Raw genomic sequence first — 57,671 nt, 5'->3', positions numbered from 1 at the left:
TCTCCACTAACTGTTGATGACCTAGATGGAAGCCCTTGCCTTCGAATCCGTACGCCACCGCTTCGGCCAGGTGACGGCGGTCGATGATGTCAGCCTGACTGTCGATCGCGGTGAACTGGTCTGTCTTCTGGGCCCATCGGGTTGCGGGAAGACCACGATGTTGCGGCTAGCAGCCGGTCTTGAGCGCCTGCAACAGGGGCGTATCGTCATGGCAGGTGAAATCGTTGCCGACGGCAAGATCGATGTGTCCCCGGAGGAGCGCCACGTTGGGCTGGTATTCCAGGATTTTGCCCTTTTTCCCCACCTGAGTGTTGCGGAGAACGTGGCCTTCGGGCTGAAGGGACAGCCTCGCGAAGTGCGCGAGAAGCTGGTCAAGCAGGCGCTTCAGCAGGTTTCCATGGAGAATTACGGCAGTGCCTATCCGCATACCCTTTCGGGTGGGCAGCAGCAGCGCATAGCCCTGGCACGGGCCTTGGCGCCGAAACCCGCCGTTGTCCTGCTTGACGAGCCATTCTCCGGCCTGGACATGCGCCTGCGGAATGAAGTGAGGGACCAGACGCTGCATATCCTGAAGCAATCAGGGGCGGCCACTTTGATGGTCACCCATGACCCTGAGGAGGCGATGTTCATGTCGGACCGGATTGCCCTGATGAATCAGGGGCAGTTGGTCCAGACGGATCGCCCGGTCGACCTTTACTACAATCCAGTTTCTGCCTTTGCCGCTTCCTTTCTCAATGACACGAACCAGCTAACGGGTGTGGCGCACGATGGAGCGATCGACACGGCCCTCGGCCGTCTGGAGGCAAAGAACCTGAAGGACGGGCAGGGGGTGCAGATTCTTATCCGGCCGGAAGCCATCAAGCTGATTCCGCCGGGTGCGCATGCCGGATCGGGACGCAGTCCCGCACGCGTGATCACTTCGAAGCTGCTTGGGCGCAGCAGTCTGGTGCATCTGTCCGTTGCCGACAATGGGCAGGAAGCCCTGCATCTCCATGCGCGTGTGCCCGGACGCTTTCTTCCGGCGGAAGGGGAAACCTTCAGCCTGGACCTGGATTTCAATCAAACCTTCGTTTTTCCCGATTCAGATTTGAACTGATTGCAGGACATACGTTGCGGGGCGCACAGCTTTTTGCGATAGTTCGGCGAACAGAGGTTTAAGTTGAATTAGCAGGAGACCCCTTATGGGTGCGATCCCGACAGAAGACATTATCTTGGTTGCTTTCACAGGTTCGTTCAGCATATGGCACTGGCTGATCGTATTGGCTGTCGTGCTGATCCTTTTCGGCGGTGGCGGCAAGATTCCCAAGCTCATGAAGGACCTTGGCAGCGGCATCACGCAGTTCAAGCGCGGGATGAAGGAAGAGGACAAGTCCGAAGGTGAAGAGGAAGACGACGGTGAGAAGCCGGCCTTGAACCGAGATGAAACCTCGACCGCGCAGAGCGAAAAGGTCGACGAAGACAAGAAACAGAAAGCCGCCAACGGCTGAGCCGGGCTCCATGGCCCGGATGACACAGACGCCGGCAACGGCCCTCTAGGACAGTCCCCATGCTCGATTTCGGCTGGAGTGAAATGGCTCTTGTCGTCTTTCTGGCGCTGATCATACTCGGCCCGAAAGACCTGCCACGCGCCTTGCAAGGCTTAGGCCGCATGATGCGCAAGGTGCGTGCGATGGGGCGCGAGTTCCAATCGGGACTCGATGAGATCGTGCGCGATTCCGAGCTTCAGGAAGCCAGGAAGTCCATCGAATCCGTTCGCAAGGGCAAGCTAAAGGGCATGGTGGAGGAATCCATCGATCCCGACGGAGAATTGAACAAGGAATTGAGCGACGTCGATCGAACGGCGCGTCAATCAACGGATACGAAGTCATCGTCCACGAAATCTTCTTCGACCAGCCAATCCACAGGCAAAGGCCGGAGCGGCCAGAAGAGCACTGCAGAATCCGAGGAAGCCTCGCCTGAACTGAAAGCCTCGTCCAACAAGGCAGAGGACGGGAAGGCTGAAGAAGAAAAGTCAGGGAGCAAGGCTGGAACCAAGACGTCTTCGACTGCAGCGACCGCGAAGGGGGGAGCGGCAAAGACATCCGCTGCCACAACCAAGGGGACTCAGAGCAAGGCAGCCTCAAGCCCGAAGACATCGTCCTCCAAGGCTAGCGGCAAGCCATCGAATACAGCCAAATCCGGAAGCAATTCGAGCCAGAAAAGCACAGCCCGGAAAGGCACAGCTAGCAAGAGTTCGAACCAGGCCTCGACCCAGGCGACGAAAAATACAGCCGCGCGCTCTTCCTCCACCAGGAAGACGAATACCGGGGGAGGGAAGGCTGCATCCAGCAGCAAGTCATCCAGCAGTTCCGGCAAGAGCACAGCGGCTTCAAACAAGAAACAATCTGACACACAGGCGTAATCGTGGCTGAGACTGTCGACGAAGAAAAGATGCCCTTGCTCGATCATCTGATCGAGCTGCGAAAGCGTTTGCTGCTCTCGGCCGCAGGCCTGTTGGTTGTGTTCGTAATCTGTTTTTTCTTTGCAGAGCAGCTCTATAATTACCTTGCGCAGCCCTTGGCGACGCTCCTTCTTGAGCGAGGTGACGATCGTCTGGCCCGTATGATCTTCACGGACCTGACGGAAGTCTTCTTCACCTATGTTAAGGTTGCCTTCTTCTTTGCGGTCTTCCTGACCTGTCCGCTGTTCCTGACCCAGATATGGCTGTTCGTTGCTCCCGGACTGTACAAGAACGAGAAACTGGCGCTGGGTCCCTTCCTGGTCGCTTCTCCCGTTCTCTTTTTCACGGGCGCAGCACTGGTTTATTACATCATTCTGCCCTTTGCCTGGGAATTCTTCCTGCAGTTTGAAACCAGTGGCGGCAATGGAACCGTTCCGATCGAGCTGGAAGCGAAGGTAGGTGAATACCTTTCCTTGACCATGAAGCTGATTTTCGCCTTCGGACTCTGCTTCCAATTGCCGGTTCTCATGACACTTCTGGCGCGTGTCGGTCTTGCCACGGCCGATGGAATGGCGGCAAAACGCAAATACGCGATCGTTGGCGTCTTCATCGTTGCGGCTATCTTTACGCCACCGGACCCGCTCAGCCAGCTCAGTCTCGCAATTCCGATCGTGGCGCTTTATGAAGTTTCCATTTACCTGGCACGTCTGGTCGAGCGCAGGAAGGCGCGGCGCGAGCAGGAAGAAGAAGACGAACTCTAGGTCGAGCCTGAAGTAGAGTGGTGGGGCGCCCGGTCCGGCAGCAACCGGCTGGTCCATGGACGTCTCATCGCCTATTCTCTATAAGCCTTGAGCGGCGAGGGATTCGCTTCGCCTGTCTGATGAGCTGGGGAAAACCATGACCACTGATTCCTTGCGATCCACACGCATACTTGTCACCAATGATGACGGCATCCATGCGCCCGGATTGCATGCTCTGGAAAGAATTGCACATACCCTCAGCGATGATGTCTGGGCCGTTGCCCCGGAAACGGAACAGTCCGCAGCCAGTCACTCCCTGACCACACGACGCCCACTCAGGGTTCGCCGTTTCGGCGAACGCCGATTTGCCGTCGATGGCACTCCCACGGATTGCGTGCTGGTTGCCGTCAATTCCGTCCTGAAGGACAGGAAACCAGGACTGGTACTTTCCGGTATCAATCACGGTGGCAACCTTGCCGAGGATGTCGGTTATTCCGGTACGGTGGCCGCTGCGATGGAGGGGGCGCTTCTGGGCATCAAGGCCATCGCATTCAGTCAACTGAGGAAAGATGACAACCCGGCAAACTTCGAGATGGCGGAGCATTTTGCGCCCGGCATCATTGAGCAACTGGGTCAGCTCTCATGGAGTCCGGACCTGCTTTTCAACGTGAACTTTCCGGCCCTTCCGGTGGAGGGTGTGAATGGGATTCGCATTGGACGCCAGGGGCGACGGGATGTCATGGTCGGGCTGGTTGAAGGGCAGGATCCGGCAGGTCGCCCCTATCTTTGGATTGGCGATTTCGGGCCGGATCACTCTCAGGAGCAGGGTACGGACCTGGCAGGAATTCGCGAAGGTGCGATAACCATCACACCCCTCCATCAGAATCTGACACACGAGGAATCCCTGGCACAGCTCTCGGAGGTTTTTGGTGAGCCTGGCCGCACGTAAGATTCGGCTGCTCATGCAGCTGCGCAAGGCTGGCATCAACGATACCGCCGTGCTGTCAGCCATTGAGCGCGTGCCGCGCGAGAACTTTGTGCCATCCAGTTTTCGTGACCAAGCTTACGAGAACATCGCTCTTCCCATTGGCCAGGGACAAACCTTGAGCCAGCCCGAAGTCGTTGCGCTCATGACACAAGCGCTTGAAGTAACGAAACGGCACACCGTTCTCGAGATCGGAACGGGCTCTGGCTATCAGGCTTGCGTGCTCGCAAACTTGGCACGGCGTGTTTACACCATCGAGCGCCATCGCAGTCTACTGGATGAGGCAGCAGCCAGGATTTCCGAATTGCGCCTTCACAATGTCATGACCCGTTTGGGTGATGGCAGCCGCGGGTGGCCAGAAACGAGAAAATTCGACAGAATCATTGTAACCTGTGCGGCGGAATTTCCGCCGGAGCCGCTGCTGGATCAGTTGGGCGATGAGGGAATCATGATTCTACCTGTAGGCGGACAGGGAAGAACACAGGAGTTGGTTCGCATCAAGCGCGTTGGCGAAGCGATTGAACGCAAGGAGTTGGGGATCGTGCGTTTCGTTCCCCTGGTGTCCGATGAAAACTCTGGCAAGGGGCAGCGTCGAACCGGATGAAGGAACGATCGATCAGGCACAGCTATCGAACTTTCGTCACCTGCGGCCTTCTTGCAGGTTCGCTAATGGCCTGCTCCCTGTCCGAGCCTCCCGTAACACAGCTGGGCACGCCTCCCTTCCCGCCGCGCCTGCAACCTCCAAAGCCGGGGAGCCTCCCCACACCGTCGCAGGCCTCGACGGTTTCCCAGTCCGAACCTTCGGCGTCCAATATAGAGGTGAGTGAACTTACTCCGTCGTCAGACCCGGTGCAGGAATCAAAGCAAGTGCAGGTGTCAGAGGCTGTCGATGGTAGTTTCTATGAGGTGCAGGAAGGCGACACCCTGTTCAGTATCTCGAATGAGACGGAAACGCGGCTGACGGAGTTGGTGGACCTGAACGAGTTGGAACCGCCCTACCAGCTTTCGCCGGGACAAAGATTGCGCCTGCCCGAAAGGCCACGACAGCTGGAGCGCCAGCAGCAGGTGGAAACGCAGGAAGAAGTCACGGAAGAACAGGCATCATCCTTGGATAGGGAGGCTGATGAAGCATCCCCCGATACGAGTGAAAGGGAAGACGAGCTGGCGCGCTCCGAGAGTGAAGCGCCTGATATGAGCCAACCGGACAGCAGCGACATTCCGGTGGCGGCAGAGACTGGGCCAATCTCGGACCCGCCTGCTTTGACCGGTCAAGGTTTTTCATGGCCTTTGAAGGGTGAAATTCTGTCTCGCTACGGTGCCCAGGGGGATGGCCGGCACAATGACGGCATCAATATTGCTGCATCAGAGGGCACGGTGGTCCATGCCAGCGAGAATGGTGTTGTCGCCTACGCAGGTAATGAATTACGTGGATTCGGGAATCTGCTTCTGGTGCGTCACCACGACGGATGGGTGACGGCCTATGGCCATAACAGTCGCCTGCTGGTTGGACGCGGCGCGGAAGTCAAGCGTGGCCAGCCCATTGCCGAAGTTGGCAATTCCGGAAGTGTCTCCAGGCCACAGCTTCACTTCGAGATCCGCAAGGGTACGCGCGCCATGGACCCGCTTGAACTTCTGGACGAGTAAATTGTTCAGTTCAGTCTTTGACCAAGACGTCCCGCCAATTCCTGTATGAACTGCCATGCCACACGACCTGATCTTGCGCCGCGTGTTACCGACCATTCCACTGCGGCGCGTTTCAGATCCTCATCGTCAATCTCCAGGCCGAAGTGGCGGGCATAGCCACGGACCATCGCCAGATAGGTGTCCTGATCACAGTTATGAAAACCCAGCCACAAACCGAAACGGTCCGACAGGCTGACTTTCTCTTCAACAGCCTCGGAGGGCATGATGGAAGTTGAGCGCTCGTTCTCGATCATGTCCCTGGAAAGGATGTGACGTCGATTCGAGGTTGCGTAGAACAGCACATTCTCGGGCCGCCCCTCGATGCCGCCTTCAAGGACAGCCTTCAGCGACTTGTAGCTCGTGTCCTCCTCTTCGAACGACAGGTCGTCGCAGAACAGGAGGAACCGTCTGTCCTGATCTCGTAGTAGGGCAAGCAAGCCGGGCAGACTGGGAATATCCTCTCGGTGAATTTCCACAAGGGCCAGCTTGTCGAAGCCTTCGCTGTCGGTTTCCCGGTTGATTTTTTCATGAACCGCCTTGGTCAGGGATGATTTCCCGGTGCCCCGGGCCCCCCAGAGCAGCGCATTGTTTGCGGGCAGCCCCTTGGCAAATCGTCGCGTATTGTCGAGCAGGCTGGCCTTCTGCTGTTCTATACCTTCCAACAATTCGAGCTCTACGCGATTGACCTTGTCGATGGGTTGCAGCGTTCTGCTGTCCGGCATCCAGACGAAAGCATCGGCACTGTACACATCCAGAGCACTGTCTCTTGCAGGGGCCAATCGCTCAAGCGCGTCTGCTATTCGTTGCAATTGCTCTGTCAAGGCGGCGCCTTGCTCGGTTCCGGGTGAGGGGACATTCATTCCTGTGTGCTGCCCTGGCTTCATCCAAAGGCCTGTAGGCCCGTTTGTGCGCGGCCGAGTATCAGGGCGTGAATATCGTGCGTACCCTCATAGGTGTTCACGGCCTCGAGATTCATGACGTGGCGTATCACGTGATATTCATCGGACACGCCATTTCCGCCATGCATGTCACGCGACATCCGTGCGATATCCAGAGCCTTGCCACAGGAGTTGCGCTTGATAAGCGATATGGCTTCGGGCATCAGTTTGCCTTCATCAATCATGCGGCCAACGCGCAGAGCGGATTGAAGCCCCAATGCAATTTCCGTCTGCATGTCCGCCAGTTTCTTCTGAATCAACTGAGTTGCGGCCAGTGGTTTGTTGAACATCTTACGTTCCAGGGTGTAGTCACGGGCGGCATGCCAGCAGAACTCGGCGGCGCCCATGGCCCCCCAGGCAATGCCATAGCGTGCGCGGTTAAGGCATCCGAAAGGCCCCTTGAGTCCACTTACGTTCGGCATGAGGTTTTCTTCGGGAACGAAGACATCCTCCATGACGATTTCGCCTGTGATCGAGGCTCTGAGACTGAACTTGCCCTCGATCTTGGGGGCGGACAGTCCTTTCATTCCCTTTTCCAGGATGAAGCCCCTGATCTTGTCGTCAGGGTCACTCTTGGCCCAGACGACAAAGACATCGGCGATCGGCGAATTCGTGATCCAGGTCTTGCTGCCCTTCAACTGGTAACCGCCATCGACCTTTCGGGCTACGGTACGCATCGAGGCAGGGTCAGACCCTGCATCCGGCTCGGTCAAACCGAAACAGCCGACCCATTCGCCACTGGCAAGCTTCGGAAGATACTTCTTCTTCTGCTCTTCGCTTCCGTAGGCATTGATGGGGTGCATGACCAGAGACGACTGAACGGACATGGCGGAGCGATACCCGCTGTCCACGCGTTCGACTTCGCGGGCGATCAGCCCGTAGCTGACATAATTGACCCCGGCACAGCCATATTCCTCGGGCAAGGTCGCTCCAAGGAAGCCCAGTTCACCCATTTCCTTCATGATGTCGCGGTCGAAGTTCTCGTTGCGATTTGCTTCGAGCACTCGCGGCATGAGGTTGTCGCGGCAGTATTGTCGAGCCGCATCGTGAACCATGCGTTCGTCTTCAGTGAGTTGTTCATCCAGAAGAAATGGGTCTTCCCAGACGAAACGGGCCTTGTCGGTGGAAGGTTTGCCCCCAGCGGAGGCATCCTGTGCTGTGCTCATCGTCTACTCCAGCTGATACTGCAGGTTTGGGCGCTAACATATCCCGGAAGAATGGGGACCGAAAGCCCCACATCTGTCCAGGCGTGTGTTCAGCCACATCTGACCAATGCGATTGGCGATGGCGCCTGAAGTGCGCAGGGGCAAATAGCCCTACCACGCCAGGAAATCGAAAAACTTCATTTGAACTCAGTGTGTTAATAATGAAAATGAAATAACTGTCACTGAATATTTTATATATGATGCTTTTGCGAATCCCGCTATCATCAGGATTCCTCATCTAATATCTCCTAGAGAAGTCTACGTAAAAAATTGAAACAAGGGACTTATGACTGCCAGTTTTGGTATTATGCGGTAATCATTCTGCCATCCATTTCTTTTGCAGCTTTTTTTCTTGCATCAGATCGAAAAATCGGCTTTTCCTACTTCAGGGTAAGCAAGACCTCATAAAAAACGACTCACCTCGCCAGAAAGGTGAGGGCAGGGGGCATTCACAACATGGAATATTTTGTACAGCAGTTGATCAACGGGCTGACGCTCGGATCGATCTACGGCTTGATCGCAATCGGTTATACGATGGTCTATGGCATCATCGGCATGATCAATTTCGCGCATGGCGATATCTACATGATCGGCGCCTTTGTCGGGATCATTGGCTTCATCATCATGGCCATCCTGGGGATAACATGGATACCCTTGGCTTTGCTGTTGGTCTTGGTGATGGCAATCGTCTTCACCTCTGTCTATGGCTGGACGGTGGAACGGATAGCCTACCGCCCATTGCGTGGATCCCAACGACTGGCTCCGCTCATTTCCGCCCTGGGTATGTCCATCTTTCTGCAAAACTACGTGCAGCTTCTTCAGGGGGCGCGGGTCAAGCCCATGCAGCCCATGATAAGCGGGGGCATAGAACTCATGGACGGTGGAGTAGGTGGGTTCACCGTTGGCATGAGCTACATGCAGATCATCATCATCCTGCTGACTGTCGTTCTGATGGCGGCCTTCACCCTGCTCATCACCAAGACGGCTTTGGGCCGCATGCAGCGCGCCTGTGAGCAGGACAAGCTGATGGCAGCCCTTGTTGGTGTGAACGTTGATCGCACCATTTCACTGGCATTTGTCATGGGGGCTGCTTTGGCAGCGGTCGCCGGTGTGATGGTTACGCTCTACTACGGCGTTATCGACTTCTACATAGGGTTTCTTGCAGGGCTAAAGGCCTTCACCGCAGCTGTGCTCGGTGGCATTGGTTCGATTGCCGGAGCCATGCTGGGCGGTCTCGCCATAGGCTTGATCGAGGCGCTTTGGTCAGCCTATTTCTCTGTCGAGTACAAGGATGTTGCCGCCTTCTCGATCCTCATCCTGGTGCTAATATTCCGGCCCAGCGGCTTCCTTGGAAAACCCGAAATCGAGAAGGTCTGACCCATGGCAGTCGAAACCCAAGTTTCCGCTTCGGAAGATAATGGCCGACCTGCTCTCGATTGGCAGGCCATCGGACGTGAGCTGTTCTTCACGGCTTTGGTGGCTTTTGGCCTGACTTTTGTCCTCGTCGGTATGCAGACAGCCGATCGGGGCGGCGAGCTGATCATAATTCCGCGCTTCACGGATGTGGTCTATGCGATCGTGATGCTGACGCTCGGGCGCTTCGGCTACATCATGTTGCGGTATCGGCGCGCTTTGTTCGTTCTGATTGCCAGCCTTGCCGCCTTTGGCCTGTCTTTTGTCCTGCCGTTTCCGAGCCTTTTCCTGGAAACCATGTGCATGGTGGGCGGACTGCTCATTGCCCTCATGGCGGTAGTTACCCTGATCCGGCACCGCCCCGGCATCGACATGCGCGAGAGAGATCGCGCCATGGACAGGGCAGCTGCTCGTTTCCAGGAGCTTTCGCGCTTCATCGGTCCTATCCTGGTGGTCTTCGCCATCATCCTGCCGTTTCTTCCCTTCATGGACAGGCAGTACATCGATATTGCCACGTTGCTTCTGATGTACATCATGCTGGGTTGGGGTCTGAACATCATTGTCGGCCTGGCTGGTTTGTTGGATCTGGGATATGTGGCTTTCTATGCCATAGGCGCTTATTCCTATGCTTTGCTGGCCGTGTCCTTCGATCTCAGCTTCTGGGTTTGCCTGCCCCTGGCAGGTGTGCTGGCCGCGCTCGGAGGATACCTGCTGGGTTTCCCGGTTCTGCGTCTGCGCGGAGATTACTTCGCCATCGTTACTCTGGGGTTTGGCGAGATCGTTCGAATCATCCTGCTGAACTGGTACCAGTTCACGGGAGGGCCCGATGGCATTGGCGGCATTCCGCGTCCAAGTTTCTTTGGCCTTGCGGAATTTCTACCGGCCTCTCGGGACGGGGTCACCTTTGCCGAGCTATTCGGCATCGACTTTGATCCCATGCACCGTCTGATCTTCCTCTATTTCCTCATTCTGGCGCTTGCCTTGCTAGTCAACATGGTATCCCTGCGGCTGAGAAAGCTGCCTTTGGGTCGGGCGTGGGAGGCCTTGCGCGAGGATGATATCGCCAGCCAGTCACTGGGGATCAATCGAACCAACATCAAACTTGCCGCCTTCACGATATCCGCGGCCTTCGGCGGCTTTGCAGGATCGTTCTTTGCCACACGCCAGGGCTTTATCAGTCCTGAAAGCTTCACTTTCCTGGAATCCGCCATCATCCTGGCAATCGTGGTCCTGGGGGGAATGGGAAGCCAGTTGGGTGTGGTCATTGCCACGATTCTCCTCATCGGCTTGCCAGAGGTTTTCCGTGAACTTGAGCAGTACCGCATGCTGGCGTTTGGTGCTGGCATGGTCCTGATCATGTTGTGGCGCCCACGTGGGCTGCTTGCGCATCGTGATCCCTCCATCCTGCTCCATGGCAGGAAGGGGCCCGGTGAGGACAGGATTGAAGCGGAGCAGAAAGCGGCGGAGGCAACACGATGAGTGCACTGCAGAAAACGCCTTTGCTCGAGGTTCAGCATCTCACCATGCGGTTCGGGGGTCTTGTCGCCATTGATGATGTCTCCTTTGCTGCCAACAATCGCGAAATCACGGCCATCATTGGTCCAAACGGGGCCGGAAAAACGACGCTATTCAACTGCCTGACGGGTTTCTACAAGCCTACGGTTGGCTGTCTCAAGCTGACACGTGACAACGAGGATTATCTTCTGGAGCGCATGCCGGGCCATGACATTACCAAGCATGCCCGGGTCGCACGGACCTTCCAGAACATCCGGCTTTTCTCCCGAATGACGGTCCTGGAAAATCTGCTGGTTGCGCAGCACAACAAACTCCAGAAGGCATCAGCCTTTACACTTGCGGGCTTGCTGGGTTTGCCGAACTACAAGGTTGTGGAGCAATCCGCAGTCGATCTGGCCCGCTTCTGGTTGGACCGGATCAACCTTACGGCCAGGGCCGATTACGAGGCGGGCAACCTTCCGTATGGAGACCAGCGCAGGTTGGAAATCGCGCGCGCGATGTGTACGGAACCGGCGCTTCTTTGCCTGGATGAACCTGCAGCCGGCCTGAATCCTCGAGAATCCGCGGCCTTGAATGACCTGCTGCTCGATATCCGAGAGGAGATTGGTATCGGGATCCTGTTGATCGAGCACGACATGAGCGTGGTGATGCGCATATCGGATCATGTAGTTGTCCTGGATTACGGCCGAAAGATTGCGGATGGCGAGCCGGAGGCCGTGCGCAACGATCCCGAAGTCATCAAGGCTTACTTGGGAGAGGAGGACACCGAGGACTTGCCCGAAGTCATCAAGCAGGATGTTGAGGCAGCCGCGAAGGAGGAGAATTGATGCTGAGCATTTCAGGCGTTCACACCTTCTACGGCGCAATCGAAGCCCTGAAAGGAGTCAGTCTGGAGGTTGAAACAGGCGAGATCAGCACGCTGATCGGCTCGAACGGTGCTGGCAAATCGACACTGCTCATGACCATCTGCGGGTCACCGCGTGCGCGTTGGGGAAAGGTCCTCTTCGAAGGCAGGGACATCACGAAGATGCCGACCCATGAGATTGTGCAGTTGGGTATAGCGCAATCGCCGGAGGGGCGTCGCATTTTCTCGCGCATGACCGTGTACGAGAATCTCCAGATGGGCGCGATCCGCAATACCGAGGATCGCTTCGAACGCAATGTAAGTCGCGTCTTCGAACTCTTCCCGCGGCTAAAGGAACGCCGCAACCAGCGTGGGGGGACTTTGTCCGGTGGAGAACAGCAGATGCTGGCGGTCGGACGCGCCCTTATGAGCGAACCGCGCATGCTATTGTTGGATGAGCCTTCGCTGGGCCTTGCGCCCATGGTGGTGAAACAGATTTTCGAAGTCATCAAGCAGATCAACCAGGATGACAAGGTGACCGTCTTCCTGGTGGAGCAGAATGCCTTTCATGCCCTCAAACTGGCGCATCGCGGGTATGTGATGGTCAATGGCAACATCACCATGAGTGGCACCGGGCAGGAACTTCTGGTCAATCCAGAGGTACGTTCAGCCTATCTCGAAGGCGGGCATTGAGGAGGACTCGAATGTACGAATTTCTCGGAACACAGCCTGCCGTTTTTGTCGGATTGACGCTGATCCTCTTTGGAGGGTTGTCCTATCTGTCCGGGCAAGCACTTGCGAACAACTGGCTGCCGTCCTGGCAGGCTTTGCCATATGGTTTCTTGCTGGGGTTTGCGGATCGCTTCCTGACCTATGCGCTTTTCGAAGGGGTTCTGCTACACCCAATCGGATATCTCGTGAATTCACTGATCCTGATCGGCATCATGCTGTTTTCCTATCGTGTGACTCAGGTTCGGAAGATGATCAATCAGTATCCCTGGATCTATGAAAGACCCGGCATATTGAGTTGGAGAGAGAAAGAGGGCTGAATTCAAGAGGTGGGTAAGATCACACCACATCGCTGCCCTATCAGCCCCATTATGGGCTCAAGTGACAGCTGCATCATGGGGATCAGCCCCGCCGCCGGAAGATGGTGCAGCTTTGGAAAGGACTTTCCGGTATCTAACAGGGAGTACAAGGAATGAATAAGTTCTCTATAGCTGTTGCCGCGGCGGTCGCTTTTTCCGGCGCCACCCTTGCGGCAGCTCAGGCCGAAGTGCAAATCGCGACTGTCGGCCCATTGACAGGCCAGTATGCCTCTTTTGGCGAACAGATGCAGCGCGGCCTTGAAAAGGCAGTGGAAGACCTCAACGCCAATGGTGGCGTGAATGGTGAAGAGGTGGTCGGACTGATCGAGGATGACGCTTGTGACCCGAAGCAGGCGGTGGCTGCCGCAAACAAACTGGCGGGAGAGGGCGTGCGGTTCGTTGCCGGACATTTCTGTTCCGGCTCGTCGATCCCGGCCTCTTCGGTCTACATGGAATCCGATATTCTTCAGATTTCTCCGGCCTCGACCAATCCGGACTTCACGGACAAGCCCTTTGAAGAAGGCTGGTACAACGTGTTCCGCACATGCGGACGCGATGATGCCCAGGGTATCGTTGCCGGGAAGTATCTGGCTGAGAATTATGAGAGCGGTGAAATTGCGATTCTTCACGACAAGACCGCCTACGGCAAAGGCCTGGCCGACCAGACAAAGGCTCAGTTGAACGAACGGGGAGTCGAAGAGGGCGTTTACGAAGCCTATACGGCCGGTGAACGTGACTACTCCGCACTCGTCTCGAAACTGAAATCCGAGGGTATCAAGGCCATCTACGTGGGTGGGTATCACACGGAAGCCGGCCTCATGATCCGCCAGGCGCGTCAACAGAACTATGAGCCACAGCTCGTTTCCGGTGACGCGCTCGTAACCGAGGAATACTGGAACATCACCGGCGATGCCGGCGAAGGCACCATCATGACCTTTGCACCGGATCCGCGGAAGCTGCCGGAAGCAGAGGAACTGGTTGCGGACTTTCGTGAAGATGGTTATGAGCCCGAAGGTTATACCCTCTACACCTATGCTGCGGTCCAGGTCTGGGCCCAGGCTGCCGAGGAGACCGGTTCATTCGATACAATGACCCTGTCAGAAGCCATCAAGGGCAACACCTTCAACACCGTGATTGGAGAGATCACCTTTGACGAAAAGGGCGATCCGGCCGACCCGAACTATGTCTGGTATATCTGGGAAGACGGTGAATACAGCGAAATGTAAGCCCATCTCTTCTGCTGGATGAAAGTGAACGGCCCGGTTGAATAGACCGGGCCGTTCCTGTTTCAGAAGAGCTGCATGTGCAGCGTTAAGACTTATTTTATGAACAGCTTCCTATCTTGCTCGTATGCCGCATCGTGAAGCCTTGATCGAATTCATACGCGTGGGCGCTTATGTGAAAGTGTCCGCTGTCGACCCCGAGACTTTGATAGAAGTCTCGATCGTGGGGCAGCCTTCGCGTGGAGAGGCTGCATTGAAGGAACTCGCAGTCAAGAAACTGGAGTATGTTTTGAGGAAGAAGGGACTGCGCCCCTCAATCAATGATGCAGGATCTGCCCCAGGAACAGTTTGAGGCGATCCGACTTGGGATTGTGGAAGAACTCCTCAGGATCATTCTGTTCGACGATCTCTCCATAGTCCATGAAGACGATCCGGTTGGCGACCGTGCGAGCAAAACCCATTTCGTGCGTCACGCAAAGCATGGTCATCCCTTCCTCGGCCAATTGGGTCATGACCTCAAGGACTTCCTTGATCATCTCGGGGTCAAGTGCCGAGGTGGGCTCGTCGAAGAGCATGATCTTGGGCTTCATGCACAGCGAGCGAGCGATGGCAACGCGTTGCTGCTGCCCGCCTGAGAGCTGGCCAGGATATTTATCGGCCTGTTCCGGAATCTTGACCCGTTCCAGATAGTACATGGCCGTTTCCTCGGCTTCTTTCTTGGGGATTTTGCGAACCCAGATAGGAGCTAGGGTCAGGTTGTCCATCACCGTCAGGTGAGGGAAGAGATTGAATTGCTGAAACACCATGCCGACTTCACGGCGCACAGCGTCAATGTTCTTGAGGTTGTTCGTCAGGGAAATTCCATCGACAACGATGCTGCCCTTCTGGTGTTCCTCCAAGGCATTTATGCAGCGGATCAGTGTTGATTTACCGGATCCGGATGGCCCGCAGATCACGATCTTCTCGCCTGACGCAACATTCATATTGATATCGCGCAGAACCTGAAAATCGCCGAACCATTTGTTGAGATCCTTGATCTCGATGACGGTATCACCCTTGTTGGCTGGAGTCTGATTCTTGGCTGTGCTCATGGTTTCGTTTCTCCTAGCGCCGTGTGCCGACATTCAGGCGCTGTTCCAGGTACTGCGAGTATTTCGACATGAAAAAGCAGAAGACGAAATAGATGACGGCCGTGAATAGATAGGCTTCCTTGTAGAAACCACGCCAGGCAGCATCGGTCAGAGCCGCCTTCGTGGCGCCCATCAGGTCGAAAAGGCCGATGATGATGACCAGTGATGTATCCTTGAAGAAGCTTATGAAACTGTTCACAAGTGCAGGGATCGATATGCGCAGGGCCTGCGGCAAAATGATCAACCGCATCTTCTTCCAATAACTCAAACCTAGACTGTCAGCCGCTTCATACTGACCGCTGGGCAGAGATTGTAGCCCACCACGCACGGCTTCTGCCAGATAGGCGGAGGCAAACATGATCAGACCGATCTGAGCGCGCAACAGTTTATCGATTGTCAGTCCCGTGGGCAGGAAAAGTGGAAACATCACCGATGCCATGAAGAGGATCGTGATGAGTGGGACGCCACGGATCAGTTCGATATAGGTCACACACAGGGTTCGTATCGCCGGCATGTTCGAGCGGCGTCCCAGTGCAAGCAACACGCCAATCGGGAAGCCGAACATCAGGCCAACTCCCGAAAGAAGCAGGGTCAGGGGCAGCCCACCCCAGCGGGTATTGGGGACATAGCTGAGCCCAAGAATGCCCCCCCACATCAGGATAGCGATGGCAGGCACAGCGATGACCCATGCAAGGATCAGCGACTTGCGCCAGGCGCTCGGATGGCAGCTTGTGGCTACGACAGCAATGAAGATCAGCATTGCGATCGTGGGGCGCCACTGCTCTTCGAAAGGGTAAAGCCCGAAAAGAATTAGGTTGGCCTTCTCATAGAGAAAGGCCCAGCAGGCTCCATCCGTTTGCCGGCAAACCGTGGATTCCACTTTCCCCCATACAGCATCGAAGAGTGCCCAATTAACGAAAGGAGGGATGATTTTGTAGAACATCCAGAGGATCAGGATCGTCAGGAGCGAGTTGTACCAGGTGTTGAAAAGATTGGCACGCAACCAGCCAATGGCGCCAATACGTGCCAATGGCGGTCGCTGGTAGGTTTTGCTTTCTTGCTGAGTGTCAGACATTGTCATGGGTCAGCGCTCCACCAGTGCAATACGGCTGTTGTACCAGTTCATGAACACCGAGATTGACAGACTGAATGAGAGATATACGGCCATGAAAATCGTGACAGCCTCAATCGCCTGACCAGTTTGATTCAATGTGGTATTGCCGACGGACACCAGATCCGGGTAACCGATCGCCACTGCAAGAGAACTGTTCTTGGTCAGGTTGAGATACTGGCTGGTTGTTGGCGGTACAATAAGGCGCAAGGCTTGAGGCAGGATGATGAACCGCAGAATGCGCACGCGCCTCAATCCCAGTGAAGCTGCCGCTTCGGTCTGTCCATAATCGACCCCGAGAATACCGCCACGGACAATTTCCGCAATGAAGGCAGACGTGTAGGTCGTCAAACCAAGCAGAAGTGCTGCAAACTCAGGCGAGAGGGTGATGCCACCTTGAAAGTTGAAGCCCTGAAGGACGGGAAGTTCAAAAACGACAGGTGCGCCACCAATGAGCCATCCCAGAATCGGCAGGCCGATCAGCATTCCCACACTGCAGGGAAAAACAGGAAACTGCGCCCCGGTTAGGTATTGCCGCCTTCTTGCCCAGATACGCAGAGTAATACTGAGCAGGATCGCGACCGCGAAGGCGATACCCATATAGCTATAGGCCGGGTCTTCGACAGGAGCGGGAATCATGAATCCGCGATTGCTGAGGAAGACACCTGGCATGGGTTCGAAGGCTTGTCGCGGGGAGGGGAGGCTGACCGTAATGACCCCATACCATACGAACAATTGTAGCAGGACGGGGATATTGCGCAGGACCTCGACATAGACCGAGGCCAATTTGGCGACAAGCCAGTTCGTCGAGAGCCTCAGTATACCGACGATCGTTCCAAGAATCGTTGCCAGGAAAATCCCCAGAAGAGCGACCTGAAACGTATTGAGCAGGCCAACAAGGAAGGCGCGCCCGTAGGTATCCGAAGCCTCATAGTCCACAAGGGATTCACTGATCGAGAAGCCCGCGCTTCGGTCCAGGAAACCGAAACCTGTCGAAATGTTTCTCTCCTCCAAGTTCTGGAGGGTATTGGAGAAGAGAAACCAGCCGACAAGAACAACAAGGATGAGGGCAAGAGCCTGGTATATGATTCCGCGTGTCTGCGGGTCGTTCCAGATTGCAGACACACCTTTCCTGTCTGTGTCGACTCCGGCGGGTACCGTCACGGTCGAACTCCTCGTTCCCGAGCCTGCCAATCAAGAAAACCGGACGCTCTTCATGCGCCAGGTCAGGGAAGGGGATAACACGCGAAAGGGCCGCCCGGCGACAAAAGCCAGCGCGGCCCTTTGCTTGACGTGCTTACCGTACCGGCATGGCGTACATCAGGCCGCCATCAGTCCAGAGCCCGTTGATGCCGCGCTCGAGACCCAGATCGGTATCCGGACCGACATTGCGTTCAAAGATTTCCCCGTAGTTGCCAACGGCTTCGATCGCGTTGTAAGCCCAGTCTTCTTCGAGATCCAGGTGCTCGCCCATGCCGGGTTCAGCACCCAGCAAACGCTTGATACCAGGATTCTCGCTGGTCTCGCGCATCTCTTCGAGGTTCTCGGAATTTACGCCATATTCCTCGGCCTCGATCAGGGCATAAACCACCCACTTGACGATGTTGAAGAACTCGTCATCGCCCTGGCGTACGGCCGGCCCCAAGGGTTCCTTGGAGATGATTTCCGGCAGGATCATGTGTGCGGTGGGATCCGGCGCTGTGGAACGAACGGAGGCCAAGCCCGAGGAGTCAGTCGTGTAAGCATCGCAACGGCCTGCGAAGTAGGCCGCATTGACTTCCTCGAAGTCCTCTATGACCACCGGCTCGAAGTCCATCTCGTTGGCACGGAAGAAATCCGCGAGGTTCAACTCCGTCGTCGTGCCCGGCTGAACACAGACGGTGGCACCGTCCAAATCATGCACACTTTCGACGCCAAGTTCCTTACGCACCATGAAGCCCTGACCGTCATAGAAAGTGATCGGGGCAAAGTGCAGGCCCAGGGAGGTGTCACGGGTCAGGGTCCATGTCGTGTTGCGAGACAGGACGTCCACTTCACCAGACTGAAGCGCCGTGAAACGCTGCTGTGCGGTTAGAGGGGTGTAGCTGACAGCGTCAGCATCGCCCAGAATAGAAGCTGCTATTGCTTTGCAGACATCCACATCCAGGCCCTGCCAATTGCCTTCACTATCAGGATTGCTAAAGCCGGCAAGACCTGTGTTCACACCACAGCGCAGTTCGCCACGATCCCGAACGGCATCAAGCGTTTCGCCAGCCATGGCAGGCATGGCAACAGCAGAGGCGGCAACAAAGGCGCCGGCAGCCAGGAATGATTTGAGAGTCATGAATCTACCCTATCCTGTTCATTGTTTTATCAGTTGTAAGTTTCTGGCTATACAGCCTGATCCAGTTGTAGCAGCTATGTGAAAAATTTGAAGAGATTCTTGAAACCAATATTCAAGCTCCTGAAAATACAGGAGAATAAGATTCTGAATCGGCATGTTGGCAGGCGGTTTTGATGGTCCTCTCAGACCTTGTTGAACAGCCCTAGAGACCGAGGATTGATGATGCGCCTCGTTTCTCGTGACGTAGTGGAGAAACCGACCGATTGATAAAGAGCGAGCGCACGTGGATGATCCAGATTGCAGGTGTTGACCTTCAGGGTCTTTGTCGCTGTAGCTTGCCAGGCCAGTTGCACGATCGACTTGAGGAATATCGGGCCAAGCGCTTGACCGATGAAGTCCGGAAGGAGACCGAAGTAGGCAAGTTCGACGCTTCCATCCTGTTTGCGTTCAAGCTCCCCGAATCCTGCCGGAACACCTCCACGGTAGAGAACGTGCACTTCATGCCCGCTTTCATGCAGGATGGCCTCCAATTCATCATCGCTTAGTATACGTCTTTCCCACCAAAGCCACGGTTCCCCCACGGTGTTATAGAGGTAGCGGTAGAATGAAGGGGGCAGTTTGTTTGCCTGGCGTAGCTGGCAGTCTTCTGGAAGCTTTAGCTCGGTGTCAGTGAATCCAGGCGTAGACGTCATCTCCAGATAGGTGATTGTTGTGTTTAGGTAGTCGGTACTGCCCGACGAGGCTGATGAATCTGCGCCCTTCGAAAGCCATTTGGCCATAACCGCACGGGGCGTGAGTTGGTAGCCTTGCTTCTGATAAAAAGCGGCAACGGATTGATTGTCAGGGCGAATCATCAGTTGCACCTTGCGGATCGCCTGAGCAGAAAGCCATTCCTCGGCCCTGTTCAGCAAAGCCTTGGCTATTCCTTGGTGGCGGTGTGCCAAACTGACCGCCAGATAATAGAGCCAGCCACGATGGCCATCGTGGCCCACACAGACAGTTCCAACAATCTTTTCATCCAGTTGTGCGACCAGAACCCGAGCCGAAGGAGCAGCCTGAAAGAGGGCGATATCCTCCTGCGGGTTGTTGTGTGGAACCAAAAGTCCGCATTCATCCCACAGTGCAATACATGCTTGCACCTCGCCTGTGCCCAGGTCGTCAATATCAGGTGATTTGTTGGGGTTGTCTGAAATGACTATCTTTCCGTGGAAACTGACGCGCTCGCTTCCGGACCTTTTTCGATTGGAAGTTTGTCACTCAAACCCCATTCAGCCCAGGAACCATCATAAAGAGCAACATCACGGTGCCCGAGAATATCTAGCGCCATGGCAAGCGCAGCTGCAGTGATTCCCGAGCCACAGGATGTAACGATTGGCGCCTGGAGGTCGACGCCTGCATCCTCGAATTGGCGTCGTAACGCGTCAGGGGCTTTCAGGCATCCGCTTTGGGAATCGATCAGGTTCGTGTAGGGCACGTTGTAGCTGCCGGGGATTCGCCCCGATTGACGCCCCGGCCAGGGTTCCTGATCCCGACCCTCGAAACGCCCTGCGCTTCGTGCATCAACGAGCTGCTCTGCCTTGGACTCTATGTTGCCCAGAATCTTATTGAGATCCCGGACACGTGTTGTGTCGAAACGGGCCGTAAAATGCCGCTCTTCGGGGAGGACAGGGTGGTCATCCAGCGGACGTTGTTCAGCCTTCCACTTGGGCAGCCCACCATCGAGCACATAGACATCCCGGTGCCCGAAGACGCGAAACATCCACCAGACCCGCGGCGCGGACATCAAACCCTTGCGATCATAGACGACAATGCGTGTGCCATCGCCAAGTCCAAGTTTGCGGACCTTGGAAGAGAAAACTTCAGGTGAAGGCAGCATATGCGGAAGCGAATTACTGTCGTCCTTAATGGCATCGATATCGAAGAAGACGGCCTCTGGAATATGCTCCTGTTCATATTCTGCGCGGGCATCACCGTCTTCCACCGGCAAGTAGTAGGTGGCGTCCACGACGCGGACATCCGGAGTGGCAAGATTCTTTTCGAGCCACTCGGTTGAAACAAGCGGGTTGGCTGGATCTGTCATCAAGCTGTTTCCTGCTTGGCAAAACGCAAGTTTATGCGGCGATTCTGTCGCCCCTTGTTTTCGATCTTTCCGACTTCCAGGGTGCCGATTTCACTGGTGTTGCTGACATGGGTTCCTCCACAGGGCTGCAGGTCGACACCTTCTATCTGCAACATGCGCACACGCCCACTACCGCGCGGCGGCTTGACGGACATGGTCCTTACAAGCTCTGGGGTCTTGTCCAGTTCTTCATCGCTTGCCCAGATTACCGAAACCGGAATGGCACGCCTGATTAGATCATTGAGTTCGTCCGTCAACCAGGACTTGTCAGGTGCTCCGTCAGGAAGGTTGAAATCCAGGCGTCCTTTGCCGTCGGAAATCTGTCCGCCAGTGACATCGCCATCGACAAGCGAACAGAGCAAATGAAGGCTTGTATGCATGCGCATCAGCCTGTGTCGGCGCTCCCAGTCGATCTGCAATTCAACTTCTTCCCCGACCTCAGGTATAGTGGAGTCTTCTGCCAGAACATGCAGGATATCCTGATCTTGAACGCCGTGCTTGCGGGTATCTGTAATTGAGACCTCAGCCCCGGAAGACAGGCGCATAATGCCGGTGTCTCCAGGCTGGCCACCTCCTTCGGGATAGAAAACCGTGCGATCGAAGAACACACCTTCAGGTGAACTTTCCGTGATACGGGCCCGACAGCTTTTCAGATAAGGGTCTTCCTGGAACAGAAATTCCATAGTCATCTACTCCTCAAGCCAATTTGGGACTGGCAGGGACTTCTCTCTGAGGAACGCCGGATTGTAGAGTTTGCTCTGATAGCGTGTACCAAAATCACAAAGTACCGTGACTATAGTGTGCCCCGGGCCCATTTCGCGGGCAAGGCGGATTGCACCGGCGACATTCACACCACTGGATCCACCCAGGCAAAGACCTTCATGTTCCAGCAATTCGAAGACGACAGGCAGGGATTCGCTGTCCGGTATGGAGAAGGAGGCGTCAAGAGAGAGGTCTTCCAGGTTCTTTGTTATGCGCCCTTGCCCGATACCTTCCGTAATCGAGGTGCCTTCGGCTTTCAGGCTTCCATGCGCATAGTAATGGTGCAAGGCAGAGCCTGACGGATCGCTGAGAGCGACCTGGACTTGCGAGTTTCGTTCCTTGAGCGCCATGGCCACGCCGGCAAGTGTCCCACCGGTTCCCACGGAACAGGTGAAACCGTCCACGCCTCCGTCCGTCTGTTCCCAGATTTCAGGGCCTGTGGTTTCGTAATGTCCGAGGCGGTTGGCGGCGTTGTCGAACTGGTTGGCCCAAATGGCACCTGCTTCATGGTCTTGTGCCAACTCTTCTGCCAGACGCTGGGATACATGGACATAGTTCTGCGGATTCTTGTAGGGAACAGCGGGTACTTCACGAAGATCGGCACCACACAGCCGCAGCATGTCCTTCTTTTCCTGGCTTTGGGTTTCCGGGATAACGATAACGGTTCGATATCCGCGGGCACGCCCGACAAGCGCCAGACCTATTCCGGTATTTCCTGCCGTTCCCTCGACGATAACACCGCCGGGTTTGAGCAATCCCTGATTTTCCGCATCTCTCACAATCGCCCATGCGGCCCGGTCCTTTACGGACCCACCGGGGTTAAGGAATTCGGCCTTGCCCAGGATTGTGCAGCCCGTCTCTTCCGAGGCACGTTTCAGATGAATCAAGGGCGTTTGCCCAATCGTCCCTATAAAGCCCTCACGAATCTGCATGGATATACACAGCCTATCGTTTCAGTTGAATCAGGAATCAAAAACTTTTGCATGACAAAGCCGTAAGGTCACGTCTTCCAACAGCGTAGGACTTCATCATGATTCAGCTTTAGCCAAGCCAACGCCATCCAGGCTGTTGCGTTCTCGATCCGGCCCTGTTCCAAGAGGGCATAAGCATCATCGAACGGAATCATGAAAGCACGTATGTCTTCATCTTCCTCTTCAAGCCCATAGTGCCCATCCACACCAGGTTCCGAAAGGCGTCCCAGATACGTCGAGATCACTTCATCGCAGCCACCGGGAGAGGACAGGACGCGATTGATGTGCCAAAGCTCCAAGATCTCCAGGCCCGCTTCCTCGCGACTTTCTCTAAGAGCGGTTTCCTCTTCGCTCTGATCCTGTTCAATGAGGCCGGCAACAACTTCGAACTGCCAGCCCTGCATGCCAGCCAACCAGGCGGGCAGACGAAACTGTTCCAGCATCATGATGCTGTCGCTTTCTGGGTGATAGGGCAGCACAGCGACGGCTGGTTTGCGTTCACAAACTTCGCGTTTGAGCAGCTTGCTTTGTCCGCCACTCAGAGTTCTGTAAGTAAAGCTATGGCCTGACAGCTTCAGGAAGCCGGAATAGAGGTATTCGCTTGAGTGCAGTTCAACTTCCGCGTCGTTATCAGTCATTCGGTCTCATAGGGTTCGATGATGGTAATGCCGATGCTCTCGTAATAGCGCTTGGCACCTGGATGCAAAGGAGCCCCAAGTCCGTTGAGCGCCGTATCCAGTGAGATCCTGCGTGCCTGGGGATGTCCTTCCTCGAACAATTTCCTGTGCATCGGATGCCAGAATGCCCGGGTCATTTGAAATACCAGTTCCTCTTCCAGGCGGGCATCCACGAGCCATTGTGCCCCCACGGACAGGCTTGGCGTGCCGGGAACACCTTCATAGGTCCCTTCCGAGACCTCCGCGGTGGAAAAGAAAGGATAGCGGCTTTGTAGGCGCTCAACAGGCTCACCTTCCAGTCTGAGCAGCCGAATGGAGACTTCTTCCGTCAAGTCATTGATTGCAGGAGTTGGTGTTCCAGCCACCATAAAGAAGCCGTCCAACTCGCCTTTCCGCAGTTGCGAGGCAGCAACATTGGGCGCGAGGTATGAGGCCTCGAAATCATCAGGCGACAGGCCCCAGGCTTCCAGTATCAGAAGTGCGTCCACGAGGGACCCTGACCCTTTTTGATCCAGGGAAATGCGCTTACCTGCAAGATCCTGAGGGCTTTCAATCTCCGAGTCCTCACGCGTCACGACCTGGATAACTTCAGGATAGAGGTTTGCGATGGTGCGAAGATTCTGCATGCGATCGCGCCCTTCATAGGGGCCTTCGGCATGATAGGCCCAGAAGGCAACGTCTGCCTGGGCCAGCGCCGTTTCCAGATTGCCTTGTTCAATGGCAGCCACATTGAAGGCCGAACCTTCCGTGGATTGAGCCGTGGCTATCAGGTTCGGAACACCGCAGCTGCCGCCGCGTTCACACTCCCGGCTGCCCGGGGGACTGCTGATGGCACTGGCGATCAAGCCACCTATGGGGAAATAAATACCAGCGGTGGAGGCGGTTCCGATACGCAGGATTCGAGCTTCCTGTGATGCGACATTCTTGGCCCAGGGCAAAGCAAAGAGAAGGCCACCTGATATCAGGAACTGACGTCGACTTAAGGACACCGTCTTGCCTCCATCCCAGTATGTGGTTCCAAACAGGATAACCTCAGCAATCGGGCATGGCCAAGGCAAGCCTTCCCAGAAGGCGTTGGTTTTTCGGGCCGGCAATTTTTCTTTGTGCTATTGGGAAGTTGCAGTGAGAATGAAACCGATGAGTTTCACTTTTTCCGAGCCCGATACAATGTTGCCTGACTGGAAGCGGCAACGCCGTGACAGGATTCTGGCGTCTGTCATAGATATTCTGGCTCGCCAGCCCGCAGAACAGCTGTCAATGGATGAACTCGCACATGGTGTGGGGGCCGGCAAGGCAACTCTGTATCGATATTTCGGCAGTCGTGAAGCCCTTTTGACGGCGTGCCTGGAAAAGATTGTCGCCGAACTCAGTGCTCGGATTGCACAGATCGAGGAAACGCCTCAGCCGCCATTAGTGCGCTTCCACGGTATCGTGGATTGCATGGCGCGCAGCTTTTCCCAGAACTTCTTACCTTTGCGAATGTTGATGCGCAGCAAGAAGGAACTTCATGAAAGCTGGCGACACTCCGTTCACGAAGCCCGTCTGTCACTTGTCAGCACACTTCAGCGCAACTTCGAGCGAGGGTGCACCTGTGGTGCTTATAGGACTGTGGACAGCGAGTTGCTTGCTCATCTGGTCATGGGAATGATCCGCAGTGGTGTCACACACGTACCCAATAGAGACCTGCACGTACTGGTACAGGCGGTCACGGACCATGCGGCCTATGGGTTCATCTTGCCAAATGCGAAGAATACCGGGGACACGCAAGGTGTACTTTCGTCCGAAGTGAGTTCTGCTGCGCATGTTAAGGGGGCGAATGTCAAAAGCTAAGCAGTTGGCCTATCTGATACTGGCAGTTTTTCTGGTCTTGGTGACCTGGTATTTGCTCTCGGTTTTTGAAGCCAAAGATCCAGCCCTTGATACTGGCAATGATTCGGCTGCGGGTCAGGAGACCGATAAGCAGCCTGTTATCGTGCAGTCCGTCAGCTTTGAAAGCGATGCGTCGCGGATTGTTTCGGTTGGAACAGGACAGGCACAACAGTCAATTACACTTACTCCAGAATCAGCGGGTCAAGTACGTGACGTCCTGTTCAAGTCGGGTGATTCTGTCCGTGAAGGAGACCTGCTCCTTACTCTGGACAAGGAAGACGAAGAGCTGGCTCTGGAATTGGCCAAACTTCAACTGCAGGATACCCGCCAGCGGCTTGCCCGATATGAACAGGCTGCACCAAGCGGGGCCGTTTCTGCGACGGAAGTTGATCAAGCGCGCAACGCGCTTTCGGTCGCCCAGATCGAACTCTCGCAAGCTGAACTCGCCTACACCAAGCGGATGATCCTTGCCCCCTTTGATGGTGTGATTGGTCGCTCTCAGGTCGACCCCGGTGAAAGAGTTAACGAGTCCTCAGCCATTGCCACGCTCGATGACGCTTCGAACCTCAACGTCGACTTCAATATTCCGGAATCCTTTGCATATGCCGTTCAGGAAGGCCAGCAGGTAGTTGCACAGACTTGGGCTTTGCCCGGTGAGGAGTTTACGGGAAAAATCAGGAGTATCGAGAACCGAATTGATCGGGAAACGCGTACTTTGCAGGTGCGCGCCCAACTGCCCAACGAACAAGGACGCCTTCGTACGGGTATGTCCTTTGTCATCGAGTTGTTCCTCTCTGGCGAGCTTTATCCAGCCGTCCCCGCTGTTGCCGTCCAGTGGGACAGGGAGGCTGCATATGTCTGGCTGGTGCACGACGGTGTCGCTGAACGCCAGGCCGTGGAAGTCCTGAAACGGGCAAATGGCTGGGCCCTGCTTTCGGGGCAGTTGTCACGTGAAGATCAAGTCGTAATCGAAGGCATGCAGTCCCTGCGGGGCGGAATGCCTGTCGACGTGCGTTCCCAAAAGGCCCCGCCCGAGGATATCTCTGAAAGAAGCGCAGCCGGAATTCTCAATGACGGCTGAGCAGGGAGAGCACAAGCAGGACCTGACGTCTGTCAGCGTACGCCGGCCAATCCTGGCCATTGTCCTGAATCTTCTCATCGTTCTGGCTGGCATAGCTGCAGTCCTTGGTGTCGAGGTTCGCGAGTTGCCAAGTGTCGATCGTCCGGTGGTGACAGTGCGGGCCAGCTACCCAGGTGCGGCTCCGGAAACCATGGATTCAGAAGTCACGCGCGCCCTTGAAGGGGCGGCCGCACGGGTTTCGGGGGTTCGCTCCATAAATGCGGCCAGCGAAGAGGGCAGCACGCGCATATACCTGGATTTTGATCCATCCGTGGATGTCAACAATGCAGCAAACGATGTTCGCGAAGCCATTAGCGAGGTACAGCGCAGACTCCCAGATGGGGTGGAAGATGTTGTCGTCATCAAGGCCGACGATGACGCCAGCCCCATCCTGCGGCTCTCGGTGACAAGCGAGGTCCTCTCCACCCAAGAACTCACACGCCTGGTCGACAACGAGATTTCCACCACCCTGTTGAGTGTGCCGGGAGTGGCCGATGTCAGCCTTTTCGGTGACCGTCAGCAAACCCTCAATATCGTGTTGGACCCGGCAAAACTTGCGACACACAAGCTTGCCATCGACGATATTGCCAATACGCTTGAAAGTGCCCGACTGGATGTGCCTGCAGGCAGCTTCGAGTCCGGTGATCAGGACCTGGTCGTGCGCGCCGATGCCTCAGTTGTCGAAGAACAGGCAATTGAAGCCCTCTTTATCAATGACACCGTGCGTGTACGCGATGTAGCCAGCGTTTTCTACGGTCCGGCCGAAGCCAACTCATACGTCCGTCTGGATGGGGATTCCGTCCTGGGCCTTGGCATCGTGAGGCAGGCACAATCCAATACAATTGAAATCTCCGAAGGCGTGGCCCAGGCGGCAGATGAACTCAATCGCAGGTTCGAGGATATCAGCATAGCCACGATTTCCGACGATGCAGTCTTCATCAGTGGGGCCATAAGTGAAGTGCTTCTGGCACTCCTGCTCGGTATCGTCATCGTCATCCTGGTGATACTTGCTTTCCTGGGTTCACCAAGACTGACGCTGATTCCCGGCTTGACCATACCCGTGGCGCTGATCGGCACGCTTGCCGCCATATGGCTGCTAGGGTTCTCCATAAACATCCTGACCTTGCTGGCCCTTGTTCTGGCAACAGGTCTCGTGGTCGACGATGCAATCGTCGTTCTTGAGAATGTCGAGCGCTGGCGCCGCCAAGGGGCCGGGCGTCTGGCGTCCTCTGTTCTGGGTGCCCGCCAAGTCTTTTTCGCGATCCTGGCCACTACAGCAACTCTGATTTCGGTGTTCGTGCCCGTCGCCTTTCTACCTGGGCGCGCTGGGCAACTGTTCATGGAGTTCGGTTTTGTCCTGGCAATCTCTGTCGGACTTTCATCCTTTGTCGCGCTTTCCCTCTGTCCGATGCTGGCTTCTAGGCTGATTCCCTCTCAAACCCGACAGTCACTCGAGCCTGGCCCTCTGCGCCGCCGGTTCGAGGCAGTCGGTCGCAAGGGAAGTGGTTTATACAAGCGGATTCTGACGGCCCTAATGGCTGTTCCAATGCTTTTCGTGGGGCTGATGTTCGCGCTGGCCGGGTCAACGGCGCTTGTCTACATGAACCTGGAGCAGGAACTCGTTCCAAATGAAGACCGGGGCGTACTGGTCATATCCATGCGCGGACCCGATGGGGTAAATCTGGGGTACACGGATCGTCAGGTCAGCCGGGCAGAGGCACTGCTGGAGCCTTTGGTGGACAGCGGTGAAGTGCGGACGGTTCTCTCTATCGTCGGGCGCCGGGATCCGAATGCCGGTTTCATCATTGCGCCGCTGGTTCATTGGGAAGAACGTGCGCGCAGTCAGCAGGAAATTTCTGAAAGCCTTCAGCCTGAACTCAGCCAGATTCCAGGGGCGCGAAGCTTTATCGTGAACCCCAACAGCCTGAGCATCCGGACGGGAGGGTCTGACCTGGAGTTCGCTGTTACAGGTCCGGACTACGATCGTATTGCACAGGCCTCTGAGGAATTGATGGCCGCAATGTCAGAAAGGATGCAGCTCCAATCGCCCCCGAGCATGGAGTATTCCACAACTCAGCCACAGCTCTCCCTGAATATCGACCGCGAAAGAGCTGCGGACTTGGGTGTGGATATCTCCGGCATTGCAACGGTTCTCAGTGCAATGGTGGATGGCTCCCAGGTAACGGAACTCAATGTCGAGGATGAAGCCGTCCCGATCTACCTGGAATCCGCTTTTGGCACCGTGAAAGACACTGATGACCTCAACAACCTGTTCGTCACAACGCGTGATGGCGAGACCATCCCGCTTTCGTCACTGATCTCCATTCGGGAAAGCGGTATCGCGCCAGAGCTGGAACGACGGGGGCAGCGTCGTGCCATAGAGATTGAGGCAGGGCTGCCCGACGACTATGCCCTGAACCAGGCTGTAACCGATGTCCAGTCTCTGGCGGATGAAATCTTGCCGAGCGGTTACAGCCTCGTGTTTCTGGGGCAGGCGGAAGCGCTTGAGGAAGCGGCAAGCGACACCATGGTCACCTTTGCCATTGCTTTGGTGGTTGTCTTCCTGGTTTTGGCAGCACAGTTCGAAAGTTTTGCCAGCGCCATCGTTGTGATGCTGACCGTACCCTTCGGTCTGGCTGCTGCTGTCCTGTCGTTGTGGCTCACAGGTACATCATTGAATATCTACAGCCAGATCGGCCTGATCATGATCATAGGACTGATGGCCAAGAACGGCATATTGATCGTGGAATTTGCCGATCAGTTGAGGGATCGCGGGCTCTCGGTGAAGGATGCGGCCTTTCAGGCGGCATCCATTCGCCTGCGTCCGGTGGTCATGACCATGCTTTCGACAATTCTGGCAGCGGTGCCTTTGATTCTGAGTACGGGCGCAGGCAGTGAGGCGCGCACCTCCATAGGCTGGGTCATATTCGGTGGTCTGGGCATCGCGATATTTGCAACCCTGCTGATCACGCCAGTCGTTTATCAGCTTGTGGCCCCTCTGGCTCGCAGTCGAAGCGATTTCGGACGCGCCCTAGAGCAAGAACTCAATGAGGTCGAAACATCCAGGGAGTCGCAGGTTTGAAGCCCCGTATTTACCCAGGATTGAGAACAGCTGCCGGTGCTCTTTGCCTGGCAGTACTTGCATCCTGCACAACTGTAGGCCCCGATTTCGAAGCGCCCGAACCTGAAGTTCCCAGTAGCTATGATGCGCCTGTTCCAAGCCGCTTTCAGGGCAATTCCTCAAAAGACCATTGGTGGGAGCTGTTTGAGGACTCCACCTTGAGCGATCTGGTCCGGCTTGGCCTGGACCAGAATCTGGAGATTCGAACTGCCGCGAGTCGCGTTCGCGAAGCACGTGCCCAGGCGGAGGGAGTTACGGCGCAAAGCACCCCGAATTTCGATCTTTCAGGTGAGGGGAGTGGGAGCATTTCTCGAAGTTTGGGCGATTCGGATTACACGCGTTCAGGCTCGCTGGACGCGATCCTCGATGGTAGCTGGGAAATCGACCTTTTTGGGCGCTTGGCACGAAGTGAAGAGGCCGCATGGGCCAGAGCGGAACGGGAAGAAGCGTTAAGACGTGAAGCCATACGACTGACGACGGCTGAGATCGTACGCAATTTTATCAACCTGAGGGCAGAGCAGCAGCGCTTGTCATTGACTGAACGCTCACTGGATCTTCAGGAGCAGACTCTGAAGTTGGTACAACAAAGGGTTGCCAGCGGATTGGCTCCTGGCCTGGACGAGGTAAGAGCGCAAGCTTCGTTGTCTTCCTTGCGTGCGGATCTGGGGCCGATTCGCAGCGACATGAAGAACTATGAGAATGCCTTGGCTACGCTTGTGGACAGGGTCCCTGGAAGCTTGAGTGCAATGCTGGAGGGGCGAGAGCCAATTCCGGATATCCAGGACGGACATACTGTCGGCATGCCTCTGGATATGGTACGAAACAGGCCGGATATTCATGCAGCCGAACTTCAGGTCGCTGCAGCGACGGCTGAAATCGGCGTAGCCATCGCCGAACTCTATCCAAGACTTACACTTCCAGGCACTCTGTCCTTAAGCCGAAGTGGGATCGGGACTGAGAATATCGTCAACACCATCATGGGGACGCTTTCGTTACTCCTGCAGGTACCGCTTTACGATGGTGGAGAACGGCGTGCCGAAGTCACGGCTGCCGAGGAGAGAGCGGAACAGGCTCTTCTGAATTATCGGGACACTCTGCTCACCGCCTTGCAAGAGGTTGAAGCCACGCTGCTGAATTACCGCGGCACGGCCTTGCGCATTCGCTCACTTGAAGAAGCGGTTGAGAACAACAGACTGGCCTATGAACAGTCGCAAGAACTTTACCGCCAAGGTTTTGCATCATTCATCGATGTCCTGGACAGCCAGCGCGAACTGACCACCTCTGAGCAGCAGCTTGCAGAAGCCGAACGTCAATTGGGACTGGAAACCGTCAATCTATATGCTGCTCTTGGCAGTGGAATTGAAGAAGAGGGAAGAGGAAGTTGAAAATTCGTGAAAATGGCGGTGAGGGTGGGATTCGAACCCACGAAGGGCTATTAACCCTTACACGCGTTCCAGGCGTGCGCCTTAAGCCACTCGGCCACCTCACCCATTATTGCGCGATCCTGTTATCGTGACCGCCGACGATGGAGCGGGAACATAGCCGAGCCCCTCGGTCTATGCAATGCCGCGGATCGAAGAATTGGCAGTATAAATAAGGCAAGGGTGTAGCTGCCTGGACACCCTGGAAAGGATGAAGGATGAGAACATTGTTCATGATCCTGGGATGGTTTTTCCTGATCATTGCGGCTGGTTGCCTCTGGCTGGAAATGATTGCCTGGAGGGCAGCAGGAACCGTGAGCTTCCGTGAGGGAGGTGCCATCTGGTACAGCCTGGATCCGGGCAGCCTCAATTTGCTGCAGGCTGTAACGGAACGTTATCTATGGTCCGCCCTGTGGGATCCAGCGATCCTGACTCTATTGAAACTCCCAGCCCTGCCATTTCTCACCTTGCTTGGAGTGGCCTGTCTTTTTCTGTCTTGGGTCATCGGTCAGGCAAGGAATCGTCGCTGAATTTGACGTGACAATTGCATAGATGGACAAGTCCTGGAGTCTCCGCCTAGACTTTGAAGACAGTACTGAAACAGCTGACAGGTGTTACGTGATCAGGGACCCGCGTGCTGACGGTTTTCGATTTCCAGCGGAATGGGAAACACATGCCAGGTGTTGGATGGCCTGGCCATCCCGAGATGATTTATGGGGGGATCGTATCGAAGAGGTGCGGGATTCCTATGCGGACATTGCCAAGGCCATCGCGCGTTTCGAACCTGTGACGATGATCGCAAACCCGGATCACATGGCCGATATTTCGCTCAAGTGCGGGACAGGTGTTGCCTGCCTGCCCGTCGAACACGATGACTCCTGGATACGCGACAATGGTCCCAGTTTCCTGATGGATTCCGAAGGACACATCACAGGCGTCAAATGGGGTTTCAATGGTTGGGGAGAGCGATTCGTACCCTATGACCTGGATGCACAGGTCCCGGATGCGATCCTCGATCATTTGCGTATTAACCGATATGCCGCGGAGTTGATAACCGAGGGCGGTGCTTTCCATACGGATGGAGACGGCACGTTGATCGCTGTGGAGACTAGTATCGTCAACAGCAATCGAAATCCAGGGCTCAGCCGAGCTGATATAGAAGATCTGCTGCTGCGTTATACCGGTACTGAAAAGATGATTTGGTTGCCCCATGGACTGGTTGGCGATCATACGGACGGCCATGTGGACAACGTCTGCTGCTTCACGGCACCTGGCAAGGTTGTCGTCCTGACCTGTGACGATGAAGAAGATGAAAATCATCAGCGCCTGGAAGCAAATCGACAGGTTCTGGAGGAGGCGGTCGATGCCAAGGGGCGTGAGTTGGAGATCACTGAGGTTCCGCAGCCGCGGGCCCGTTACAATGCAAAAGGCGAGCGCTTGCCGCTAAGTTATATCAATTTCTACGCTCCGAACGGGGGTCTGATTCTACCGGCTTTCGAGGATTCAGCGGACGACCGCGCGCACAAGGTCCTTTCTGGCCTTTTCAAGGGACGCGACGTCATACAGCTTCCTGTTCTGGATATACTCCAAGGAGGAGGCGGCATTCATTGCATCACATTGCAACAGCCCAAGTTCATGAGCTTTCAGGAAAAAAAGAACTCGTAAAACTCATGAATTCAGGCATATGCGTTTCAACAGAAATAGTCTTCGGGTATATCCGTTATGGCGGCTGAGCCGCGTATGGCCGCTGCAGCGTAGGCCTCACTTGCAGGCAGTATGTTGTCTGCGAAGAAACGGGCGGTGCGGAGCTTGCTGAAGTAATAGCTGTTTTCACTGTCCTCAGCATCGTTGCCTGCACAAATGGCGGCAGACTTGCGTGCTCCTTCCGCCAGCAACCACCCTCCTGCGAGCGTACCGAGAAGGTTCAGGTAAGGTGTTGCGCCGGCTGACGCTTCAAGCGGGCGCTCATCCCAAGTCTCTATGAGCCATTCCGTAGCCTGTTCAAAGGCTTCGCAGGCTTCTTCCAAGCTTCGCCGGATGACATTGAGATCTTCGCCGCGCTCGCGTTCCATGATCTTTGTCGTTGCCCTGACTTTCTGCAGAAATGCCCAGGCTGGTTGGCCCTTGTGATGCATGATCTTGCGCTTGATCAGGTCATGGGCCTGGATTCCGTTCGTTCCCTCGTAGATTGGAGCGATCCGAGCGTCCCTGAAGTGCTGTGCAGCCCCTGTTTCTTCGACGTATCCCATTCCACCGTGTACCTGAATTCCAAGCGATGCCACATGGCAACCCGCATCACTGGCCCAGGCTTTGGCAACAGGCGTCAGCAGCTCCAGGGTATTAATGCGGCTCTCGTCGCGTGCCGCCCGGTCCGGCAGATTTCGTGAAAGATCAATGGCCGTAGCCGTGTAATAGACAAGGGCGCGCGCTGCCTCGGTGGTTGCCTTCATGGTCATCAGCATGCGGCGCACATCCGGATGATGGATGATGGCAACCGGTGAGCCCGCACTCTGGTCTGTGCGCCTGCCTTGGATTCGTTCGAAGGCGAATCGGCGTGCCTGTTGATAGGCACGTTCGGCAATGCCAACGCCCTGTGCGCCAATGCCCAGGCGGGCGGTGTTCATCATCGTGAACATGTATTCCATGCCACGGTTTTCTTCCCCGACAAGATGGGCGATCGCCCCCTCCCGATCTCCATAGGTCATGGCGCAGGTGGGTGATCCGTGGATGCCCAGCTTGTGCTCGAGTGCAGTACACTGCACATCGTTTCTCTCCCCAGGAGTTCCATCCTCACGAGGAAGCCACTTTGGAACGATGAACAGGCTGAGACCCTTGCTGCCAGCCGGTGCCTCATCGGTACGGGCCAGTACCATATGCAGAATGTTCTCTGACAGGTCGTGGTCGCCATAAGTTACGAAAATCTTTTGTCCAAAAAGACGATAGCCATGCTCGTCACGTACAGCACGTGTTCTGATGGCGCCCACGTCGGAACCGGCTTGCGGTTCCGTTATGGTCATGGCAGCAGTCCAGTCTCCCGAAATCAGCGGCGGCAGAAAAACACGTTTCTGGTCATCCGAACCATGCGATTGAATCAATTCGATCGCGCTCTGGGTCAGAAGCGGGCAGAGCCCAAGGCTCATGTTCGCCGAACTGAATAGTTCCTGGATGGCGATCGCCAGGAGCCAGGGTAAACCTTGTCCTCCATGCTTCGGGTCAAAAGGCAGGCTGTTCCAGTTACCTTCGACGTAACGCCGGTAAGCCGCACAATAGCCCTCAGGGGTGGAAACCTGGCCATTGTGTAGGCTGGTGCCCTGAATATCTCCGGATTGGTTCACCGGGGCCATGACATCGCGCGCGAGCCGGCCAGCCTCATCCAGTATGCTAGCGATGAGATCCTGTGAGACATCCCTGAATACTGGCAGGTCGAGCAGGCGATCCACGCCGGCGATGGCATCCAGTGTGAAACGCATGTCTTGCAGTGGAGGGTCGAATTCAGTCATGGGCCATCCCTAGTTTCCCGCACCAAGCGGAAGAGGGTAGATTGCCTGCCTGAATCTGTCGAATCACGCAATCGATGACCTAGCGGTCAAAAGCTGATCAGGAAGCCGCCATCAGCTTTTGATCTTCGGTGTCGAGAGGAAAATAGACGCGCATTGTGGTGCCTTGGCCAACAGCGCTTTCGATTTCGAGGCGCCCTCCATGCAGCTCTGTCAGGGAGCGCACGAGTGAAAGTCCAAGTCCTGTTCCGCCTGTTCCTCTTCTATAGGTGTTGTCGGCTTGCTCGAATGGGCGAAAAACCCGATCCATGTCTTCTTCCGCAATTCCGATGCCTGTATCGCGGATGGCAATGACGATTTCGTCATCGGCTGTGCTGCTGACGCGTACAGCGATATCCCCATTTTCAGGAGTAAATTTTATCGCGTTCGATAGAAGATTGAAAACTATCTGTTTTATAGCTCGCTCGTCGGCGTATATCTGCTCGCCACCAGGGACAATTTTCATGCTCATGGAGAGGTTCTTTTCATCCGCACGGACGCGATTGAGGCGCAAGCAGGATTCCAGAACCTCGTCTACATGCAGGAACACAGGACTGATTTCCAGTCGGCCAGCTTCAATCTTGGCCAGATCCAGGATGTCGTTGATCAGTTCCAGAAGATGGCGGCCACTTTCCTGGATATCGCGGGCGTATTCCGTGTATTCAGGGATGCTGTTCTTGCCAAAGGATTCGTTCGCGAGAATCTCGGAAAAGCCGAGAATGGCATTCAGTGGCGTGCGCAGTTCATGGCTCATGGCCGCCAGGAAGTGGGATTTTGCCCTGTTTGCTTCTTCGGCAGCCTGACTCTGGCGTTCCGCATCTTGCCGCGCCACTTCCAGGTCCTCGGCAAGTCGTCTCAGTTCCTCTGTCTGCGACTCCAGGGTGTCTCGACTGTATAAAAGTTCCTGCTCGAAATGCTTGTGGTCCGTGATATCGAGAACAGTCAGCTGTTGAGCCGGCTCACCCATCCATTCGACGGCACGCCCCATGACTTCAACCCAGATGTTTGACCCCTGAGCCGTGAGGTTGCGTGTTTGCGTCGTGAACTCATGACTTCTGTTTTCCAGGCTGTATAGCCATCTCTGCCAGGCAATCTCTCTGTCCTTTTCTGGCATCAGACAGAGAATATCCGACATTTCAAGGACTTCTTCGGTTGAGTTGAAGCCGTAGATTCGCGCAAAAGCATCATTCACAAACAGGGGCTTGTAGCCGCGGTGGATGCAGATTCCCTGAAGCGACCCTTCGATCAGATCCCTGAACCGCCTCTCACTGGCCTCCAGTGCTGATTCGGCAGCCTTGCGCTTGGAGATGTCACTGATCGTCCCGACAACTCGAACGGCTTCACCATCCTGGTCATGATAGGCCCGCCCTTTGGCTGCGATCCAGATATAATCACCGTTACGGGTCCGAAGTCGATGATCATGCTCGAAGCTGTCTCTTTCACCATTCAGATGAGCCGACATCAGGTTCAGGGCGTTGGACTTGTCTTCTTCGTGAATGCGATCGAGCCAAGTTTCGATACGAGCTGGAAGCTTTTCGCAATCATAGCCCAGGAGCCGGCACCAGACAGGGGAATAATAAACCTGTCCCGATTTGACGTCCCAGTCCCATAGCCCGTCATTTGCACTATTGAGTGCAAGGTGAAAGCGTTCCTGGTCCTTGCCCAGATCCTGCTCAACCTGCTTTTGCCCGGTAATGTCGCTGGATGTTCCGATGATCCTTATCACACGTCCCGAATCATCGGTTACAGGAGTCAGGCTTGTTCGCCACCAACGCCAGCCACTGGGCAGCTGGTAGTGCTGAACATATTGGATTCTCACTCCTTTGGAGACGCATTCCGCATAGCGCTCTTGGACAGCATTGGCCGTTTCCAGCGACACAGCTTCATGTGGTCTGCGCCCCGCCAGGACCTCGTTCTTCAATCCCGTCATTTCTTCATGACAGCTGTTCGACGCAAGATACCGAAAGGCAGGTCCCTCCTCGACGTCAACGACGAAGACAGGTACCCCCATTCCCTCGATCAGTTCCTTGAGCGTGGCATCTGACTGGGAAGCCAGCATTATCGGCTCCGTTAAACTCTTCCCACTATCACAAGCTTAGGAAAAAATGGTTAACGGAGCCTTTCCAGGACTCCTTCAAATAACTTTTCCGGGATTCAGCAAATTGGTCGGATCCAAGGCGCTTTTCATTTTGCGCATCAGGTCGATTTCAACCTCGGACTTGAAGCGCATGTTTTCAGTGCGCTTCAACTGGCCGATCCCATGTTCTGCTGAGATCGAGCCGCCCATGCTGACGACAAGGTCATGAATGCCTGCATTCACCTCTTCCCAACGGGCCAGGAAAGCGGCTGAATCCATGCCTGCGGGCTGCGTGATATTGAAGTGGATGTTGCCATCACCCACGTGGCCGAACGGTACGGGGCGCGCGCCTTCTATCATTGCCATTACGGCTTCTGCTCCCTGCTCGATAAATGCCGGAACTTCAGAAACGGGGACAGAGACATCGTGCTTGATCGAGGCGCCTTCGAATTTTTGTGCTTCCACGATTCCTTCCCGCAATCGCCATAGCTTATTCCGTTGCGTTTCACTGCCAGCGATGACGGCGTCGCTAAGCAAGCCTTCTTCGAGACATTCACCAAAGGACTCCTCAAGAGTTTCATGAAGGCTGCGATCCGCGCGCCCGCCGAACAACTCAACAAGGACGTACCAGGGGGAGGGGGCATCCAATGGAAGTTGGCATCCTTCAAGATGGCGTTCAGCGAATTCAAGCCCGCGCTGGCAAATCAGTTCAAAGGAGGTCACGCTTTCGCCCGAAGCCGCGCGAAGGCGCGCAAGGAGCCTGACTGCAGCTGTTGGACTGGGTACAGCAACCAGGGCCGTCACGATTTCTCTTGGACGCGCATAGAGCTTCAATACAGCTGCCGTGATAATACCTAGCGTGCCTTCCGAACCCAGAAACAATTGCTTCAGGTCATAACCGGTGTTGTCCTTGCGCAGTCTGCGCAAGCCATTCCAGACGCGTCCATCGGCAAGCACGACTTCCAGCCCAAGCACCAATTCACGCGCATTGCCATAACGCAGGACCTGTACACCGCCTGCGTTGCTGGAGAGATTGCCGCCAATCTGGCAACTGCCTTCCGCGCCCAAAGATAGCGGGAAAAGCCGGTCGCAATCAGCCGCAGTCTGCTGAATGTCCTGCAGAATGCAGCCTGCTTCGGCAGTCAGGGTGAAGTTGTCAGCGTCAATGCTGCGAATATGATTCATGCGCTTGAGGGACAGGATAAGGCTGTTTCCTGACTCGTCTGGCACGGAACCACCGACAAGACTGGTATTCCCGCCCTGCGGTACGATACTGACCTTTTCCTGTTGGCACAGGCGTACGATTTCAGCCACCTGCTCGGTTGAGCTGGGAAACACGACAGCGCAGGCATTGCCTTTGTATCTGCCGCGCTGATCCTGGAGATGGGGTGCCATATCCTGCTCTGCAGTGAAAAGGCTGCCTTTTCCGATCATTTCCTCGAGGCGGAGCAGGAACTTAGTCTTGTGCTTGTTCATCTGGTTCAACTCTTCACGGCCGCCTTATAGCGGCCAGACAAGCAGCAGCATGGGTATGGCAATACTGACGATCACAATATCCAGTGGAAGGCCCATCCGCCAATAATCGCTGAACCGATAGCCCCCTGGCCCGAGGATCAATGTATTGTTCTGGTGACCGATAGGGGTCAGAAATGCACTGGACGCTCCAACGGCGACGGCCATCAGGAAGGTGTCGGTATTAACCGAAAGCTGAGAAGCGAGTGAAATCGCAATTGGACTCATGACTGCTGCAGTCGCGGCATTGTTCATGAAATCCGTCAACAGCATGGTCACCACAAGCAGCAAACCCAGCGTCAGAACTGGATCGCCGCCGGCCAGGTCGTTGACCAGCGTTTCCGCTATGAGCTGTGCCGCCCCACTGCTCCCAACCGCATTGGCCACCGGGATGAGCGCGGCCAGAAGTACAATCACGGAACCCTCAAGGGCCTCATAGGTCTCCCTGACCGGGAGTAGGCGCAGGATAACGGCCAAAACGGCTGCTGTCACAAAAGCCACCGCTGCAGAAACCAGTCCGGAAGCAGCAAAAGCAGCAGCGCCCGCCATCAGGACTCCCGCCTTCATGGCTTCCTTGAATTGGGGCAACTTGATTTCCCGCTTGCCCAACGGTACACACCCAAAAGAATTGGTGAAGCTGGCAATTCTATCTTCTTCGCCCTGCAGCAAGAGTACATCGCCAGCAGCAAAGACCGTCGAGCGAAGCCGCTCACCGCTCGTGCTGCCTTGCCGCGAAATGGCAAGGAGATTTATCCCAAAGCGATTGCGCAGTCTTAAGCCCTTTGCCGTGCTGCCGATCAGACGGCTGTTCGGCAGGATGACGACTTCGATAAGTTTGACTTCCTCAGACTGCAGATTCTGAGCTTCGATGCCTTGCCCGTCCTCCTGGTCTTCACCTTCTCCTTCCTGACTTGAGTCAGGTTCGTCTTCGGATTTTTCCCCTACCAGTTCCAGTCCAAGCGTCGGGATTGATTTGGCAAGTCCTTCGGGATCCGCTTCCAGTATCAGTACATCGCCTTCCTGAATTCTTTGATAGCGGTGAGGGGCCAGGATACGCTGGTTATTGCGAACCACCGCAATCACGACCGCTTCCAGTTCATCCAGCTCACGTTCAATCTCGATCAGGCGCTTGCCCTTGGCCTTGGCGTCTTCCGTCACGCGCGCTTCCGTCACGTAGGATGCAATATTCTCAAAGAGATTCTGGCCGGCGTGAGCCCCTTGCCTGGATTTGGGAAGAAGGCGCCAGCCAACCAGGCTGACAAAGCACACACCGGCCAGCATCAGCGTGACGCCGACAGGCGTGAAATCAAACATCGAGAAGGAAGAACCTTCCGCGCGCGCGCGGTAGCTGGCGACGATGATGTTCGGAGGCGTGCCAATCAGGGTTGTCATTCCCCCCAATATAGACGCAAAGGAGACCGGCATCAGGAAACGACTCGGTGGGATGTCACTCTTGGCAGCGGCCTGCAGTGTCACGGGGATGAGCAGCGCCAATGCTCCTACATTGTTCATGAATGCCGAGAGGATCGCAGCGAGAATGCAGCAGGCACCAATCATGATGGTCGGGGAACCACGTGACGGAATGACGTGGCGCGCCAGGATATCCACTGCACCTGAAAGCGAAAGCATGCGACTGAGAATCAGGATTGCGGCAACCGTGATCACGGCAGGGTGGCTGAATCCGGAAAAGGCCTCATCCATAGGAATGAGGCCAGCCAGGACTGCAGAAAGCAAAGCCAGCAGAGCAACCACGTCATAGCGCCAGCGGCCCCAGATAAAAAGCACCATGGCGCAGCCAAGTATTCCCAGCACCAACCCCTGCTCGAGGGTCATAGTGTCTCCTGTGGTTGTCGTTATCCTGTTGGGATGAAGAGAGGCCTGCCTGAGCCGGCTTTCTGTCGAGGGTGGATCAACCGATACTTAGAATATCTTCACTCCTGTAACCTGAAAATAACCTTGGTCCATTCCCGGATGCAATTCACCTTTCCCTCAAGTGGCAAAATGCATCCCCTGAATGCCCTCTATATGTCACAGCACATTAGTCGTATAATGTATTGCGGCATGTTTTTCCCGAGGGTAGGGCAGTGACACAAACTCAAGGCTGATTGCCTGGTCTCTGGAAAAACCTCGTAATAATGCCTACTTGCGATAAACTGTAAGCGAAACACAACTCCAGGACGGCTTTCAGACCTTCATCATGGCTTTGCGAACAAGCACGATACTCCTAGCTGCGGCGCTGCTTGGCGGCTGTGAAGCTTTGCCGTGGCAGGATTCTGAAACCAGCGACACAGCTCCCAGCACCAGCCCATCCGCAACGGATCCGGGAGAAGAGGTTTCTGCGCCTGCACGGAGTTCCCCGGAATCACCTGGCCCCAGAAAACCGGTATCTCCATTGAACCCCGATGAGTTGGTTGGACTGAGCGAAGAAGAGATGCTGGGACAGTTGGGGCCGCCGCTTGATGTCAGAAGAGAAGCGCCAGCTACTGTCTGGAATTATCAGCGAGCAAACTGTGAATTGAAGCTGTATTTCTATCCTTCTTTGCGCGATCGAAGGTTGCAGGCTCTTACCTATGAAGTTGTCCCCTCAGGAGACACAACCATGGAGATCTGCCTGCAAGAGCTTGGGAGTTATCGAAATGGGTAGCATAGAGACCGTGCAAGACACTCGAAACATAGAGATTGCCGTTGTGGATGACGATCCGTTGTTTCGAGAAACCTTGTCAGAGAACCTGAAGGAAGCGGGTTATTCCGTAGAGATGTTCGAGGCCGGCAGACCCTTTTTCGAATGGCTGGATAACAGTGGCTCACCGGATCTCATTCTCCTCGACTGGCGCATGCCGGAAATGAATGGAATCGAGGTCTTGAAACGCATGCGTGAGGAAGGGCACGAGATGCCCGTCATCTTCCTGACGGCACTCAGCGAACAGATTTACGAGGAAGCTGCCTTGTTGAGTGGTGCAGTCGATTTCGTAGAGAAGTCACGCAGTTTTGCCATTCTGCACAAGCGTATAGATCTTATTCTCTCTGGCAGCAAAACGCGCCAGGGAAGCGAAGATGACGCGGGTGACGCTCAGAATCAGGATGTTATACGCCAAGGGGAACTGGAACTTCGCCTGGACAGCAGTCGAGCTTTTTGGCGTGGTGAACGCGTCAATCTGAGTCTTACAGAATTCAAGATTGTTCACTTGCTGCTGCAACGCGCAGGACAGGATGTTACTTACCGGGAAATCTATGATCTGGTTCACGGTCAAGGGTTCCTTGCGGGCGCCGGGCCAGAAGGCTATCGCGCAAACGTACGAACTTTCATGAAGCGCATCCGCCAGAAATTCCGGGAGCTGCACTCAGAATTCGATGAAATTGAGAACTACCCGGGATTTGGCTACCGCTGGCGCACGACCGAGCAGTAAGAGGTCGTCTTGCGCCCACTCACCCGGATACCGCGCTCGCTGGCCGCAAAGTTCCTCTTACTATTGGTCATCTTCATTTCCGTTCCGGTCATAATATACGGCCAATTGAAGCTTGCGGATCAAGAGCGTGCGACCCTGTTGCTGCGGAGTGTTCAGGAACAAGGTTGGCTGGTAGGACGCAGTCTACGCCCCTTTCTCGAACGCTTTGAAGGCCAGGATGCAATGGTCCTTCACGAAACGCTTTCCGATCTGGGTGTGCGCGGTATGCGTGTACGCTTGCTGTTCCGTCCAGAGGGCGAGGAGGGGTATGACAGCTTCTACTACGTAGCGACTTCTCAATCTCAGCCGGCCGAGCAACTCGAAGAGGAACTGGAACAACTGGTCACGCCGGATATTCTTGGAAAACTGGAAGATACCTGCCGGGGGCAGCAACCTCTCTCCGTACGCTACCGAACGCCTGAAGGGGGAGAGGAGTTCCTGACCTCCATCACCCCGGTCAATGCTCCGAAGGGCTGCTGGGCGATCATAACTTCGCATGCGACGTCCGAGCTGCTGCGCTCTTCCCTGGGGCGGCCCTATTGGCAGATGCCTGAGGTGCGTGTTGCCGCCGCCATATACCTGCTGATGGCAATCGTGGTCATGGCAATCTTCCTTGGCCTGTGGGGCAGCTTGCGCAAGTTTGCCCTGTTGGCAAACCAGATCCGCTCTCACGGGGCACCATCGCTATCCTTTTCCAGCCTCAATCGCGTGCCGGAACTTTCTGAAGTCGCGCGTGAATTTGATCGAATGGTCAACACACTGCAGAAATCGGCAAAAGACATACGTGATGCAGCAGAAGAAAATGCGCATGCCTTGAAGGCGCCGATTGCCGTAATCTCCCAGGCAACGGAACCTCTGCGGCGGGCTATTCCGCCAGAGAACACAAAGGGTAAACGTGCACTGGAGGTGGTCGAACAATCGGTAACTCGCCTGGACAGCCTGGTTGGTGCGGCTCGCCGTATGGAAGAGACGGTCGCTGAACTACTGAACCCACCACGTGAGCGGATTGACCTGTCTGCACTCATGCAAACCCTGCTTTCTCCCTATGTTGAGGGTGCCGAGGGGCAGGTAACCGTTGTGAAATCAAGCATTTCTGATGGAATGGAAGTTCTGGGTGGTGCGGAATTGCTGGAAACCGTTGCCGAGAACCTCATCGACAATGCCATCAGTTTCTCTCCGGAAAACGGTACGATTCGAGTTCACCTTTACAGCGAGAATGGCAAGGCCGTGCTGACAGTTGAAGATGAGGGCCCGGGTGTTCCGCCGGAGAATCTGGAAAGGATATTCGAAAGGAATTATTCCCATCGTCCGGGAGCAAATCCCTCTGCCTTGCCGCAAGCCTCTGTCAAATTACCGAATTTCGGCATTGGTCTATGGGTGGTCCGCAGGAATGTCGAGGCGATAGGAGGCAGTGTTTGGGCACGAAACCGTGATGAAGGCGGACTCTGTATGCGTATAGAACTGCCATTGGCGGCGTGATTTCACAATTCTTGCAGGGATGAATTGGCCTGACGCGCCATTCTTGTCACAACCTTGCCTCTGACCTGCCTCACTCTTGAGGCTTAATCTCACTCAGGTTTCAGCTTGAGTCGAGAACTCGCCCATGTCCCCTCTTCAAACGGTAGAATTCAGTAATCTGCGCGCACATCGCCCCGCAAGGGAAATATCTGGCCCTGATTCCGATGTCCTGCGTTTACAGGAGACCCTGACACGGCTCCGGAATTTCCGGGTAAGCTACCGGTTCCATGTCCTGACCTTCAGTGAAGAGATCAACGAAGCAGCGTTGACGGGGGTAGTGGATGCCTTGTCCTTGCAAGGCTGTGCCATTCGGCTAAAGGGAAGCAGTCTTGGGCTACTGGATGTTGGTGAGGAAGCTCTTCAGAAGGAGAGCTTTATGCGGGTCGTTCAGGATGAGCTTTCCCGGCATAAGCCTGACAAGCCATGGCAACCCTTTTCCTTAGACAGTATCGAGGGCAGAACCGACGAGCTGTCCAGTGCGAACGATCTACTGCTGCTGGTGGCGTCTTGCCGTGCGTACGAGCGCCCTCGGAAAGCAGATGCGCCCCATCAGCATTCCTCACTTCACCGAGTGCGCGCCTTGGGTTAATCAAGCGATTGCTATAGCTTATCGGATGACTAAATCACGAAAATCTCTGAATTATGGGGGAATATAGGATGACTTCTGCAAGGTACATTGCAGTCATTGTTGCCGTACTGACTCTGGCTGGCTGTTCAGGCATGGATAACAAAACACAGCGAACATTGAGCGGCGGTGCCATCGGCAGTGCAGGGGGGGCTGCAATTGGCGCTCTTGCAGGAGGAAGCCTCGTTACAGGAGCTCTGATTGGTGGAGCGGCTGGTGCTGCAGTGGGGTATTTGACCAGCGAGGATGATGTCCGGGTTGGCAACTGAGTAGCTATACAGGTGCGAATGACAGTGTGCACGATTATCTCAGCGCCTGTCTCCTTTTCCGATCAAACCAAAATCGAGGCGTACAGCAGTGTTTGACTGAAGTACGCCAGTCCAGTAATCGGAAGCTACCGGCCGTGCCGGATAAGCGTGAAATTCCTGAAATGGGCAAAGTGATCGGTTTTGAGCGATATTGAGCCTTCAAAGAACAAGGTGCCATCCGTCTGGCTCATGATGGGGCATCGGGCGGGGGACAACTCACAGGTATTGGCTCTGGCTGAAGCGCTTGGCTGGCCGTATGAGATTCGACGATTCGTCTACAAAAGCTATGAGCTCCTGGTCAACCTGACGCACGGTCCAACCCTGTCAGGGACCATACCGTCACGATCAAGCCAGCTTGAACCTCCGTGGCCGGATCTCGTCATTTCAGCTGGGCGGCGCAATGAGCCGATTTGCCGATGGATCCAGGAACAGGCTAAAGCGGAAAAGTACGTGCGCCTGATTCATATCGGGCGTCCCTGGGCAAATTTTGAGCGCTTTGACCTGATCATCACAACGCCTCAATATCGCTTGCCTCAGCATCCGCATATTCTGCAGAACAAGACTCCTCTGCACAGGGTTTCGCAGACGCGTCTTGATGGCGATGCAGAAGCCTGGAAAGGGAAACTCCAGGATACGCCGCCCCCTTATATTGCCGTTATCGTTGGCGGAAACAGTGGACCCTACAGCTATGACCGGGAGGCAGCACAGAGGCTTGGAAAGCAGGCCAGTAAGCTTGCGCGTCAGTATGGGGCCTCTCTGCTTGTTACGACCAGTGCACGTACGCGACCTGATACCATCCAAGTTCTGAAAGATGCGATTGACGTGCCTTGTCACTTCTATCAATGGCGTCCCGACGCAGAAGACAATCCCTACTTTGCCTTTCTTGGACTTGCCAGTCGGATCATTGTAACCGCCGACAGTGTTTCGATGATGACGGAGGCCTGTGCCACAGGAAAACCGGTTTACCTGTTCGATCTGGGGCAGGGGTGGCGGGCCATGCGCCGACAGTTGCCAGGAAAACCCAAATTTCTCGACAAATATCTAAAGAAACCAAGAGACGGATTTGATTTTCGCGCCTTTGTCTACCTTTCAGGTATGCATTTAGGGCCCAATCGTATCACGCGTGATATCCGGATTATTCACGACTACCTGATATCCAGTGGCCGCGCGGCTTGGCTAGGGGAAGGCCATCCGCTGGAGGCGCCTCCGCCGCTTGAAGACATTTCCCGTGCTGTGGAGCGTGTTCACGCGCTGTTTCCACAGCATACGACAGGAAAAGCGGAATAGTAAAAAGCCCCCGAAAACGGGGGCTTTTAGCAGGACCGGCAAACCTACTGTTTATCAGGCTGCCATCTTGGGGGTGCGCTCCATCACCTCGAAGGCGTCATGCCGGACATGGTTTCGCTCCATCTCCTGGCGGATCATTTCCTCCGTCACGATACCTTCATCCATGCACTCCTTGAGCATGGCAAAGAAGAAACGCTCCTGATTGCGGTCCGGATGTCTCAGATAGCGTCCCAACAAAGCATGTTCACCAAAAAGCTTGCGGCGCCAACGCATAAGCCAGCCGATGATGGGAAAACGCCGTGACTTGTCGGCCGGCGTAAAATCGATTGGCAGCCCAGTTTTCCAGGGCTGCGTCAGGCGGCGGGTATTGTGCAGCAGCCTGGTATCCTCTTTCAGGCGATCGAAATCGTTCCAATAAGGCTCCAGCAGGCCAATGCTGTCCCGTGATTCGGTGCGCAGGCAGATCCAGTCCATGTAATCCAATTCGCCCGTGAAGAGCTTGTTGAACTGTTCCTCGCATTTCCAATGGGTCAGCTTGGCGCAGTCGAGCAGCATGACTGAGCTTGCCATGCACCCTTCGCGGCCTTTGGCACCGGAGCGGGCTCGGCACATGATGGCATGATCGCCCATGTCCCGTGACAGCAGCTCCCAGATGTCACCCACAGCGAAGATATCAGGATCCATGATCACGGCGCGGCCTTCGTAGTTCATCAGTTCCGGTGGCATGAACCGAAGGGGCGTAAAGGACTGCAAGTCTTCATACCGCCAAGGACGTGTATAGCCGTCGCGCAGGAATTCCTGACCTTCCTTTTCCTTAAGGAAAGGATAGTCCTTGGTATGAATGATCTGGACGTCAAACTTGTCCGGATTCTTCGAGTTGCGCTTCATGGTGTGCTGAGCCACCAGTGCGCCAATCATCTGGCGATGATTTGTATGGATGAAAACGGTAGCTTTCACAGCAGCCGTAACTCCTATCGTGTAAATGATAATTGCTCTTAGCAGATGGCAGAAAAGCCCGCAAGCTGACGCATTGTCTCAGGCTTTCAGGATTCAGTTGGATTTGGCTTCCTGCGCCTGCGTGTCCACGCTGTACCCAAAAACCGGGGAGAGGTGCTTGTTGATATAGTCTTCTATTTCCCGGATCTGCTCATCCTCGAAATAGTCTCGGTACCCTCCGACCTTTGCGCGCCGAACCTTGTAGGCATTGGGATTGCTTTTGTCCCGGGTCACCATGCGGCTGCCGCTCAACCAGAATGTCCGGTTGGTTTCCATATTGCGCATGTTTTCCACGGATGCAAATCGAACGGACTCCTCAATCTGATCCTTCGAGCCTTCAGTGCCGATAAAATCGGTCACGCGTTGCAGAGCATCTCCCGGGTCATCACGCATATCCTCGTAACGCACGATCAGAATGTTCTCGAACCGATCCATCTCCCGTGCCCAGACATTCATGAAGCCGATGATCTTCGGCAGTCCCGCCTTTTCGTCCATGACAAAGTCATAAACCGATAGGTCTTCCATGCCCTGCGGGTACTGGTTGATAGATTTTTTCCGGTCGCGCATGCGATATTTCCACTGGAAATATTGGGAAACTGCGGTGTCTGCCGGATTGCGCACAAGCAGCACCACCTTGCGATCATAGTAGTCCGCCTTGTTGTCGCTGTTTCCCGTATAGTCTTTCAGATAATTGTCATGCGTGAAGAAGAGCTTCGGAATCTTCGGATCCTTGCGATGCAGATTATCAAAGCCGATCAAGTGACGTTCGGATAGGCCATGGCGCACCTGATAGAACCGAGACAGCATGACCCGCAGCCACGTCCGCCCACTCTTTCCAAAGGAAACGATCACGGCATCTGCCAGGCGCAGTTTTCTGTACTCTTCCTTGCCGCGCTGGCGGCGTTCGATTGCAATCTTCTTTTCCTGCGGAAGGAAAAAGAGAATCAGCAAGGTCAGCTCACGGCTGATCTTCTTCAGTAAGACGCGCATGGATATTTCCAGGAAAAGGGTCAAGCAATAGTATGCAAGCAGCTATAGCAAGCTGCCAACTATGGTGCAATCCAGCCCAACATGAGAATTGGGCAGATACCACTATGATACATAAATAGACATAAAATAAATGTACAAAAAAGATAATCACAAAGAATAATGTGGCATTTGGGCTGCTTTGCCCTTGAGCCGCCACTGCAGAAACGCTAACTCTTGCCCTGTTCCACCACACACCATCGGATGCATTCCACGTCATGAACCATCTCGACCAATTGGAAGCGCAGAGCATCTATATTCTGCGTGAAGCCTACAATCGCATCAAACCCCTGTCGATGCTGTGGTCGCTCGGCAAGGATTCCAACGTCATGATCTGGCTTGCGCGCAAGGCTTTCTACGGGCGCGTTCCCTTTCCCGTGATCCTGCTGGATACCGGCAACGAGCTGGATGAGGTTTATGCCTTCCGAGACCGCTACGTGAAGGAATGGGACCTGAACTACATCAACGCCGAATGCCCGCCGTACGAGGAGACAGATCCCGAATTGACGCACAATGCCCGCTCGGCGGCGCGCAAGACCCTGGGCCTGAAGCAGGTTATCGAGCAGCATGACTTCCGGGGCATCTTCCTGGGCATCCGCCGCGACGAGCAGGCCGTGCGCAGCAAGGAGCGTGTCTTCAGCCCGCGCGGCGAAACCGGTGAGTGGGACTACAAGGACCAGCCACCCGAGTTCTGGGAGCAGTACAAGACCGAATTCGCGCCGGGCACGCACGTGCGCATTCATCCGCTGCTCGCCTGGACCGAGGTCGACATCTGGCGCTACATCCAGCGCGAAAACATCCCGGTGGTTCCGCTCTATTTCGCGCGCAACGGCATGCGCTATCGCTCGCTCGGCGAAAAGGACATCACCCGTCCCATAGAGTCCAATGCCGCGACCATCGAGGAAATCATCGAGGAGTTGCAGACCACGAATACGTCGGAGCGTGCCGGCCGGACGATGGACCATGACAGTGAGGATGCCTTCGAGCGCCTCCGCGCCGCGGGATACATGTAATGCAGGATTCTTCTCTCGATATGCTCCGTGAAACCTTCAAGATCGTCGTGGTTGGCCATGTGGATCACGGCAAGTCGACACTGATCGGACGTCTGCTGTACGACACGGACAGTCTGCCGGAAGGCAAGTTCGAGGAACTGAAGGCCGTTTGCGATCGTCGCGGCATGGCGCTGGAGTGGTCCTTCGTTCTGGACGCCTTCCAGGCCGAACGCGACCAGGCGGTGACCATCGACACCACGCAGATCTGGTTCAAGACACAGAAGCGCGATGTGGTCATCATCGACGCGCCCGGACACCGCGAGTTCCTCAAGAACATGGTCAGCGGTGCGGCTTCGGCCGATGCGGCCCTGCTGGTTGTCGATGCCGAAGAGGGGGTGCGCGAGCAGACCCGCCGCCATGGCTATCTGTTGCACCTGCTGGGTGTGAAGCAGGTGGCCGTGGTCATCAACAAGATGGACCTGGTCGATTATTCGGAAGAGCGCTATGGAGAGATTGTCCGGGAAGTGACGGCCTACCTACATGGTATCGGCGTCGAGCCCAGCTTCATCGTGCCGATCTCGGCCCGGGAAGGCGACAATATCGCCAAGAAATCCACATCCTCTCCCTGGTACAAGGGACCGACCATCCTGGATGCCCTGGATCGCTTTCACTCCGTGACGGTGCCCTCGGAGCAATCCCTGCGCTTGCCGGTCCAGGACGTCTACCACTTCGATCATCGCCGTATACTTGCTGGCCGTGTCGAGGCTGGCGTGATCCGTCCGGGTGACGAGATCCTGTTCTCGCCCTCGAACAAGACGGCGCGCGTCAAGTCCCTGGATGTCTGGGACGCCCCGCCTCTGTTGGAGGCCCATGCCGGGCAGTCCATCGGCCTGACCCTGGAAGAGCAGCTCTTTGTCGAGCGCGGAGAGGTGATCAGCCATGTGGAGGACCCGCCGGTGCTTTCGACGGTCTTCCGGGCCCGGCTTTTCTGGCTGGGGCACAAGCCCCTGGAAGTGGGCAAGCGCTATACCCTGAAACTGGCCACCAAGACGGCCACCGTCACGGTTGTCGGGCTCGAGACCCTGATCGACACGGACACGCTGGCGCATCGTCCGGGGACCAAGCTCGAGCGTAACATGATCGGCGAAGTCGTGCTGCGCGCCCGTGAAGTCCTGGCTTTTGACGAGCATGTGGCCCTCGACAAGATGGGCCGCTTCGTCCTGCTCGAGGACTACGACGTGGTGGGTGGCGGCCTGATCTCCATGGAGGGCTATCCCGACCAGCGCCAGAGCCTGACCGTGCGTTCGACCAACGTCTACTCCGTCGAGCACACCATTACCCGTGAGAATCGCGTCGTGCGTAACGGGCACAAGGGCGGCGTGCTCTGGTTCACGGGTCTGTCAGGTGCCGGCAAGTCCACCCTGGCCATGGAGGTGGAGAAGCACCTCTTCCAGAAAGGCCATCAGGTTTATGTGCTGGACGGGGACAACGTGCGCGCTGGCTTGAACGCCAACCTGGGCTTCTCCCCGGAGGAGCGTACCGAGAACATCCGCCGGGTTGGAGAGGTTGCAGCGCTTTTTGCCGATGCCGGTTTCATCTGCATCACGGCCTTCATATCGCCCTATCAGGCCGACCGTGACCGGGCACGAGCGGCGGCCAACCGAGTCGACAGCGAGGCCTTTCACGAGATCCATGTCAGTGCGGATCTGAATACCTGTGAACGACGGGATCCGAAAGGCCTATACAAGAAGGCCAGGGCTGGCGAAATTCAGGATTTCACAGGCGTCAGCGCACCCTATGAGCCCCCGAGCATGCCGGAGCTTGTCGTCGATACAGATGCCAAGGACCTGCCGTCCTGTGTCGAGCAGGTGATCGACTATATCGACCGGACATTTCAGGTGGAATAAGCCACCGTTCCCGGGCTTCCGAGCTCCGGGAACGGTCATGGCTGGTCGTCTGTTGTTACGTGGCTGTCATGACGTCCGCGAGGAAAGCCGGATCGGCATTGCCTCCTGACAATGTGATGGCAACGGTCTTGTCCGCTGCATCAAATTGGCCAGCGAGCAGGGCAGCCAGGCAAACTGCGCCACCGGGTTCCACAACCAGCTTCAGGTTTCGCATTGCAAACGCCATGGCTTCGCGAACCTGTTCGTCACTGACAGCAAGCGCGCCTGACAGAAGCTGCTGATTGATCTGAAAAGTGAGCTCTCCGGGACTTGGCGTCAGCAGGGCGTCACAGATGGATGCTGCATCAGGAGCATTTTCCAGGCGCTTTCCGGCAGCCAGTGAGCGTGCAGTATCCTCAAATCCCTTTGGCTCGACGGCATAGATTTGACTGGCAGGAGACATTTCGCGAGCGGCAAGTGCGATTCCAGCTGTCAGGCCACCGCCACCACAACACACAAGAACAGCATTGATGGCCATATCCCGCTCATTGGCCTCCTCGAAGATCTCGAGACCACATGTTCCCTGACCAGCTATGATCTGCGGGTCGTCGAAGGGACGTATCAAGGTTGCGCCGCGATCATCCAGAAATTTGCTTGCGATTGCCTCACGGCTTTCAGTTTTCCGGTCGTAGAGGACGACTTCGGCACCATAGTTGCGCGTGTTTGCTATTTTCAGCGAAGGCGCGTCGTTGGGCATGATGATCGTGCATTCTATGCCCAGGATCTTCGCAGCTGCAGCCACACCTTGCGCATGGTTGCCGGAAGAGTAGGCGACAACGCCCTTGGCCTTTTGCGAATCATCGAGCAGTGACAGCCTGTTGAATGCACCTCTGAACTTGAAGGAGCCAGTGCGCTGCAAGGTTTCGGCTTTCAGTAAAACACGTCCATTCACGGCTTCATTCAGGTAGGCATTCTCAAGCAATGGTGTCCTGACAGCCCGGGGGGCGATGCGTTGGCTGGCCGCTTCGATATCGGCAAAGGACGGCACCTGTGTATTACCCGGAAAATTCATTGGGTGGCCTCATTGTTGGCAACATCATCGAAGTTTCGTGTTGCTTGGGCGGGATGTGGCAAACCGTCGTAAAGGTTGCCTTGTTCTTGGAGCTTGCGTCGATAGACGACCACTGCCTCGGAAACACGCTGAACGTAATTTCGCGTTTCCTTGAAGGATATCTGTTCGACCCAATCAACGGCATCTATATTCGGATGACGCGGATCGCCGAAACGTTCAATCCAGTCATTTGCCCGGTGCGGTCCGGCATTGTAGGCAGCGAGGACCAAAGGCAGATAGCCGCGATAGCGTTCCAGCATTTCCTCCAGATAATTCCGCCCAAGCCGCATGTTGTAGCGCGGGTCGGTGGTCAGGCGGGAAGCTTGGTAAGCAATGTTCATCTTGTCGGCGACCTGCTGAGCTGTGCCAGGCATGACCTGCATTACACCCCTGGCACCCGCATGGCTGACTGCTGAAATATCGAAGTTGCTCTCCTGCCGCATGAGCGCAAGAAGGATTGGCGCCAGCGGGTCGTTCTCATCGATCCAGGCTGGGACCGGATAAAGATAGTCCGGCATCATGATTCCGTTGTAGGCGGCACGCCTTGCTGTTCTGACGGCTTGATCCACACGACCCCGGTTCATTCCTAGATCGGCTACCAACCTGTAATCGCTTGCCGTCTCAGCATTCCGCAGAAGTGAAGAAAAGAAATAATCGGCCAGATCGTCACGTTCGACCCCATCAAGAATTTCTATGGCACGTTGCAATTCACCTTGCCGGAAGGAACCGCGCTGTTCTGAAGAAACTGCCGGCATCCCCCCCTGGGTTCCGCGTGACAAGCCTGTCTCGGCAACAGCAAGCTGCCCATAGTAGTTGTTGTCCAATTGAGCTGCGTTAGAAAACCACTTATGGGCGAGCTGTTCGTTTCCAAGAGCGTTGGCAGCCCTACCTGCCCAATAAGCACCCCTGGAACGGCTTATTTCAGTGGTTACACCTTCGTGCAACCGCTCGAAATGGCGATATGCATCTGCCGGCCTATTCAAGAAGCGCAGCGCGATCCAACCGGCCAGGAACTCACCTTCGGCAAATCCGAGGCCGGAGTGCAGACCGTGAGAACTTGCGAGTTCATAAGCTTCACGTGCGTGGCCGTCCTCCAGCAAGTCCCTTGCAGCCCAATGCTTCAACGGCCACCAGCGCTCGCTGGAGGCTGTGCCCTGACTTGCATCATGATCCTGTAAAAGAGGAAGGGCTTCATAGATGCGATTCTTCCGCATCCGCCAGCGGGCGCGTTCGTACAGCAATCCATCGTGGTCTTGCAAATTATTGGGAACGGCACGAATGGCGTCATCCACACCTGCTTGCTGACGCGCCAATCTGATCTGTGCTGTAACCAGTTGTTGATATCCAGGGCCAAGACGCGCCGCCGTGCGCAGCGCTGGCTGTTCCTGTCCATCCCGCGTTTGGCGTTCAACGCGTGCAATATGATCCGAGCGCGTCAGATGCGACGCAAATTCCTGGTAGAATGCCTCTTCGTCGCTGTGTGAAAAATCCGTCTCTCTCCAAAGGCGGCGCACGACTTCTTCCAGTCGTTCTGCAGAGGCTGTGAAGGCGATGGCCCGTGCGTAGGCCAATGCGGCCTGCCCCGAGAGGGGAGGATATTGCTGGAACCAGTTTGCTCTAGCCTGGGGCGGCATGCCCTCGGGCATGACTTTCTCTGCTGCGCGGCGGAGAGTTATCTGCCCTGGCCAGTTCGGGTTATCTTCAAGAAACGCACTGATCTCAGCAAAGTCCTGCCGATCACCATAACGCAGAAGCCGATACCACTGGAGCAGCTTGGCGGCGAGAGGATTATCAAGTCCGGCCGCTATGTAACGTGTTTCTGCCGGTTTACCCTGGTCGATACGTTCCAAGGCGCTTGAAAGCTTTTCCTTGTCACGCGAATTCAGCTCCGCAGCGGATGCAGATAATACCATGAACGAGGAGAGGAGAAAGATGGATAGGCAAGAAAGGGAAGACGTCAACAGGCGCATCGACCGAAACTCCTTCGGTGCATTACTTCGGAAAAGCAATTTAGCACAGCCCTTCAGGGGCACAAATGAAACAAGAATGAGACGTTGCGGCCAGGGTCAGTGACCTTGCGGCAACCCGGTCGCAGCGCTATCGTCCTCCCGAATTCAAAACGCCCGGAATTGGGGCGGATCAGCCTGTTAAGTGAGCATTTTCATGACCCACCCAATCTACAAGGGCTCCATGCCCGCACTTGTGACGCCCTTTCGTAATGGGGCTGTTGATTTTGATCGTTTTGCAGACCTTGTGAATTGGCAGATCGAGCAGGGATCGAGTGCACTTGTGCCCTGTGGAACCACCGGAGAATCACCGACCCTAACACACGACGAACACAAACGGGTGGTGGAAAAGTGCATCGAGGCCGCTGCAGGACGCGTCCCCGTTATTGCGGGAGCGGGGTCAAACTCAACGGCAGAGGCGATCGATTTCACCCAGCATGCGGAAGCTGCAGGAGCTGATTCGGCTCTTGTGGTTACGCCTTACTACAACAAGCCGCATCAGGAAGGAATGTATCAGCATTTCAAGGCTGTCCATGATTCCTCCAGCTTGCCGATCCTGATTTACAACATACCCGGTCGTTCGATTGTGGACATGACTGTCGAGACCATGGCTCGACTGGCCGAGGATTGCCCAAGAATTGTTGGTGTGAAGGATGCGAGCAACGATTTGGCGCGTCCAGCTGTAACACGCCTGGCCATCAAGAAGGGATTCACACAGCTGTCGGGAGAGGACGGGACGATCCTGCCTTTCATGGCTCAAGGAGGGCACGGCTGTATATCCGTAACCGCAAATGTGGCGCCATCTTTGTGTGCTGACTTTCAGGAAGCCTGGCATAGCGGTGACCGCAAGCGCGCCGAAGAGATCAACGATCGATTGATGCCATTGCATGCGGCCCTGTTTGCCGAGCCAAGTCCGCAACCAGTCAAGTACGCGCTCTCCCTGTTGGGCAAACTTGAAAATGAGCTTCGTCTGCCCATGATTCCGGTAACCGAACATACGCAGGCCCTCGTCCGGGAAGCCATGTTGGCTGCCGGACTGATCGATTAATTCAGCACATTTGAAGTTTCCTTCATGAGCAAGCAACCGCAGCGCGTTGTCGCCCATAATCGTCGGGCGACCCATGACTTCTTCATTGAGGAGAAGGTGGAGGCTGGCCTGGTCCTCACTGGATCAGAGGTGAAGTCGCTGCGCCATGGCCGTGCTTCCATCAATGAAGCCTATGCCAGTGAAGAAAATGGTGAGCTGTATCTCATCAACTCACATTTCTCGGAATACGGGCCGGCCAATCGCTTCGGGCATGAGCCCAAACGGCCTCGGAAGCTTCTGGTACACAGAAGGGAGCGGGATCGCCTGTTCGGAAAAGTGCGGCGTGATGGCTATACCCTTGTGCCACTATCCATTTATTTCAATGAGCGTGGCCTCGCGAAGCTGGCATTAGGTGTGGCCAAGGGCAAACGGAAACAGGACAAGCGGGAAGACGTCAAAAAGCGTGACTGGCAACGGCAGAAAGCGCGCCTGCTGCGCGAAAAGGGCTGATCAGTTCTCAAGCCTTTTCCGAAAGCCTGTTCTGAGCCTTCGCAAAGACATCATGGAACATGGTTTCCGTCAGACGACCAGTGTTGGTGTTGTAGCGTGAGCAGTGATAGCTGTCGACGAGTTGCAAGCCGTTCGGGAGGTCATGGATTAGCGCATGCCCGAACCTAAAATGGCTACGTTTCAATCCACAGGCCATCAAGAGAGCATCATGTGCAACACGCCCAAGTGCGACGACGACCCTAAGCTGTCTTAGTGATTCGAGTTCGCTTGCCAGAAAGCCATTACACGTGCGTATTTCTTCCGGCGTTGGCTTGTTGGCAGGTGGCACACAGCGAACAGCGTTCACGATGCGACACTTCCGGAGTGTAAGCCCATCATCCGGCCGCTTTCCGTAGTCACCCTCTGCAAGATTGAACTTCTTCAAGGTTGCATAGAGCAGATCTCCGGCGTAATCGCCTGTGAATGGACGTCCTGTACAATTGGCACCCTTGAGGCCTGGAGCCAGGCCCAATATCAGCATTTGGGCACTGTCTGGCCCGAACGCAGCAACGGGAGCGTTGTGATAGTCGGGATACTGGCGTCTATTCTCATTCCTGAAATCAACCAGGCGGGGACAGAGACTGCAGTCAGTGGGGGGCTGTTGCGCCTTCATTCTTTGGCTTGCTCTCTACTTTCGGAAAGCAGATCAAGGGTCAGTCCGAGGCATACTCTTCTTCATATGCATCCTCGTCATTGAGAAATTCGGCGTCCAAGTCATCTTCATCTTCATAGACGTCGTCACCGGGTTCTTCCTGTCGCCTGGTTTTCTCGACAGGGGGTCCGCTCCTTGCAATGCGGTTCTTGAGACTGCTGATATCAACGAAGTGATCTGCCTGGCGCCGCAACTCGTCTGCAATCATCGAGGGTTGCACACGAATTGAAGAGATAACGGTGACTCTGACTCCGCGTCTTTGCACCGCACCGATCAAGGAGCGGAAGTCGCCGTCTCCGGAGAAGAGAACGGCATGGTCGATCTTGTCGGACAGTTCCATCATGTCGACAGCCAGCTCGATATCCATGTTCCCCTTGACCTTCCGGCGCCCATTTCCATCGGTGTATTCTTTTGCCGGCTTGGTTACCATGGTGTATCCATTATAATCCAGCCAGTCGATTAGCGGGCGTAGCGGTGAATACTCCTGATCTTCGACAAGAGCCGTGTAATAGAAAGCTCTGACCAGTCGGGCTTCATCTGCAAAAACTTGATATAGCTTCTTGTAGTCTATGTCGAAATTCAGAGAACGTGCAGTTGAATAAAGATTGGATCCATCAATAAACAATGCGATTTTCTCTTCTGGATAGAAATTCATTCAAATTAACCTTTTCTGGAAACAAATGACAGGAATGTCGCGGTATCATTCGAAATTGGCTTTCACGGTCAATAAATCTATGAGAAAGCACGGATAATTCATGCAAACTGACATGCGTTCGTGACGAGCGCAACACTCCCTTTGAACTGATAAAGGCCTCGACCGTGATCCTGGTAGCCCTCGGATCAAATCTTCCCCATCCGGACTACGGAAGTCCGCTGCAGGTTTGCGAAGCAGCGGTTGATGCGCTTAAACAGGCAGGGTTGCGCCCCATCCGGCGTTCACGCTGGTTCGAGACGACGCCTGTTCCCGCATCTGACCAACCGAATTTCATAAATGCCGTTGTCGAGTTGTCACCGGAGTTTGATCTGTCTCCCCAGGATCTATTGAAAGAGCTGCATAAGATAGAAGCCCTGTTTGGCAGAACGCGGGAACGACGGAACGAAGCCCGCCTTCTTGACCTGGATATCATTGATTTCAATGGCAGAGTGAGCGGAAAGGGCCAGATTCCCGTGTTGCCCCATGCGCGCATGGGGGAACGGGCCTTCGTGCTTTATCCTTTGAGGGATGTTGCACCTCACTGGCGACACCCAGAAGACGGTGAGGGCATTGACGAACTTATTTCCCGGTTGCCTGAAGGGCAGGGGATACGTGTCCTTGCATGACACCGGCCTGACTTCTATAGTCACTGCAAATATGAGAAAACTGTATCCGGAGTTAGCAATATGGCACGCGTCACCGTTGAGGATTGTGTCCTCAAGGTTCCCAACCGGTTTGAGCTTGTAATGCTGTCAGCGCAGAGAGCGCGGGAAATTTCTTCTGGTGCCCAGTTGACAGTGGAACGTGACAACGACAAGAACCCAGTCGTTTCTCTCCGCGAAATTGCCGATGGAACGGTTGATCCGGATGAGTTGAGGAATTCTCTGGTCTCTGGCCTGCAGCATCATGTGGAAGCTGACGAGCCGGAAGAAGAAGACATGAATGAAACCGACATGCTGACGGCCAGCCTCCAATCGGCTGAAGCGGAGACGGTTTTGCCGAAATCCTCGTCACCAGACATGGAAACCGAGGAAGAGGGCGAGTAATCCTCTTCCGGACGGTGTCCTTACGCAACAGACTGTTCTCTCCTAAATCCTGCATGCAATGGCCGCTGAGCAGGGCGCTTGCCAATAGCGTCCACGCGCTTACGTGCTATATTGCATGCAGATATATTGATGGGATACGTGAACGGAATGCTGCGGCAGTTTGAGCTTGTGGAGAGGGTTAAGTCCTATGATCCCGGCGTGGACGAGGACCGGCTGAATCGGGCCTATGTCTACGCGACAAAAATGCATGGGTCCCAGAAGCGTGCCTCAGGCGATCCTTATTTTTCCCATCCCATCGAAGTTGCAGGCATTCTCACCGAGCTGAAGCTCGACTGTGATTCCATCATTACGGCACTGCTTCATGATGTTGTCGAAGACACTGACGGCAGCCTTGAAGATATAGAATCGCTTTTCGGCGAAGAGATTGCCAAGCTTGTTGACGGGGTGACGAAACTCAGCCTGCTGGAGTTGCAGTCCGAAAAAAGCAAGCACGCGGAAAACTTCAGAAAACTTGTCCTGGCCATGTCCGAGGACATCCGGGTTCTGCTGGTGAAATTGGCAGACCGTCTCCACAACATGCGGACCCTGCACTTCATCAAATCCGAAGAGAAGCGGCGGCGCATTGCTTGGGAAACAATGGATATCTATGCGCCCCTTGCAGAGCGAATAGGCCTTCAGC

The 57,671-nt window shown here is 55.3% G+C and carries 53 protein-coding genes and 1 tRNA gene (1 of these 54 only partly in view); 31 read left to right on the top strand and 23 right to left on the bottom strand.

Annotated elements, in window-relative coordinates:
* Window positions 1-25 precede the first annotated feature (25 nt).
* The 7 genes from G502_RS0102605 to G502_RS21260 all read left to right on the top strand — a co-directional run bounded on the left by G502_RS0102605 (window position 26) and on the right by G502_RS21260 (window position 5,809).
* Window positions 26-1,096 carry an ABC transporter ATP-binding protein gene (locus G502_RS0102605; RefSeq protein WP_022727103.1) on the top strand — a complete coding sequence of 357 codons (1,071 nt, stop codon included), beginning with the start codon at window positions 26-28 and terminating at the stop codon, window positions 1,094-1,096.
* A gap of 115 nt (window positions 1,097-1,211) precedes the next feature.
* Window positions 1,212-1,487 carry a twin-arginine translocase TatA/TatE family subunit gene (locus tag G502_RS0102600; RefSeq protein ID WP_040487573.1) on the top strand — a complete coding sequence of 92 codons (276 nt, stop codon included), beginning with the start codon at window positions 1,212-1,214 and terminating at the stop codon, window positions 1,485-1,487.
* Window positions 1,488-1,546: 59 nt separating this feature from the next.
* A complete protein-coding gene (tatB, locus tag G502_RS21860; protein ID WP_081649653.1) occupies window positions 1,547-2,401 on the top strand; it encodes a Sec-independent protein translocase protein TatB in 855 nt (284 codons plus the stop codon).
* A gap of 2 nt (window positions 2,402-2,403) precedes the next feature.
* A complete protein-coding gene (tatC, locus tag G502_RS0102585; RefSeq protein WP_022727099.1) occupies window positions 2,404-3,201 on the top strand; it encodes a twin-arginine translocase subunit TatC in 798 nt (265 codons plus the stop codon).
* Between the two features lie 136 nt (window positions 3,202-3,337).
* Window positions 3,338-4,129 carry a 5'/3'-nucleotidase SurE gene (gene surE / locus G502_RS0102580; RefSeq protein WP_022727098.1) on the top strand — a complete coding sequence of 264 codons (792 nt, stop codon included), beginning with the start codon at window positions 3,338-3,340 and terminating at the stop codon, window positions 4,127-4,129.
* Complete coding sequence (locus tag G502_RS0102575; protein ID WP_022727097.1) at window positions 4,110-4,769, top strand: protein-L-isoaspartate(D-aspartate) O-methyltransferase; 660 nt, start codon at window positions 4,110-4,112, stop codon at window positions 4,767-4,769. Before surE ends, G502_RS0102575 begins: the two co-directional genes overlap by 20 nt.
* Before the next feature lie 269 nt (window positions 4,770-5,038).
* Complete coding sequence (locus G502_RS21260) at window positions 5,039-5,809, top strand: M23 family metallopeptidase (RefSeq protein WP_162140937.1); 771 nt, start codon at window positions 5,039-5,041, stop codon at window positions 5,807-5,809.
* A gap of 5 nt (window positions 5,810-5,814) precedes the next feature.
* On the opposite strand, the gene G502_RS0102565 is transcribed toward G502_RS21260, so the two are convergent.
* Window positions 5,815-6,708 carry an ATP-binding protein gene (locus tag G502_RS0102565; RefSeq protein ID WP_022727095.1) on the bottom strand — a complete coding sequence of 298 codons (894 nt, stop codon included), beginning with the start codon at window positions 6,706-6,708 and terminating at the stop codon, window positions 5,815-5,817.
* Window positions 6,709-6,728: 20 nt separating this feature from the next.
* The gene (locus tag G502_RS0102560) at window positions 6,729-7,952 is read right to left on the bottom strand and encodes an acyl-CoA dehydrogenase (protein WP_022727094.1); all 1,224 of its coding nucleotides are present in this window, start codon (window positions 7,950-7,952) and stop codon (window positions 6,729-6,731) included.
* Window positions 7,953-8,447: 495 nt separating this feature from the next.
* Between G502_RS0102560 and G502_RS0102555 the strand changes: the two genes are divergently transcribed.
* From G502_RS0102555 to G502_RS22915, 7 genes are all read left to right on the top strand, one after another.
* The gene (locus tag G502_RS0102555) at window positions 8,448-9,368 is read left to right on the top strand and encodes an ABC transporter permease subunit (protein WP_022727093.1); all 921 of its coding nucleotides are present in this window, start codon (window positions 8,448-8,450) and stop codon (window positions 9,366-9,368) included.
* Between the two features lie 3 nt (window positions 9,369-9,371).
* Entirely contained in the window at window positions 9,372-10,883 is a 1,512-nt protein-coding gene (livM, locus tag G502_RS0102550; RefSeq protein WP_022727092.1) for a high-affinity branched-chain amino acid ABC transporter permease LivM, read from the top strand.
* Window positions 10,880-11,746 carry an ABC transporter ATP-binding protein gene (locus tag G502_RS0102545; protein ID WP_022727091.1) on the top strand — a complete coding sequence of 289 codons (867 nt, stop codon included), beginning with the start codon at window positions 10,880-10,882 and terminating at the stop codon, window positions 11,744-11,746. The genes livM and G502_RS0102545 overlap by 4 nt, the downstream gene beginning before the upstream one ends.
* Entirely contained in the window at window positions 11,746-12,456 is a 711-nt protein-coding gene (locus tag G502_RS0102540) for an ABC transporter ATP-binding protein (protein WP_022727090.1), read from the top strand. Before G502_RS0102545 ends, G502_RS0102540 begins: the two co-directional genes overlap by 1 nt.
* 11 nt (window positions 12,457-12,467) lie before the next feature.
* A complete protein-coding gene (locus tag G502_RS0102535; RefSeq protein WP_022727089.1) occupies window positions 12,468-12,812 on the top strand; it encodes a DUF6867 family protein in 345 nt (114 codons plus the stop codon).
* Window positions 12,813-12,964: 152 nt separating this feature from the next.
* The gene (locus G502_RS0102530) at window positions 12,965-14,077 is read left to right on the top strand and encodes a branched-chain amino acid ABC transporter substrate-binding protein (RefSeq protein ID WP_022727088.1); all 1,113 of its coding nucleotides are present in this window, start codon (window positions 12,965-12,967) and stop codon (window positions 14,075-14,077) included.
* A gap of 124 nt (window positions 14,078-14,201) precedes the next feature.
* Window positions 14,202-14,426, top strand: coding sequence for a DUF6898 family protein (locus G502_RS22915; protein WP_081649651.1), 225 nt, complete (start codon window positions 14,202-14,204; stop codon window positions 14,424-14,426).
* Here G502_RS22915 and G502_RS0102525 read toward each other — a convergent pair.
* The 10 genes from G502_RS0102525 to G502_RS0102480 all read right to left on the bottom strand — a co-directional run bounded on the left by G502_RS0102525 (window position 14,392) and on the right by G502_RS0102480 (window position 24,156).
* Entirely contained in the window at window positions 14,392-15,165 is a 774-nt protein-coding gene (locus tag G502_RS0102525; protein ID WP_022727087.1) for an amino acid ABC transporter ATP-binding protein, read from the bottom strand. The two genes, G502_RS22915 and G502_RS0102525, sit on opposite strands and share 35 nt — an antisense overlap.
* Before the next feature lie 13 nt (window positions 15,166-15,178).
* Window positions 15,179-16,285, bottom strand: coding sequence for an amino acid ABC transporter permease (locus G502_RS0102520; RefSeq protein ID WP_022727086.1), 1,107 nt, complete (start codon window positions 16,283-16,285; stop codon window positions 15,179-15,181).
* Between the two features lie 3 nt (window positions 16,286-16,288).
* Window positions 16,289-17,479 (bottom strand): amino acid ABC transporter permease, encoded by a 1,191-nt coding sequence (locus G502_RS0102515; RefSeq protein ID WP_026988988.1) that lies wholly within the window; start codon window positions 17,477-17,479, stop codon window positions 16,289-16,291.
* A gap of 133 nt (window positions 17,480-17,612) precedes the next feature.
* Complete coding sequence (locus G502_RS0102510) at window positions 17,613-18,638, bottom strand: amino acid ABC transporter substrate-binding protein (protein WP_022727084.1); 1,026 nt, start codon at window positions 18,636-18,638, stop codon at window positions 17,613-17,615.
* 182 nt (window positions 18,639-18,820) lie between these two features.
* On the bottom strand, window positions 18,821-19,792 hold the full coding sequence (locus G502_RS22625) for a GNAT family acetyltransferase (protein WP_281170004.1): 972 nt from the start codon (window positions 19,790-19,792) through the stop codon (window positions 18,821-18,823).
* Between the two features lie 41 nt (window positions 19,793-19,833).
* Complete coding sequence (gene sseA / locus G502_RS18325) at window positions 19,834-20,718, bottom strand: 3-mercaptopyruvate sulfurtransferase (protein WP_022727082.1); 885 nt, start codon at window positions 20,716-20,718, stop codon at window positions 19,834-19,836.
* On the bottom strand, window positions 20,718-21,446 hold the full coding sequence (locus G502_RS0102495; RefSeq protein ID WP_026988986.1) for an alanyl-tRNA editing protein: 729 nt from the start codon (window positions 21,444-21,446) through the stop codon (window positions 20,718-20,720). The genes sseA and G502_RS0102495 overlap by 1 nt, the downstream gene beginning before the upstream one ends.
* The gene (locus G502_RS0102490) at window positions 21,447-22,451 is read right to left on the bottom strand and encodes a cysteine synthase A (RefSeq protein ID WP_022727080.1); all 1,005 of its coding nucleotides are present in this window, start codon (window positions 22,449-22,451) and stop codon (window positions 21,447-21,449) included.
* A 68-nt stretch (window positions 22,452-22,519) separates the two neighbouring features.
* Window positions 22,520-23,128, bottom strand: a complete 609-nt coding sequence (locus tag G502_RS0102485; RefSeq protein WP_022727079.1) for an NUDIX domain-containing protein — start codon at window positions 23,126-23,128, stop codon at window positions 22,520-22,522.
* Window positions 23,125-24,156: a TAXI family TRAP transporter solute-binding subunit gene (locus G502_RS0102480; protein WP_211217787.1), complete on the bottom strand. Its 1,032-nt coding sequence runs from the start codon at window positions 24,154-24,156 to the stop codon at window positions 23,125-23,127. Before G502_RS0102480 ends, G502_RS0102485 begins: the two co-directional genes overlap by 4 nt.
* A gap of 139 nt (window positions 24,157-24,295) precedes the next feature.
* On the opposite strand from G502_RS0102480, the gene G502_RS21255 reads away from it, so the two are divergent.
* From G502_RS21255 to G502_RS0102460, 4 genes are read left to right on the top strand one after another with little or no spacing between them, the layout of a single operon-like run.
* Window positions 24,296-24,997 carry a TetR/AcrR family transcriptional regulator gene (locus tag G502_RS21255; RefSeq protein WP_081649649.1) on the top strand — a complete coding sequence of 234 codons (702 nt, stop codon included), beginning with the start codon at window positions 24,296-24,298 and terminating at the stop codon, window positions 24,995-24,997.
* A complete protein-coding gene (locus G502_RS18315) occupies window positions 24,984-26,117 on the top strand; it encodes an efflux RND transporter periplasmic adaptor subunit (protein ID WP_162140936.1) in 1,134 nt (377 codons plus the stop codon). The genes G502_RS21255 and G502_RS18315 overlap by 14 nt, the downstream gene beginning before the upstream one ends.
* Window positions 26,107-29,238: an efflux RND transporter permease subunit gene (locus G502_RS0102465; protein ID WP_022727075.1), complete on the top strand. Its 3,132-nt coding sequence runs from the start codon at window positions 26,107-26,109 to the stop codon at window positions 29,236-29,238. The genes G502_RS18315 and G502_RS0102465 overlap by 11 nt, the downstream gene beginning before the upstream one ends.
* A complete protein-coding gene (locus tag G502_RS0102460; RefSeq protein ID WP_162140935.1) occupies window positions 29,235-30,662 on the top strand; it encodes an efflux transporter outer membrane subunit in 1,428 nt (475 codons plus the stop codon). Before G502_RS0102465 ends, G502_RS0102460 begins: the two co-directional genes overlap by 4 nt.
* Before the next feature lie 13 nt (window positions 30,663-30,675).
* On the opposite strand, the gene G502_RS0102455 is transcribed toward G502_RS0102460, so the two are convergent.
* A tRNA-Ser gene (locus G502_RS0102455) sits at window positions 30,676-30,766 on the bottom strand.
* 150 nt (window positions 30,767-30,916) lie between these two features.
* Between G502_RS0102455 and G502_RS18310 the strand changes: the two genes are divergently transcribed.
* Window positions 30,917-31,228, top strand: a complete 312-nt coding sequence (locus G502_RS18310) for a hypothetical protein (RefSeq protein ID WP_022727073.1) — start codon at window positions 30,917-30,919, stop codon at window positions 31,226-31,228.
* Window positions 31,229-31,316: 88 nt separating this feature from the next.
* Entirely contained in the window at window positions 31,317-32,363 is a 1,047-nt protein-coding gene (locus tag G502_RS0102445) for an agmatine deiminase family protein (RefSeq protein ID WP_022727072.1), read from the top strand.
* Window positions 32,364-32,389: 26 nt separating this feature from the next.
* Here the strand turns inward: G502_RS0102445 and G502_RS0102440 are convergent, their stop codons facing one another.
* The 4 genes from G502_RS0102440 to G502_RS0102425 form a co-directional block, all read right to left on the bottom strand.
* Window positions 32,390-34,198, bottom strand: a complete 1,809-nt coding sequence (locus tag G502_RS0102440; protein ID WP_022727071.1) for an acyl-CoA dehydrogenase — start codon at window positions 34,196-34,198, stop codon at window positions 32,390-32,392.
* Between the two features lie 97 nt (window positions 34,199-34,295).
* Entirely contained in the window at window positions 34,296-36,293 is a 1,998-nt protein-coding gene (locus G502_RS0102435) for a PAS domain-containing sensor histidine kinase (protein WP_022727070.1), read from the bottom strand.
* Between the two features lie 75 nt (window positions 36,294-36,368).
* Window positions 36,369-37,787, bottom strand: coding sequence for an FAD-binding oxidoreductase (locus G502_RS0102430; protein ID WP_022727069.1), 1,419 nt, complete (start codon window positions 37,785-37,787; stop codon window positions 36,369-36,371).
* Between the two features lie 24 nt (window positions 37,788-37,811).
* Complete coding sequence (locus G502_RS0102425) at window positions 37,812-39,656, bottom strand: SLC13 family permease (protein ID WP_022727068.1); 1,845 nt, start codon at window positions 39,654-39,656, stop codon at window positions 37,812-37,814.
* 854 nt (window positions 39,657-40,510) lie between these two features.
* Here G502_RS0102425 and G502_RS0102420 point away from each other — a divergent pair.
* From G502_RS0102420 to G502_RS0102405, 4 genes are all read left to right on the top strand, one after another.
* Window positions 40,511-41,230 (top strand): response regulator transcription factor, encoded by a 720-nt coding sequence (locus G502_RS0102420; protein ID WP_245560698.1) that lies wholly within the window; start codon window positions 40,511-40,513, stop codon window positions 41,228-41,230.
* Window positions 41,231-41,239: 9 nt separating this feature from the next.
* Window positions 41,240-42,748 carry a sensor histidine kinase gene (locus G502_RS0102415; RefSeq protein ID WP_022727066.1) on the top strand — a complete coding sequence of 503 codons (1,509 nt, stop codon included), beginning with the start codon at window positions 41,240-41,242 and terminating at the stop codon, window positions 42,746-42,748.
* 681 nt (window positions 42,749-43,429) lie between these two features.
* A complete protein-coding gene (locus G502_RS21850) occupies window positions 43,430-43,681 on the top strand; it encodes a YMGG-like glycine zipper-containing protein (RefSeq protein ID WP_322098840.1) in 252 nt (83 codons plus the stop codon).
* A gap of 180 nt (window positions 43,682-43,861) precedes the next feature.
* Window positions 43,862-45,007 carry a mitochondrial fission ELM1 family protein gene (locus G502_RS0102405; RefSeq protein WP_022727064.1) on the top strand — a complete coding sequence of 382 codons (1,146 nt, stop codon included), beginning with the start codon at window positions 43,862-43,864 and terminating at the stop codon, window positions 45,005-45,007.
* Window positions 45,008-45,061: 54 nt separating this feature from the next.
* Here G502_RS0102405 and G502_RS18305 read toward each other — a convergent pair whose 3' ends face one another.
* Entirely contained in the window at window positions 45,062-45,964 is a 903-nt protein-coding gene (locus G502_RS18305) for a glycosyltransferase family protein (RefSeq protein WP_022727063.1), read from the bottom strand.
* A 93-nt stretch (window positions 45,965-46,057) separates the two neighbouring features.
* Complete coding sequence (locus tag G502_RS18300) at window positions 46,058-46,993, bottom strand: sulfotransferase domain-containing protein (protein WP_051152016.1); 936 nt, start codon at window positions 46,991-46,993, stop codon at window positions 46,058-46,060.
* Window positions 46,994-47,247: 254 nt separating this feature from the next.
* Between G502_RS18300 and cysD the strand changes: the two genes are divergently transcribed.
* Both cysD and cysC read left to right on the top strand, forming a co-directional pair.
* On the top strand, window positions 47,248-48,042 hold the full coding sequence (cysD, locus tag G502_RS0102390) for a sulfate adenylyltransferase subunit CysD (RefSeq protein ID WP_022727061.1): 795 nt from the start codon (window positions 47,248-47,250) through the stop codon (window positions 48,040-48,042).
* Window positions 48,042-49,928 (top strand): adenylyl-sulfate kinase, encoded by a 1,887-nt coding sequence (cysC, locus tag G502_RS0102385; RefSeq protein ID WP_245560697.1) that lies wholly within the window; start codon window positions 48,042-48,044, stop codon window positions 49,926-49,928. Before cysD ends, cysC begins: the two co-directional genes overlap by 1 nt.
* 55 nt (window positions 49,929-49,983) lie before the next feature.
* Here the strand turns inward: cysC and G502_RS0102380 are convergent, their stop codons facing one another.
* Window positions 49,984-50,979: a threonine ammonia-lyase gene (locus G502_RS0102380; RefSeq protein WP_022727059.1), complete on the bottom strand. Its 996-nt coding sequence runs from the start codon at window positions 50,977-50,979 to the stop codon at window positions 49,984-49,986.
* The gene (locus G502_RS18295) at window positions 50,976-52,988 is read right to left on the bottom strand and encodes a lytic transglycosylase domain-containing protein (protein WP_051151967.1); all 2,013 of its coding nucleotides are present in this window, start codon (window positions 52,986-52,988) and stop codon (window positions 50,976-50,978) included. Before G502_RS18295 ends, G502_RS0102380 begins: the two co-directional genes overlap by 4 nt.
* A 193-nt stretch (window positions 52,989-53,181) precedes the next feature.
* Between G502_RS18295 and dapA the strand changes: the two genes are divergently transcribed.
* Window positions 53,182-54,072: a 4-hydroxy-tetrahydrodipicolinate synthase gene (dapA, locus tag G502_RS0102370; protein WP_040487565.1), complete on the top strand. Its 891-nt coding sequence runs from the start codon at window positions 53,182-53,184 to the stop codon at window positions 54,070-54,072.
* Window positions 54,073-54,096: 24 nt separating this feature from the next.
* A complete protein-coding gene (gene smpB, locus G502_RS0102365) occupies window positions 54,097-54,561 on the top strand; it encodes an SsrA-binding protein SmpB (protein ID WP_022727056.1) in 465 nt (154 codons plus the stop codon).
* A gap of 7 nt (window positions 54,562-54,568) precedes the next feature.
* Here smpB and G502_RS18290 read toward each other — a convergent pair whose 3' ends face one another.
* Window positions 54,569-55,213 carry a uracil-DNA glycosylase gene (locus G502_RS18290; protein ID WP_022727055.1) on the bottom strand — a complete coding sequence of 215 codons (645 nt, stop codon included), beginning with the start codon at window positions 55,211-55,213 and terminating at the stop codon, window positions 54,569-54,571.
* A 40-nt stretch (window positions 55,214-55,253) separates the two neighbouring features.
* Window positions 55,254-55,907 carry a LabA-like NYN domain-containing protein gene (locus G502_RS0102355; RefSeq protein ID WP_022727054.1) on the bottom strand — a complete coding sequence of 218 codons (654 nt, stop codon included), beginning with the start codon at window positions 55,905-55,907 and terminating at the stop codon, window positions 55,254-55,256.
* A 164-nt stretch (window positions 55,908-56,071) separates the two neighbouring features.
* Here G502_RS0102355 and folK point away from each other — a divergent pair, with 164 nt between their 5' ends.
* The 3 genes from folK to G502_RS0102340 all read left to right on the top strand — a co-directional run.
* The gene (gene folK, locus G502_RS0102350; RefSeq protein ID WP_022727053.1) at window positions 56,072-56,572 is read left to right on the top strand and encodes a 2-amino-4-hydroxy-6-hydroxymethyldihydropteridine diphosphokinase; all 501 of its coding nucleotides are present in this window, start codon (window positions 56,072-56,074) and stop codon (window positions 56,570-56,572) included.
* 60 nt (window positions 56,573-56,632) lie between these two features.
* Window positions 56,633-56,992, top strand: coding sequence for a DNA-directed RNA polymerase subunit omega (gene rpoZ, locus G502_RS18285; protein ID WP_022727052.1), 360 nt, complete (start codon window positions 56,633-56,635; stop codon window positions 56,990-56,992).
* Between the two features lie 147 nt (window positions 56,993-57,139).
* On the top strand, window positions 57,140-57,671 hold the start of the coding sequence (locus tag G502_RS0102340) for a RelA/SpoT family protein (RefSeq protein WP_026988979.1). Its footprint extends 1,619 nt past the window's final position; only the first 532 of its 2,151 coding nucleotides appear in the window; it begins with the start codon at window positions 57,140-57,142; its stop codon lies off the right edge, out of view.

It is taken from the genome of Fodinicurvata sediminis DSM 21159 (assembly GCF_000420625.1).
Classification (GTDB): domain Bacteria; phylum Pseudomonadota; class Alphaproteobacteria; order Kiloniellales; family DSM-21159; genus Fodinicurvata; species Fodinicurvata sediminis.
This window is presented reverse-complemented; position numbering and strand designations above follow the sequence as displayed.

Coding starts and splice junctions, on each gene's coding strand:
- G502_RS0102605 (WP_022727103.1), top strand. CDS start 26: ATGGAAGCCCTTGCCTTCGAATCCGTACGCCACCGCTTCGGCCAGGTG.
- tatB (WP_081649653.1), top strand. CDS start 1,547: ATGCTCGATTTCGGCTGGAGTGAAATGGCTCTTGTCGTCTTTCTGGCG.
- surE (WP_022727098.1), top strand. CDS start 3,338: ATGACCACTGATTCCTTGCGATCCACACGCATACTTGTCACCAATGAT.
- G502_RS0102565 (WP_022727095.1), bottom strand. CDS start 6,708: ATGAATGTCCCCTCACCCGGAACCGAGCAAGGCGCCGCCTTGACAGAG.
- G502_RS0102560 (WP_022727094.1), bottom strand. CDS start 7,952: ATGAGCACAGCACAGGATGCCTCCGCTGGGGGCAAACCTTCCACCGAC.
- G502_RS0102555 (WP_022727093.1), top strand. CDS start 8,448: ATGGAATATTTTGTACAGCAGTTGATCAACGGGCTGACGCTCGGATCG.
- livM (WP_022727092.1), top strand. CDS start 9,372: ATGGCAGTCGAAACCCAAGTTTCCGCTTCGGAAGATAATGGCCGACCT.
- G502_RS0102545 (WP_022727091.1), top strand. CDS start 10,880: ATGAGTGCACTGCAGAAAACGCCTTTGCTCGAGGTTCAGCATCTCACC.
- G502_RS0102540 (WP_022727090.1), top strand. CDS start 11,746: ATGCTGAGCATTTCAGGCGTTCACACCTTCTACGGCGCAATCGAAGCC.
- G502_RS0102535 (WP_022727089.1), top strand. CDS start 12,468: ATGTACGAATTTCTCGGAACACAGCCTGCCGTTTTTGTCGGATTGACG.
- G502_RS0102530 (WP_022727088.1), top strand. CDS start 12,965: ATGAATAAGTTCTCTATAGCTGTTGCCGCGGCGGTCGCTTTTTCCGGC.
- G502_RS22915 (WP_081649651.1), top strand. CDS start 14,202: ATGCCGCATCGTGAAGCCTTGATCGAATTCATACGCGTGGGCGCTTAT.
- G502_RS0102525 (WP_022727087.1), bottom strand. CDS start 15,165: ATGAGCACAGCCAAGAATCAGACTCCAGCCAACAAGGGTGATACCGTC.
- G502_RS0102520 (WP_022727086.1), bottom strand. CDS start 16,285: ATGACAATGTCTGACACTCAGCAAGAAAGCAAAACCTACCAGCGACCG.
- G502_RS0102510 (WP_022727084.1), bottom strand. CDS start 18,638: ATGACTCTCAAATCATTCCTGGCTGCCGGCGCCTTTGTTGCCGCCTCT.
- sseA (WP_022727082.1), bottom strand. CDS start 20,718: ATGACAGATCCAGCCAACCCGCTTGTTTCAACCGAGTGGCTCGAAAAG.
- G502_RS0102495 (WP_026988986.1), bottom strand. CDS start 21,446: ATGACTATGGAATTTCTGTTCCAGGAAGACCCTTATCTGAAAAGCTGT.
- G502_RS0102490 (WP_022727080.1), bottom strand. CDS start 22,451: ATGCAGATTCGTGAGGGCTTTATAGGGACGATTGGGCAAACGCCCTTG.
- G502_RS0102485 (WP_022727079.1), bottom strand. CDS start 23,128: ATGACTGATAACGACGCGGAAGTTGAACTGCACTCAAGCGAATACCTC.
- G502_RS21255 (WP_081649649.1), top strand. CDS start 24,296: ATGAAACCGATGAGTTTCACTTTTTCCGAGCCCGATACAATGTTGCCT.
- G502_RS18315 (WP_162140936.1), top strand. CDS start 24,984: ATGTCAAAAGCTAAGCAGTTGGCCTATCTGATACTGGCAGTTTTTCTG.
- G502_RS0102465 (WP_022727075.1), top strand. CDS start 26,107: ATGACGGCTGAGCAGGGAGAGCACAAGCAGGACCTGACGTCTGTCAGC.
- G502_RS18310 (WP_022727073.1), top strand. CDS start 30,917: ATGAGAACATTGTTCATGATCCTGGGATGGTTTTTCCTGATCATTGCG.
- G502_RS0102440 (WP_022727071.1), bottom strand. CDS start 34,198: ATGACTGAATTCGACCCTCCACTGCAAGACATGCGTTTCACACTGGAT.
- G502_RS0102435 (WP_022727070.1), bottom strand. CDS start 36,293: ATGCTGGCTTCCCAGTCAGATGCCACGCTCAAGGAACTGATCGAGGGA.
- G502_RS0102430 (WP_022727069.1), bottom strand. CDS start 37,787: ATGAACAAGCACAAGACTAAGTTCCTGCTCCGCCTCGAGGAAATGATC.
- G502_RS0102425 (WP_022727068.1), bottom strand. CDS start 39,656: ATGACCCTCGAGCAGGGGTTGGTGCTGGGAATACTTGGCTGCGCCATG.
- G502_RS21850 (WP_322098840.1), top strand. CDS start 43,430: ATGGGGGAATATAGGATGACTTCTGCAAGGTACATTGCAGTCATTGTT.
- G502_RS18300 (WP_051152016.1), bottom strand. CDS start 46,993: ATGCGCGTCTTACTGAAGAAGATCAGCCGTGAGCTGACCTTGCTGATT.
- cysD (WP_022727061.1), top strand. CDS start 47,248: ATGAACCATCTCGACCAATTGGAAGCGCAGAGCATCTATATTCTGCGT.
- cysC (WP_245560697.1), top strand. CDS start 48,042: ATGCAGGATTCTTCTCTCGATATGCTCCGTGAAACCTTCAAGATCGTC.
- G502_RS0102380 (WP_022727059.1), bottom strand. CDS start 50,979: ATGAATTTTCCGGGTAATACACAGGTGCCGTCCTTTGCCGATATCGAA.
- G502_RS18295 (WP_051151967.1), bottom strand. CDS start 52,988: ATGCGCCTGTTGACGTCTTCCCTTTCTTGCCTATCCATCTTTCTCCTC.
- dapA (WP_040487565.1), top strand. CDS start 53,182: ATGACCCACCCAATCTACAAGGGCTCCATGCCCGCACTTGTGACGCCC.
- smpB (WP_022727056.1), top strand. CDS start 54,097: ATGAGCAAGCAACCGCAGCGCGTTGTCGCCCATAATCGTCGGGCGACC.
- G502_RS18290 (WP_022727055.1), bottom strand. CDS start 55,213: ATGAAGGCGCAACAGCCCCCCACTGACTGCAGTCTCTGTCCCCGCCTG.
- G502_RS0102355 (WP_022727054.1), bottom strand. CDS start 55,907: ATGAATTTCTATCCAGAAGAGAAAATCGCATTGTTTATTGATGGATCC.
- rpoZ (WP_022727052.1), top strand. CDS start 56,633: ATGGCACGCGTCACCGTTGAGGATTGTGTCCTCAAGGTTCCCAACCGG.